The organism is Halomonas sp. IOP_14 (assembly GCF_021021315.1).
Taxonomy (GTDB): Bacteria; Pseudomonadota; Gammaproteobacteria; order Pseudomonadales; family Halomonadaceae; genus Vreelandella; species Vreelandella titanicae.
In genome coordinates this window covers 115,344-173,014 of sequence record NZ_JAINWD010000008.1, presented here as the reverse complement: position 1 = coordinate 173,014, position 57,671 = coordinate 115,344, and the positions used below count along the sequence as shown (strand labels likewise).

The 57,671-nt window shown below is 57.2% G+C and carries 49 protein-coding genes (2 of these 49 cut by a window edge); 23 read left to right on the top strand and 26 right to left on the bottom strand.

What is annotated here, in order from left to right; all coding sequences use genetic code 11:
- Nucleotides 1-2,075, top strand: the 3' portion of a protein-coding gene (locus K7H09_RS08940; RefSeq protein ID WP_230804453.1) for an indolepyruvate ferredoxin oxidoreductase family protein. The gene continues 1,456 nt to the left of window position 1, outside the view; the window shows 2,075 of its 3,531 coding nt (coding positions 1,457-3,531); the start codon falls outside the window, past its left edge; the stop codon is at nt 2,073-2,075.
- Between the two features lie 69 nt (nt 2,076-2,144).
- Here K7H09_RS08940 and K7H09_RS08935 read toward each other — a convergent pair whose 3' ends face one another.
- The 7 genes from K7H09_RS08935 to K7H09_RS08905 all read right to left on the bottom strand — a co-directional run bounded on the left by K7H09_RS08935 (nt 2,145) and on the right by K7H09_RS08905 (nt 9,506).
- Nucleotides 2,145-3,335 (bottom strand): multidrug effflux MFS transporter, encoded by a 1,191-nt coding sequence (locus K7H09_RS08935; RefSeq protein ID WP_022521428.1) that lies wholly within the window; start codon nt 3,333-3,335, stop codon nt 2,145-2,147.
- A 106-nt stretch (nt 3,336-3,441) separates the two neighbouring features.
- A complete protein-coding gene (gene maiA / locus K7H09_RS08930) occupies nt 3,442-4,086 on the bottom strand; it encodes a maleylacetoacetate isomerase (RefSeq protein ID WP_138800684.1) in 645 nt (214 codons plus the stop codon).
- Nucleotides 4,087-4,097: 11 nt separating this feature from the next.
- Complete coding sequence (locus K7H09_RS08925) at nt 4,098-5,117, bottom strand: fumarylacetoacetate hydrolase family protein (RefSeq protein WP_230804452.1); 1,020 nt, start codon at nt 5,115-5,117, stop codon at nt 4,098-4,100.
- A 36-nt stretch (nt 5,118-5,153) separates the two neighbouring features.
- Nucleotides 5,154-6,461 (bottom strand): homogentisate 1,2-dioxygenase, encoded by a 1,308-nt coding sequence (gene hmgA / locus K7H09_RS08920; RefSeq protein ID WP_230804451.1) that lies wholly within the window; start codon nt 6,459-6,461, stop codon nt 5,154-5,156.
- Nucleotides 6,462-6,544: 83 nt separating this feature from the next.
- Nucleotides 6,545-6,745, bottom strand: coding sequence for a DUF2783 domain-containing protein (locus K7H09_RS08915; protein WP_027958349.1), 201 nt, complete (start codon nt 6,743-6,745; stop codon nt 6,545-6,547).
- The gene (locus K7H09_RS08910; RefSeq protein WP_230804450.1) at nt 6,732-8,462 is read right to left on the bottom strand and encodes an FAD-dependent oxidoreductase; all 1,731 of its coding nucleotides are present in this window, start codon (nt 8,460-8,462) and stop codon (nt 6,732-6,734) included. Before K7H09_RS08910 ends, K7H09_RS08915 begins: the two co-directional genes overlap by 14 nt.
- A gap of 75 nt (nt 8,463-8,537) precedes the next feature.
- Complete coding sequence (locus K7H09_RS08905; RefSeq protein WP_022521434.1) at nt 8,538-9,506, bottom strand: MBL fold metallo-hydrolase; 969 nt, start codon at nt 9,504-9,506, stop codon at nt 8,538-8,540.
- A gap of 333 nt (nt 9,507-9,839) precedes the next feature.
- On the opposite strand from K7H09_RS08905, the gene K7H09_RS08900 reads away from it, so the two are divergent.
- The 4 genes from K7H09_RS08900 (at nt 9,840) to K7H09_RS08885 (ending at nt 13,666) form a co-directional block, all read left to right on the top strand.
- Entirely contained in the window at nt 9,840-10,328 is a 489-nt protein-coding gene (locus K7H09_RS08900; protein ID WP_022521435.1) for a MarR family winged helix-turn-helix transcriptional regulator, read from the top strand.
- Nucleotides 10,329-10,758: 430 nt separating this feature from the next.
- On the top strand, nt 10,759-11,808 hold the full coding sequence (locus tag K7H09_RS08895) for a TRAP transporter substrate-binding protein (RefSeq protein ID WP_190374399.1): 1,050 nt from the start codon (nt 10,759-10,761) through the stop codon (nt 11,806-11,808).
- Between the two features lie 27 nt (nt 11,809-11,835).
- Nucleotides 11,836-12,378 (top strand): TRAP transporter small permease, encoded by a 543-nt coding sequence (locus K7H09_RS08890; RefSeq protein WP_022521436.1) that lies wholly within the window; start codon nt 11,836-11,838, stop codon nt 12,376-12,378.
- Nucleotides 12,371-13,666 (top strand): TRAP transporter large permease, encoded by a 1,296-nt coding sequence (locus K7H09_RS08885; protein WP_190374400.1) that lies wholly within the window; start codon nt 12,371-12,373, stop codon nt 13,664-13,666. Before K7H09_RS08890 ends, K7H09_RS08885 begins: the two co-directional genes overlap by 8 nt.
- A gap of 117 nt (nt 13,667-13,783) precedes the next feature.
- Here the strand turns inward: K7H09_RS08885 and paaZ are convergent, their stop codons facing one another.
- The 10 genes from paaZ to paaG all read right to left on the bottom strand — a co-directional run bounded on the left by paaZ (nt 13,784) and on the right by paaG (nt 22,941).
- Nucleotides 13,784-15,826: a phenylacetic acid degradation bifunctional protein PaaZ gene (paaZ, locus tag K7H09_RS08880; RefSeq protein ID WP_230804449.1), complete on the bottom strand. Its 2,043-nt coding sequence runs from the start codon at nt 15,824-15,826 to the stop codon at nt 13,784-13,786.
- Between the two features lie 69 nt (nt 15,827-15,895).
- Complete coding sequence (paaE, locus tag K7H09_RS08875; protein ID WP_230804448.1) at nt 15,896-16,978, bottom strand: 1,2-phenylacetyl-CoA epoxidase subunit PaaE; 1,083 nt, start codon at nt 16,976-16,978, stop codon at nt 15,896-15,898.
- Nucleotides 16,979-16,997: 19 nt separating this feature from the next.
- Complete coding sequence (gene paaD, locus K7H09_RS08870; protein WP_230804447.1) at nt 16,998-17,582, bottom strand: 1,2-phenylacetyl-CoA epoxidase subunit PaaD; 585 nt, start codon at nt 17,580-17,582, stop codon at nt 16,998-17,000.
- Nucleotides 17,566-18,390, bottom strand: a complete 825-nt coding sequence (gene paaC / locus K7H09_RS08865; RefSeq protein WP_230804446.1) for a 1,2-phenylacetyl-CoA epoxidase subunit PaaC — start codon at nt 18,388-18,390, stop codon at nt 17,566-17,568. The genes paaD and paaC overlap by 17 nt, the downstream gene beginning before the upstream one ends.
- A gap of 11 nt (nt 18,391-18,401) precedes the next feature.
- Complete coding sequence (gene paaB / locus K7H09_RS08860; RefSeq protein ID WP_022521442.1) at nt 18,402-18,683, bottom strand: 1,2-phenylacetyl-CoA epoxidase subunit PaaB; 282 nt, start codon at nt 18,681-18,683, stop codon at nt 18,402-18,404.
- Between the two features lie 134 nt (nt 18,684-18,817).
- Complete coding sequence (paaA, locus tag K7H09_RS08855) at nt 18,818-19,804, bottom strand: 1,2-phenylacetyl-CoA epoxidase subunit PaaA (RefSeq protein WP_230804443.1); 987 nt, start codon at nt 19,802-19,804, stop codon at nt 18,818-18,820.
- Nucleotides 19,805-20,111: 307 nt separating this feature from the next.
- Nucleotides 20,112-21,425 (bottom strand): phenylacetate--CoA ligase PaaK, encoded by a 1,314-nt coding sequence (gene paaK / locus K7H09_RS08850; protein WP_230804433.1) that lies wholly within the window; start codon nt 21,423-21,425, stop codon nt 20,112-20,114.
- Between the two features lie 95 nt (nt 21,426-21,520).
- Complete coding sequence (gene paaI, locus K7H09_RS08845) at nt 21,521-21,988, bottom strand: hydroxyphenylacetyl-CoA thioesterase PaaI (RefSeq protein ID WP_230804432.1); 468 nt, start codon at nt 21,986-21,988, stop codon at nt 21,521-21,523.
- Nucleotides 21,981-22,148, bottom strand: coding sequence for a 3-hydroxyacyl-CoA dehydrogenase NAD-binding domain-containing protein (locus K7H09_RS08840; RefSeq protein WP_230804431.1), 168 nt, complete (start codon nt 22,146-22,148; stop codon nt 21,981-21,983). The genes paaI and K7H09_RS08840 overlap by 8 nt, the downstream gene beginning before the upstream one ends.
- A 1-nt stretch (nt 22,149) precedes the next feature.
- Nucleotides 22,150-22,941, bottom strand: coding sequence for a 2-(1,2-epoxy-1,2-dihydrophenyl)acetyl-CoA isomerase PaaG (gene paaG / locus K7H09_RS08835; protein WP_230804430.1), 792 nt, complete (start codon nt 22,939-22,941; stop codon nt 22,150-22,152).
- Nucleotides 22,942-23,527: 586 nt separating this feature from the next.
- On the opposite strand from paaG, the gene paaY reads away from it, so the two are divergent.
- The 7 genes from paaY (at nt 23,528) to K7H09_RS08800 (ending at nt 31,681) form a co-directional block, all read left to right on the top strand.
- Complete coding sequence (gene paaY, locus K7H09_RS08830; RefSeq protein WP_041159065.1) at nt 23,528-24,127, top strand: phenylacetic acid degradation protein PaaY; 600 nt, start codon at nt 23,528-23,530, stop codon at nt 24,125-24,127.
- Between the two features lie 599 nt (nt 24,128-24,726).
- Nucleotides 24,727-26,289, top strand: coding sequence for a quinohemoprotein amine dehydrogenase subunit alpha (gene peaA / locus K7H09_RS08825; protein WP_041159064.1), 1,563 nt, complete (start codon nt 24,727-24,729; stop codon nt 26,287-26,289).
- 9 nt (nt 26,290-26,298) lie between these two features.
- Nucleotides 26,299-27,726: a quinohemoprotein amine dehydrogenase maturation protein gene (peaB, locus tag K7H09_RS08820; protein WP_041159063.1), complete on the top strand. Its 1,428-nt coding sequence runs from the start codon at nt 26,299-26,301 to the stop codon at nt 27,724-27,726.
- Nucleotides 27,723-28,076, top strand: coding sequence for a quinohemoprotein amine dehydrogenase subunit gamma (gene qhpC, locus K7H09_RS08815; protein WP_052475698.1), 354 nt, complete (start codon nt 27,723-27,725; stop codon nt 28,074-28,076). The genes peaB and qhpC overlap by 4 nt, the downstream gene beginning before the upstream one ends.
- On the top strand, nt 28,076-29,191 hold the full coding sequence (gene peaD, locus K7H09_RS08810) for a quinohemoprotein amine dehydrogenase subunit beta (protein ID WP_041159062.1): 1,116 nt from the start codon (nt 28,076-28,078) through the stop codon (nt 29,189-29,191). Before qhpC ends, peaD begins: the two co-directional genes overlap by 1 nt.
- Nucleotides 29,192-29,288: 97 nt before the next feature.
- Nucleotides 29,289-30,989: an ATP-binding cassette domain-containing protein gene (locus tag K7H09_RS08805; RefSeq protein WP_052475697.1), complete on the top strand. Its 1,701-nt coding sequence runs from the start codon at nt 29,289-29,291 to the stop codon at nt 30,987-30,989.
- A complete protein-coding gene (locus tag K7H09_RS08800) occupies nt 30,980-31,681 on the top strand; it encodes a hypothetical protein (protein ID WP_141440480.1) in 702 nt (233 codons plus the stop codon). The genes K7H09_RS08805 and K7H09_RS08800 overlap by 10 nt, the downstream gene beginning before the upstream one ends.
- Here K7H09_RS08800 and qhpG read toward each other — a convergent pair.
- The 3 genes from qhpG to K7H09_RS08785 are packed head-to-tail and all read right to left on the bottom strand — an operon-like array spanning nt 31,594 to nt 35,821.
- The gene (gene qhpG, locus K7H09_RS08795; RefSeq protein ID WP_230804429.1) at nt 31,594-32,970 is read right to left on the bottom strand and encodes a flavin-dependent monooxygenase QhpG; all 1,377 of its coding nucleotides are present in this window, start codon (nt 32,968-32,970) and stop codon (nt 31,594-31,596) included. The two genes, K7H09_RS08800 and qhpG, sit on opposite strands and share 88 nt — an antisense overlap.
- Nucleotides 32,970-34,283, bottom strand: coding sequence for a hypothetical protein (locus K7H09_RS08790; protein WP_141440482.1), 1,314 nt, complete (start codon nt 34,281-34,283; stop codon nt 32,970-32,972). The genes qhpG and K7H09_RS08790 overlap by 1 nt, the downstream gene beginning before the upstream one ends.
- Nucleotides 34,284-34,336: 53 nt before the next feature.
- On the bottom strand, nt 34,337-35,821 hold the full coding sequence (locus tag K7H09_RS08785; RefSeq protein ID WP_141440483.1) for an aldehyde dehydrogenase family protein: 1,485 nt from the start codon (nt 35,819-35,821) through the stop codon (nt 34,337-34,339).
- Nucleotides 35,822-36,059: 238 nt separating this feature from the next.
- On the opposite strand from K7H09_RS08785, the gene K7H09_RS08780 reads away from it, so the two are divergent.
- On the top strand, nt 36,060-37,997 hold the full coding sequence (locus K7H09_RS08780; RefSeq protein WP_230804428.1) for a sigma-54-dependent Fis family transcriptional regulator: 1,938 nt from the start codon (nt 36,060-36,062) through the stop codon (nt 37,995-37,997).
- Nucleotides 37,998-38,045: 48 nt separating this feature from the next.
- Here K7H09_RS08780 and paaX read toward each other — a convergent pair whose 3' ends face one another.
- The 4 genes from paaX to K7H09_RS08760 form a co-directional block, all read right to left on the bottom strand.
- A complete protein-coding gene (gene paaX, locus K7H09_RS08775) occupies nt 38,046-38,972 on the bottom strand; it encodes a phenylacetic acid degradation operon negative regulatory protein PaaX (RefSeq protein ID WP_041159059.1) in 927 nt (308 codons plus the stop codon).
- 434 nt (nt 38,973-39,406) lie between these two features.
- Nucleotides 39,407-39,820: a nucleoside diphosphate kinase regulator gene (rnk, locus tag K7H09_RS08770; protein ID WP_022521456.1), complete on the bottom strand. Its 414-nt coding sequence runs from the start codon at nt 39,818-39,820 to the stop codon at nt 39,407-39,409.
- A gap of 112 nt (nt 39,821-39,932) precedes the next feature.
- Entirely contained in the window at nt 39,933-41,285 is a 1,353-nt protein-coding gene (gene gdhA / locus K7H09_RS08765) for an NADP-specific glutamate dehydrogenase (protein ID WP_022521457.1), read from the bottom strand.
- 334 nt (nt 41,286-41,619) lie between these two features.
- On the bottom strand, nt 41,620-42,096 hold the full coding sequence (locus K7H09_RS08760; RefSeq protein ID WP_022521458.1) for an NYN domain-containing protein: 477 nt from the start codon (nt 42,094-42,096) through the stop codon (nt 41,620-41,622).
- Nucleotides 42,097-42,386: 290 nt separating this feature from the next.
- Between K7H09_RS08760 and K7H09_RS08755 the strand changes: the two genes are divergently transcribed.
- Genes K7H09_RS08755 through K7H09_RS08745 form a run of 3 tightly spaced genes read left to right on the top strand, consistent with a single transcriptional unit; the run spans nt 42,387 to nt 45,921 of the window.
- On the top strand, nt 42,387-43,184 hold the full coding sequence (locus K7H09_RS08755; protein WP_230804427.1) for an IclR family transcriptional regulator: 798 nt from the start codon (nt 42,387-42,389) through the stop codon (nt 43,182-43,184).
- A gap of 6 nt (nt 43,185-43,190) precedes the next feature.
- Nucleotides 43,191-44,480: an NAD(P)/FAD-dependent oxidoreductase gene (locus K7H09_RS08750; RefSeq protein ID WP_141440486.1), complete on the top strand. Its 1,290-nt coding sequence runs from the start codon at nt 43,191-43,193 to the stop codon at nt 44,478-44,480.
- A 34-nt stretch (nt 44,481-44,514) separates the two neighbouring features.
- Complete coding sequence (locus K7H09_RS08745; RefSeq protein WP_141440487.1) at nt 44,515-45,921, top strand: Na+/H+ antiporter NhaC family protein; 1,407 nt, start codon at nt 44,515-44,517, stop codon at nt 45,919-45,921.
- 208 nt (nt 45,922-46,129) lie between these two features.
- On the opposite strand, the gene K7H09_RS08740 is transcribed toward K7H09_RS08745, so the two are convergent.
- The gene (locus tag K7H09_RS08740; RefSeq protein ID WP_141440488.1) at nt 46,130-46,693 is read right to left on the bottom strand and encodes a flavin reductase family protein; all 564 of its coding nucleotides are present in this window, start codon (nt 46,691-46,693) and stop codon (nt 46,130-46,132) included.
- 22 nt (nt 46,694-46,715) lie between these two features.
- Entirely contained in the window at nt 46,716-47,336 is a 621-nt protein-coding gene (locus K7H09_RS08735; RefSeq protein ID WP_041159053.1) for a LysE family translocator, read from the bottom strand.
- A 330-nt stretch (nt 47,337-47,666) separates the two neighbouring features.
- Between K7H09_RS08735 and K7H09_RS08730 the strand changes: the two genes are divergently transcribed.
- From K7H09_RS08730 to etfA, 7 genes are all read left to right on the top strand, one after another.
- The gene (locus K7H09_RS08730) at nt 47,667-48,950 is read left to right on the top strand and encodes an MFS transporter (protein ID WP_027958331.1); all 1,284 of its coding nucleotides are present in this window, start codon (nt 47,667-47,669) and stop codon (nt 48,948-48,950) included.
- Between the two features lie 296 nt (nt 48,951-49,246).
- Nucleotides 49,247-50,392 (top strand): GlxA family transcriptional regulator, encoded by a 1,146-nt coding sequence (locus K7H09_RS08725; RefSeq protein ID WP_027958330.1) that lies wholly within the window; start codon nt 49,247-49,249, stop codon nt 50,390-50,392.
- A gap of 234 nt (nt 50,393-50,626) precedes the next feature.
- Nucleotides 50,627-51,604, top strand: a complete 978-nt coding sequence (locus tag K7H09_RS08720) for a dipeptidase (protein WP_009286052.1) — start codon at nt 50,627-50,629, stop codon at nt 51,602-51,604.
- A 232-nt stretch (nt 51,605-51,836) separates the two neighbouring features.
- Nucleotides 51,837-52,382, top strand: coding sequence for a DUF5943 domain-containing protein (locus tag K7H09_RS08715; RefSeq protein ID WP_027958329.1), 546 nt, complete (start codon nt 51,837-51,839; stop codon nt 52,380-52,382).
- A 23-nt stretch (nt 52,383-52,405) separates the two neighbouring features.
- Entirely contained in the window at nt 52,406-54,478 is a 2,073-nt protein-coding gene (gene dgcA, locus K7H09_RS08710) for a dimethylglycine demethylation protein DgcA (RefSeq protein WP_027958328.1), read from the top strand.
- A gap of 83 nt (nt 54,479-54,561) precedes the next feature.
- Nucleotides 54,562-56,565 (top strand): (Fe-S)-binding protein, encoded by a 2,004-nt coding sequence (locus K7H09_RS08705; protein ID WP_035537895.1) that lies wholly within the window; start codon nt 54,562-54,564, stop codon nt 56,563-56,565.
- On the top strand, nt 56,562-57,671 hold the 5' portion of the coding sequence (etfA, locus tag K7H09_RS08700) for an electron transfer flavoprotein subunit alpha (protein WP_027958326.1). 198 nt of this gene lie beyond the right edge of the window; 1,110 of the gene's 1,308 nt are visible here — the first part of the coding sequence; it begins with the start codon at nt 56,562-56,564; its stop codon lies beyond the right edge, outside the window. Before K7H09_RS08705 ends, etfA begins: the two co-directional genes overlap by 4 nt.

The window sequence follows — 57,671 nt, the reverse complement described above, 5'->3', positions numbered from 1 at the left end:
AATCGTTAATTCAGATGGGTGGTGAAGGCGTTAACTGGGTGGGCAAGAGCCGCTTTACCGGCAATGGCCATATTTTCCAAAACTTAGGCGAAGGCACCTGGTTTCACTCGGGCTCAATGGCCGTGCGCCAGGCCGTGGCTGCTAACGTTAATATTACCTATAAAATTCTGTTCAACGACGCTGTTGCCATGACGGGCGGTCAACCCGTGGACGGGCAAATAAGCGTCCCGATGATTGCCCGGCAATCGCTGGATGAAGGTGTTCGCCGGGTCATGGTGGTCAGTGACGAACCGGAGAAGTACCGGGGACATGAAAAGGAATTCCCTAAGGGGGTTACCTTCCACGGCCGTGAAGAGATGGATACGCTGCAGCGTGAGCTGCGCGAAATTCCAGGCTGTACGGTGTTGATTTATGACCAGGCATGCGCGGCTGAAAAACGCCGTCGGCGCAAGCGCGGTCTGTTGGAAGACCCTGCCCGCCGGGTGTTTATCAACCACCATGTTTGCGAAGGCTGTGGGGATTGTTCCGTACAGTCCAACTGTTTATCGGTGGTGCCTCGCGAGACCGAGCTAGGTCGCAAGCGCAAAATCGACCAGTCCTCCTGTAACAAGGACATGTCCTGCGTCAGTGGTTTTTGTCCCAGCTTTGTCACTGTAGAAGGTGGTGGGCTGCGTAAAGGCCAGGGCGTTGCGGCAGATAACGCCTTTTGGCAACGTATAGCGCATTTGCCTAACCCCTCCATTGCCACTTTGACGGCCCCTTACGACTTGCTGGTGGGGGGCGTTGGTGGCACGGGGGTGGTGACCGTCGGGCAACTGATCACCATGGCGGCACACCTGGAAGGCAAGGGCTCCAGCGTGCTCGACTTTATGGGGTTTGCGCAAAAAGGTGGGGCAGTACTGAGCTATGTGCGCTTGGCATCTCAGCCCAGTGAGCTTAATCAGGTACGTATCGAAGCGGGGCAGGCCGATTCGATGATCGCTTGCGATATGGTGGTGGCGAGTTCTCAGAAAGCGCTGAATGTGCTGCAGCCGACCACGCGTATTGTGGCGAATCTGGCCGAGCTAGCCACAGCGGATTATGTGCTTTATCGCGATGCGGATATGCAGCCCAGCAAGCGTCTTAACATGTTGCGTGAAGCGGTAGGAGATGAACGCTTTGCTTCTCTAGATGCCAATCGCCTGGCTGAACAGCTGCTAGGGGATACCGTATTCTCCAATATGATGATGCTCGGGTTTGCCTGGCAGCAAGGGCTGGTGCCGCTTTCTGAGCCTGCGCTGCAGCGTGCTCTGGAACTCAATGGCGTCGCAGTGGAAAAGAACCGCCAGGCATTTGCCTGGGGGCGCTTGGCAGCGGTGGAACCCGATTACCTCCAGCAGCACCTGGATAAGATGCCACTGTCCGCGAATGCCACACTGGACGAAGTGGTAGCGCGTAATCGTCGCCACCTGGAGCGCTATCAGAACCGAGCCTGGGCTGAACGTTACGTGACCCAGGTGACTAAAGTGCGTGAAGCAGAAACAGCGCTAAAATGTGGCCAATCACTGAGTGAGGCCGTTGCTCATCAGCTCTATCGTTTGATGGCGTATAAAGATGAGTATGAAGTGGCGCGACTTTACACCCAGAGCGATTTTCTGGATGAGATCAAAGCAACGTTTTCTGGTGATTACCAGTTAACCTTCCACTTGGCGCCGCCGCTTATAGGTGGTCGTAAGGATGCTCAGGGGCGTCCAGTGAAGCGCCGCTTCGGCCCCTGGATGCTGAAGGCAATGGGCGCGTTGGCAAAGATGCGCGGTTTGCGCAACACGGCTCTCGATCCTTTCCGCTTCAGCGCCGACCGCAAGCTCGACCGCGCCTTATTGGCTGATTACGAGCAGTTGATTGATGAGTTAGTGGCACGTCTTGATGGCACGAATCACGCCACGGCATTAGCGCTTGCTAAGCTGCCGGAAGAGATTCGTGGTTTCGGACCCGTTCGCGAAACTGCCGCTGAGAAAGCTAACGAGCGTCGTGAGACGTTGCTGAAGGAGCTACGTGAAGGTCGCTCGAAGACCATCGCTGTCGAAGCTGCTTGAGGCGATCCATATAGGTATGAAAGGCCACGCAATGCGTGGCCTTTTGCTATGCATCTATACAACGACCCACTAAGCCTCTTTTCGGCGGCATACCAGCAGCCAGTGGCTTAGCAAGGCGAGTAGCCCCATCAGCCCGATCGTCAAGGCCATGGTGCGCGAGCTGCCGTCGTGGAATTGCCCGACTAATCCACCTACCACAGCGGCAATTGTCATTTGCAGAAAACCAAACAAGGAAGATGCCGCGCCTGCACATTGAGGGTTGGGCGCCAGTGCACCGGCCATTGTTTGTGGCATCAAAATGCCCACCCCCAGCATAAACACTATATGGGGGCCCACCACCGCCCAGGGGTGATGGACGCCAACGGCAGCCAAGCCCGCCATGACGAGGCCCCCAGTTGCGCAGATTACGGTGCCCAGGGTAATGAGGCGATCACGACCCAAGCGGTGGCTATATCGGCCGCTGACCAGCGTCCCGACGAAGAAGCCCGCGACAATCAGCGTGAACAGCACGCCATAAAGGGTAGGGGCGACGCCCATGTACTCGATGAGCACAAAAGATGAGCCAGAAAGGTACGCGAATAACCCGGAGAACGCGGCAGCATTCACCAAGGTGTAGCCAATAAAGGCACGCTGAGTCAGTAGTAAGCGAAAGTTAGCCAGTACGGATTTCGGGTGGATCGATTGCCGCCGCTCCTTCGCCAACGGCTCGGGCAGCATAAGTATCAGCACCGCCAGCATCACTGCCGCGTAGAGCGCCAGCACCACGAACACCGATTCCCAGCCAAAAAACAGCAGTAACCCCGCGCCTACCACAGGGGCCAGAGCAGGGGCGAGCGCCATGGTACTTGCCATATAGGCGAGGATACGTCCGGCCTCGATGGGGCCATGAATATCACGTACCGCTGCCCGTGCTAATACCGGTCCAGCAGCACCGCCGAAGGCCTGCAAAAAGCGGCCTGCCAGTAACCACTCGACGCTAGGCGCCCAGGCACACAGTAGGCTCGCAGCTAGAAACAGCGATAACCCTGCGATCATCACCGGGCGGCGGCCAAAGCGATCAGAGATTGGCCCGCACAATAGTTGGGCCAGAGCGAATCCAGCCATATAGAGGCTAAGGGTCAGCTGTATTCGGTCTGGGCCAGTATTCAGCGCTTCTGCCATGGCGGGCATGGCTGGCAAGTACATATCCGTCGCCAGCGGGCCGAGCGCAGTCACTGCAGCCAGGGCCACGACGGTGGCGGTAGAGGGCAGCTTTAGCACCCCTTAACTCCTTATGGTTGGACGTGATGCCCCTTCGGACACGAGGCGGGCGCCTTCCCGAATGGAAAGACGCCCGCTTATGTTAGCCTGCTTAGTATAGCTTGACTTAGCTGGCGTCAGGCTGCACCTCTGGTGCTGCCTTTTCGAAGGCTGGCAGTGAACGACAATTGGCAGCGATACGCTGAATCGTCGGATAGGCTGACAAATCACACTCGAAACGTTCCGCGTTGTACACCTGGGGAATCAGGCATATATCCGCAAGCGTAGGGGTGTCGCCATGGCAAAAATCTCCACTGCTGGGGGCATTGGAGAGCGTTGCTTCCAGAGCGGTGAAACCCTCGGCAATCCAGTGGTGGTACCAGGCTAGCTTAGCCGCTTCATCCGCTCCCATTTCTCTCACTAAATACTTGAGTACCCTCAGGTTGTTGAGTGGGTGAATCTCGCAGGCCACCGACTGAGCGAGCGCACGAACCCGCGCCCGTTCTAACGCGTTAATCGGCAGCAGGGCAGGCTCGGGATGTACTTCATCGAGATACTCGCAGATCGCCAGTGACTGGTTAATCACCGAGCTATCGTCCAACACCAGGCTAGGCACCAGCCCCTGAGGGTTGCGCATCAGGTGGTCGTCACCCCGTTGCTCACCTTTCACCAGGTTGACCGGGATCTGGTCATAATCCAGTCCCTTAAGGTTTAAGGCAATACGCACCCGGTAAGCAGCCGACGAGCGGAAATAGCCGTAAAGCGTCGTCATGTTGCCTTCCTTTATTTGGGCTGGTACTGCACTACTTGCTGATCGATCGTACCAAATATGTTGTTGCCATCGCGGTCGAACATCTCGATACGAACCCGGTCGCCAAAACGCATAAAAGGGGTTTTTACTTGGCCGTACAGTATCTGCTCCACCATGCGCACTTCGGCTAGACAGCTATAGCCAACGCCACCGTCAGCCACCGGCTTTCCAGGGCCGCCGTCGGGGTCTGGGTTGGAAACGGTGCCTGAACCAATGACAGCGCCGGCACCGAGATAGCGGGTCTTAGCCGCATGGGCCACCAGCTGTGGAAAGTTAAAAATCATATCTGGCCCGGCTTCTGGCTCGCCAAACTTCTCGCCATTCAAGTGCACGGTCAGTGGCAGGTTCACTTTACCATCCTGCCAGGCATCGCCCAGTTCATCTGGGGTCGCCGCAATGGGCGAGAACGAAGAGGCGGGCTTTGCTTGGAAAAAACCGAACCCCTTTGCGAGTTCACCTGGAATCAGACCACGCAGACTCACGTCGTTGACCAGCATCACTAGCTTAATGTGCTTGGCGGCTTCCACGGGGGATACTGCCATCGGTACGTCACCCGTAATGACCGCGATCTCGCCTTCAAAGTCGATGCCATGCTCTTCACTAACCGCCTCAATATCGTCGGTGGGTGCCAAGAAGCAGTCGCTACCGCCCTGATACATGAGCGGGTCTGTCCAGAAGGTGTCAGGCATCTCGGCATTACGCGCCTGGCGTACCAGCTGGACATGGTTCAGATAGGCGGAGCCGTCAGCCCACTGATAGGCACGCGGTAACGGGGAGTGCAACGCACTTTGATCAAGCTTAAAAGCGCTTTCAGTACCACCACTGTTAAGCTGAGCATAGCGCTCTTCAAGCTGAGAGCTAACCGCTTCCCAGTTCTCAAGGGCAGCCTGAAGTGTGGGAGCAATATCAACGGCGCTCACAGCGCGGGAGAGGTCACGCGAGACGATGATGAGTTCTCCGTCGCGGCCCTGCTTAAGTGTTGCCAGTTTCATAGTGATTCAATCCTTGTCGTCAGGGTGGTATAGGGTTCAGGGCTGGCTTGGGTTGAAGTGGGAGCGCAGCGTCGACCAAACATCCACATAATCACGTTGACGGAAGTCAGCATTCAGTGCCGCAGGGGTCGGGTGAAAGAAGTAGCGGCTTTCAAACATGAAGGCCAGTGTATCGCCTATGAAGTGGGGCTTAAGCTCAGCGTTGGAGGCCTTTTCAAAGGTCTCAGCATCGGGGCCGTGGGGCGACATTGAGTTATGTAGACTGGCGCCGCCAGGGGTGAAGCCTTCAGCTTTTGCATCGTACTCGCCATGAATAAGCCCCATAAACTCGCTCATTAGATTGCGATGGAACCAGGGCGGTCTAAAGGTGTTCTCGGCAACCATCCAGCGTGGCGGAAAAATCACAAAATCAATATTAGCCATTCCCGGTGTATCGGAGGGTGACGTCAATACGGTGAAGATTGACGGGTCCGGATGATCGAAGCTAACCGTATTGATGGTGTTAAAGTTGGCAAGATTATATTTATAAGGCGCGCAGTTGCCGTGCCACGCCACCACATCTAACGGCGAGTGGTTTAGTTTTGTCTCCCAGAAACGACCAGAGAACTTAGCCACTAAGCGGTAGTCGCCTTCGAGGTCTTCGTAGGCTGCCACAGGGCTTTGGAAGTCACGCGGGTTTGCTAGGCCGTTAGCCCCGATAGGGCCGAGGCCGGGCAGCTCTAAAGGACTACCGTAGTTCTCGCAAATATACCCCCGTGCAGCCTCAACACCCTGAGCTTTACGCACTTGGAATTTCACACCGCGAGGAATGACGGCAATTTCACCGTTATCGATCTCAATGTCACCAAATTCGGTACGTAGAAGAATGGCCCCCATTTGCGGAACGAAAAGCAGTTCTCCATCGGCGTTGTAAAAAAACCGCTCGGTCATGTCCTTATTAAAGGTGTAGACATGCACGCCCACGCCCGCTTGAGTACCCGCATCGCCGTTCACCGCAATGGTAAACAAGCCATCGATAAAATCAGTCGGTTCATTAGGTAATGAAACGGGATCCCAGCGCATCTGGTTAGGATCCGCCGCTGGCTTGTTTAACGGGGCCGTGTGTACGTTGTTATTTTCTAGTGGCTGGTAAGCGCTCTGAACGACAGAAGGGCGAATGCGGTAAAGCCAACTGCGAAAGTTTTGATGACGTGGCGCTGTGAATGCGGAACCGGTTAGTTGTTCAGCGTACAAGCCATAAGCACAGCGTTGAGGTGAGTTTTGCCCAATCGGCAGTGCACCCGGCAGCGCTTCGGTTGAAAAGTGATTATGAAATCCATTTTGATATTTCAATTGTTCATTCATTGTTAAGACCTGCTTTATTGGAACGTTATTTTGATAAAGCTATATTTTTATAAAACTGTATGTTGATAAACCAAGGGGCGCGGCTATTGATCGCCATCACCAACCGCATGGGAAATCGCTTCTTCAAGCACGGTTTGATCGCCGATGTGATTAGCAAGTAAGAGAATCAGGCGTGCATTGATGCGCTCGCTCTCTGTTTCGCTGCGGTCGCGATGTAGCGCCGTGAGCGCAGCGTAAAAGGCGTCTGGATCAGTGAAGTTCGAATTCAGCTCAAGCCTTGGCATGGCAGCTTTCCTGGAAGGTAGTGTCAGCGGCACCCGCAAGATAAACGCCCAGCGCGCGGTCTAATGCGTCTTCAACCCTGCGGGCCATGATGGCGTGCCAGCGGGCAGCAACGTGTTGATCAGGGCGAATAAGGTACCCGCCACCTGCTTTCAGGCCATATCGTTGTGTCACTAGCCCCTCGGAATCGTCTACGATGGTTGTGCGCGGTAGAGCGCTAAGCTCATCCGTTGCTGGGCCAACGACCACCAGGCTTAAATCAGTGCGACGGCCTAACAGCTCTTTCAACGGCGCGGCAAGCGTGTCGGTGTGTCCATCCTCAAAGCGGCCGTCGAGTAACAACACAAAGCCATCGCCAAATTGATTGAGTAGCCAGGCGTTCTCTTCTCTCAATCGAATGGGAGCGTCCTTGGCCGGGCTGCCGGGGCGCAGTTCTCTCGGGCCACCATTAACATCGGGTGTATTGAGCGGTGAGGTGTCATAGCGGCAGGGCATGGAAAGGCGACCGCTGTTGACCAGGCTACGTGCGAAGGCATGTTTCTCAGCCAGCTCCAGCGTCACATCTCGGAACACTTGGCTGATATGGCTCTTCGGGGTAATAAAATCAGTGGCGCGGGTCGAGTTAAGGATGTTCTCTGCCGCGCCATGCTGGCGCTCAGTGTTGTAGGTGGACAAAAGCGTTTTTGGCGCCTGCTGTTTGAGAACGCGGGCTAGTTTCCACACTAAATTATCCACACCCTGTAGGGCACCATTGGCGCCCCTGGCGCCAAAGGGGGATACCTGATGAGCCGCGTCACCTATGAATATCACGCTATGGTGAATGAAATTATCCATCTTACGGCAGCGGAAGGTGTAGACACTGGCCCACTCAAGCTCGAACTCCACGTCTTGGCCAAGCATTGCCTGAACTCGTGGGCGAATGTTCTCTTCTTTCTTTTCTTCTTCCGGGTCAGCATCACATCCTAATTGAAAGTCGATACGCCACACATTGTCCGGTTCTTTGTGCAGCAGGACTGACTGATTGGGATGAAAGGGCGGGTCAAACCAAAACCAGCGTTCTGTAGGGAAGTCGGCCTTCATCACCACATCAGCAATCAGGAATCTGTCCTGAAATACTTGGCCTTTGCACTCAAGGCCCAGTATGTCTCGGATTCGGCTGTTAGCTCCATCCGAGACGAGGAGGTAGTCACAAGTCAGCTGGTAATCACCGTCTTGGGTAGAGACCTTGATGGCGGAGCACTCAGGCTGAGCATCGACATCAATGACCTTATGTTTCCAACGAAGGTCAATTTGCTCTGGAAAGTCGTGAGTGCGGTTGACCAGAAACTCTTCAAAGTAATACTGCTGCAAGTTAATAAAGGCGGGCATACGGTGGCCGTCTTCTGGCAGCAGGTTGAAGCCGTAGACCTCGCGATCCTGGAAGAAGACGCGACCGTGCTGCCAGGTGACGCCTTTTGCAAGCATCGGCTCGACGCAACCCAGGCGGTCTACAATTTCCAGCGAACGTTTAGCAAAACACAGGGCCCGCGACCCCACGCTAACGGTGTTGTTATCGTCCAGAAGAATCGAATTAACGCCTTGCTGAGCCAAGTCGATGGCGGCGGCGAGGCCGCTAGGTCCCGCTCCGACAATCACTACCGGATAGTGGCGAACTTCTTGAATATCGAGTTCAGGCGGGCGCCGATAAGGATAGACAGGATTTTTATAGGTTGTTGGCATCTATTTGCTCCCGTTCAGCGTCGGGTGCGTGACACCCGACTGCTGGGCATGATCAGTGGGTGTCACTGGTGGCACTTACTGATTTTCGACGGCGTCCTGTAGCGAGTGCCACATAGCGGTATCGCGTTCTGCCGTCCAGATGCGGGGATCCGGGTACTCGCCGCCTGCTTCGTCATAGCAGCGAGTGATATCGAAAGGCACACAGTGATCGAAGATGACCCAGTGACCATACTTCAGCTTAAGTACCGCGTAGGTCTCGGCGTAACACTCGGAGAGAGACTTGCCCGCCGCCTTGCCCGCTTTAACACTTCCATACATATCATTTAGGAAGTCGCGAGTGCCCTGAATGGCTTCCTGGCACTGTTCGGCAGTTTGCAGTGCATCACCGCGGCCAGGCACTAGCTTTTGGGGCTGCATGGATTGCAGGCGATCAAGCGTGGCAGGCCAGTCCTCGTGGTAAGCGTCACCGGTGTAAGGGGTGGCGCCATACTCAACGAGGTCACCGGAAAACATTACTTTTTCCTTCGGCAGCCAGACGACGGTATCGCCCTTGGTATGTCCGCGGCCAAGGTGGATGATCTGTACCTCACGCTCACCCATGTAAACCGTCAGCTTCTCTTGAAAAACTATGTTTGGCCAGGTTAAGCCAGGCACAGAGTCCACACCCTTGAACAGGCGAGGGAAACGACCGACTTCTGACTCATAGTCTTGCTGACCACGTTCGTTGATCAGGTCATAAGTGTTCTGGCTAGCGTAGATATTCTCTGCATCGTACGCGGAAGCGCCGAGAACACGCACGGCATGGTAATGGGTCATTACCACATGCTTAATCGGTAGGTCAGTCACTTCGCGGATACGGCGGATGACATCCTGAGCCATGACGGGCGTTGCCTGGGTGTCGATAACCATCACGCTGTCATCGCCAATCACGATGCCCGTATTGGGGTCACCTTCAGCAGTGTAAGCATAGAGCCCTTCTGCCAGCTTGGTGAAGCTGATCTTCTTCTCTTCGGTATCGGCATGGGACGCGAATTTCTTGCTCATGATATCTCCGGTGCTATCAGGGTGATTCAGGTATTCATTGAATTGTTGTGTGCTTGAAGGATAGTTTCTAATGAAACTAAATGTCCAATGTTTCATGGACGAATCACTCTGTCTTTTGCATCGTATTGACGATAATTCTTAATAAATCAGGTGATTATTGCAAATTAATACTTAAGTATAATAAATAAAATCGTGAAATTGGTTGCAAGGGAGAGTATCTGTCGGCACTGTTCCACCTTATGATAGGTGCATTGCTGGAGCCTACATTCCCAGCTATCGTGCGGATTTTGGTCATCACCACTTCTGATAAACGGTGGCTTTAGGAGAAACAAAATGACGATGGATAAAGCAGACGGCGATGTGTCACTGGAATCTTCAGCCAGGGTAGAGCTGGATCTCAACCAATTTTTACCCTATCAGCTTAACCGTTTAGCTGACCGAATCAGCCAGGCGTTAGAGAAGCTTTATGCCGAGTCTTATGAACTCAATATTGCCCAGTGGCGTGTGCTTGCCTGGCTTAGCCACTGTGATGATTTAACCGCTAAGAAGGTCTGCGCTTACACCAATATGGATAAGGCTCGCGTGTCTCGCGCTATTCAGTCACTGGAAGACCGTGGACTGATAAGCCGCACGCCCTCACAGCAGGATCAGCGACTACATGACTTGCAACTGACGGACGCCGGACAAGCGCTACTCAATAAGTTAGTGCCCGAAGCCCAGGCGTGGGAGGCCGGCCTGGTGTCGACCCTGAGCGTTGGTGAATATCGTGATCTGCTTAATACAATGCGCAAGCTTGAACGGCAACTGGAGAGAATTGGCTAGAGGCTTGATGCTGGGAAGTCGAGCCCAGGTGACAGATCGCATTTTTGCCGGTGGTGTGTCGTTAGTGTATCGATAGATAAGATTTGTGTAACAAAAGAATGGGCGAAAAATAACCCCATATAGCCATTGATAGTCACACGAAGAAACAATGTTTTTGGTGTAAGTGTTTGTAGTTTAAGTTAATAATGTAAGTTAATACTTAAGTATTAGAATCTATTAGTTGATGGATCGTTGCATGATCCACGTATCTAAAGGCATTGTGATGAATAACATGATTCGTATAATTTATATATTTCAATAATAAAGTATCACGTTAGGCGCAATGAGTGATTAACTAGCAATCTCACTCACCGCACGCATGGCTTATCAACATCATTCAACAAAAACGATGAGCGCTTTACCCAGTTCGTGACGACCAGAGGAAAGAGAAGTGAATAAAACAACAAACCTGATGATCGGCGCTATTGCCGCCGCAACGCTGAGCACCTCCGCCTTTGCACAAACGACAATCACCGTGAGTACCTGGGCTGGTCCCAATCACGGCATCAACACCATGGTATGGCCAACATGGAAAGCATGGATTGAAGAAGCCACTGACGGGCGCGTGACCGTTGACGTTGTACACGATCTTGGGCCTCCCGCCTCCCAGATGGAGATGGTCGCCGATGGCATTGCTGATGCCACTTGGGTGTTCCATGGCTATAACGCAGGGCGTTTTCTGGCCACTCAGTTACCCGAATTTCCTACCTTTGAAGACTTCTCCTCGGAGAACGCCTCTGCTGCTTATTGGTATACGCATCAGGAGCATTTAGCCCAAGCTGATGAGCATCGCGGCGTTGATGTGCTGGCTGCGGGGGTACATGGCCCGGGTTGGATCTTTAGTCGTGAGCAGTACCAAACTCTTGCTGATTTAGAGAACGAGCGCATTCGCGTCGGCGGCGGGGTCATGGGAGATCTCTCTAATGCCCTTAATCTGACCGGCGTGGCTTTGCCGCCAACCGGGGTCTATGAAGCTGGCTCTCAGGGCGTTATTGATGGCGCTATGCTGGTGCCGGAAGGCCTTAGAAGCTTTCGGGTAGCCGAGGTATTTCCCTATACCCTGACGGTGGATGGGGGCTTTTATCGAGGCAGCTTCACCATTGTAGTGAATCCGAGTATCTGGGATGAGATGTCTGCAGAAGATCGTGCCGCTGTGGAAGACGTCTCGGGTGAGCGGTTATCGCGACTGTTTGGCTACATGATGGATGTATCCGATGAGCGGGGCGTCGAGTTCGCCGAAGAGCAGGGTCATACCTTTACAGCCCTTGGCGACGAAGATCTTGAGACGCTGCGCGGTATCAGTAATGACCTGGTTGACACCTGGTCCGAGAACGTAAGTGAACGGGGTGTCGATGCTCAGGCTGCGCTTGATTACTTCCACCAACAGCTTGAAGAAGCTGCTACACAAGAGAGCGTGGCATCCTTAGTGCCACAATCATAATTACCCTTCGCCAAGTGGAGGGCGACTATGCAGATCCTGACGTCTCGCTGGTCAAATGTCGGTAGGGTCATGCAGCTGGCGCTGGAGGGGGTGGCGGGTGCCACCCTCTTTGCCTTGATGCTGCTGACGACTGCTGATGTAGTAGGCCGTTATTTCTTTAATTTACCTATCCTTGGAACCGTCGAGTTGACCCAGCAGATGCTGGCCGCTGTGGTGTTCTTGTCACTGCCAGTAGCATGCTGGCGTGAAGAGCACGTTAGCGTGGATCTCTTGGATGCCATATTCCCTGTGCGCTGGATATGGCTGCGCCAGATGATCGTCAACTTAATTATCGCCGTGGCTTTATGGGTGATCGCTACACGGGTTTGGGCACTTGGCGTGCGTGCTTTCGAGTGGGGCGATGTCACTGAGTTTCTACGCATTCCCGATGGTTACCTTATTTACCTGATTGCCATCATGCTGTTTCTTTCCGCTCTACTCACCCTCGGTCGAGCGGTGAGTTACCTCCTAGAAGGCGTGGGTGTGATTAAGTGCGGTGGCCCAGTCAGCCAGGGAGATAAGCATGATTGAAGCACTTTATGGGTTTGCAGCGCTGTTGATATTGGTATTCCTGCGCATGCCTCTGGCTTTTGCCATGGGGATCGTGGGTTTTGTGGGTTTCTACTACCTGACCGGTAACTGGAACGCGGCTGAAGCCATGGCGTCGCGCCGGGTAGTCGACACCGCTAGGGACTACGGTCTATCGGTGATACCACTGTTTATCTTGATGGGTAACTTGGTGTCCCATGCTGGGCTCTCTGATGCGCTATTCCGGGCCTCCAATGGTTTTCTTGGACACCGTAAGGGCGGTCAGGCGATGGCCACCATCGTGGCTTGTGGTGGTTTTAGTGCTATTTGTGGGTCGAGTCTTGCGACCTGCGCCACTATGGGGCGTGTTGCCATGCCCCAGATGCGCAAGTACGGCTACAAGGACTCGCTGGCGGCAGCCTCCATTGCAGCGGGCGGAACCCTTGGGATACTGATTCCTCCCAGCGTGATGCTGGTGATCTACGGCATCATTACTGAGACCAGTATCCGTGAACTGTTTGCAGCGGGCTTTATTCCCGGCATATTGGGCATTGTGATGTATCTCGGCGCGGTTAAGTGGGTTCTGTGGCGTGATCCCAGCGCTGGGCCAGCGGCCGAAAAAGTACCCTGGAACGAGCGCCTTTCGGCCCTAAAAAATGTGGGGAGCACCCTGGCGCTGTTCGTATTGGTTATCGGCGGCATCTATTTGGGTATATTCACCCCAACCGAAGCGGCGGGTATTGGCGCAATGGGTGCCTTTGTGATTGCGCTGCTCAAGCGTGCTTTGACGCCGACGATACTCATGAATGTCCTGATGGACACTGTGCGAACAACAGCGATGCTGTTTGCGGTGGTGTTGACGGCGCTAATCTTTGCTAATTTCATTAACCGCGCGGGGCTTCCCAATGACCTCCTGGCGTTGGTCACCGGGCTGAACGTGGCCCCCTTCGTGGTAATTCTCGTTATCTTGGCCATTTACGTACTGTTAGGCTGTGTATTCGAAAGCATGTCGATGATGCTGCTGACCGTGCCGGTCTTCTTCCCGGTCGTGGCGGGGCTTGGCTATGATTTGGTGTGGTTTGGCATACTGGTGGTTATCGTCATTGAGATTAGTTTGATAACGCCCCCTGTCGGTATGAATGTGTTCGTATTGCGGGCTGTATTACCGGACGTATCAACAGGCACTATCTTCCGCGGCGTTACGCCTTTCTGGGTCGCCGGTACCATACGCGCACTGCTCGTACTTATATTCCCAGCGATCGTGCTTTTTCTGCCGCAGTTACTGTATTAAAGCTACGCTATTAATACGGTGCTATTAACGTCCTTGCTAAACAAACGGCTGACAGGGTAAGCGCCCTGTCAGCCGTTTTTTGTATTACTTTTTTGTCTGGCTGTATCGGCTGAGGCGTTACTGCCGCTTGGCCACCAGCGTTAGAATGTCGTAGCTGGCGACCAGTTCATCGTTTTGATTGGTCACCGCTACGTCCCACATCACCACGCCTTGTGGGTGCCCATCGGGAGAAGTTCGGCCCTGATCAATCTTGCGCTTGCAGGTTAGGCGGGCGCGGATAGTGTCGCCGACCAACACAGGTGTAATAAAGCGCAGTGTATCCAGGCCGTAGTTAGCCAGTACGGGGCCTTCGCCTGGGTAAACGAATAGACCCGCAGCGGCAGACAGCACAAAGTAGCCGTGGGCAATGCGCTGGCCGAACTGGGTCTCTTTGGCGGCAATGTCGTCGAAGTGCATATAGAAGTGGTCGCCGGAAAGGCAGCCAAAATTGACGATGTCGGCTTCAGTGACGGTGCGGCGGTGGGTTAACAGTGACTCCCCAACCTGCAGGTCGTCGAAATGGCGGCGGAACGGGTGGACGTCAGTCTCGATCACCTTGGCGCCACGCACATATTCCTTTGTGACTGCCGCGAGCATGCTCGGAGAGCCCTGGATGGCGGTGCGCTGTAGATAGTGGTGAACCGCACGAATGCCGCCGAGTTCCTCGCCACCGCCTGCGCGGCCGGGCCCGCCATGCTTGAGCATCGGTAGCGGAGAGCCGTGGCCAGTGGATTCCTTTGACGCCTGAGCATCCAGAATCTGCAGGCGGCCGTGCTGGGCGGCCAGAATGGGGATCATTTCAGCCGCAATGGCAGGGTCTTTCGTGGTCAGCGTGGTCACTAAGCTGCCCTTGCCCTTGGCGGCGATGGTCAGGGCTTCGTCGATGCTGCTGTAGGGCATTAGCGTCGCGACGGGGCCAAAGGCTTCAATGTCGTGAGCGCCGCCGTCGTTCAACGGGTTACGATTGATCAGCAAGTGGGGAGTAATGAAGGCGCCGTTTTCAACACCCTGGCCGACAGGCTTGAAGCTGCCGTCTCTGCCGAAGACGCACTCACTAGTCTCTAGCAGTTGTTCAATTGCGTGGTTAACGTCTCTCAATTGGTCACGGGAAGAGAGCGCGCCCATACGTACGCCTTCTTCATGAGGATCACCGACCACAATGTTGGCAAGCCGCGACTTAAGTGTGTTCGCCAATGCATCCAGATGCTCGGTAGGCACTAAAATTCGGCGGATCGCGGTACATTTCTGACCTGCCTTGGCGGTCATCTCCTTGACCACTTCTTTGGCAAAGATTTCGAACTCTTCGTCTTCCGGGCTAACATCCGGGGTCATGATGGCGCTGTTGAGCGAGTCCGCCTCGGCGTTGAACGGGATGCTCTTCGCCATGATGTTAGGGTGGCTTTTCAGCTTCAGGGCGGTGCTTGCCGAGCCGGTGAAGGTGACAAAGTCCTGCTCTTCCAGATGATCCAGTAAGTCACCGGCTCCGCCGATAACCAGTTGCAGCGCTCCTTCCGGCAGCAGGCCTGAGTCGTTGATGACGCGCACGGCTGCTTCGGTCAAGTAGCTAGTGGCGGTTGCCGGTTTGAAGATACACGGCATGCCTGCCAAAAAGGCGGGTGCGAACTTCTCCAGCATGCCCCATATGGGAAAGTTAAACGCATTGATGTGTACAGAGACGCCGCGGCGGGGCACCAGTATATGGGTGCCATTGAAGTGGTTCTCTTTTCCTAGCTGAGTCACCGGGCCTTCATGGGCCACATTGCCGGAGGGCAGTTCCTTGCGGCCAGTGGAGGCGTAGGTAAACAGGGTGCCAAAACCACCGTCGATGTCGATCCAGGAATCGGCCTTGGTGCAGCCAGTGTGGTGAGAGATGGCATAGAGCTCACGCTTACGCTCTTGGATATAGGCGGCCAGCGCTTTAAGGATGGCGGCCCGTTGCTGGAAATCCAGTGCAAGCATATTTTTCACACCGGTGTTGCGGGCATACGCCACCGCTTCACGGAAGTTGATCTCTTCTTGGTGGGTATGCGCAACGGTTGTGCCGTTAATGGCGCTAATAAGCGCTTTGGATTCGGCCTTTCCGAACCACTGGCCTGCGATGTAACTCTGTAAAACTGACATTGCGTACTCTCCCGCAAAACATAGACGAAGCCGACGCGTTCGCTGGCTTGGAAGTGGGTGGGTTAGGGTTTATACCTCGTCATAGTCAAGCACCACCCTGTCGCTGATCGGATAGCACTGGCAGGACAGCACGTAGCCGGCATCGATTTCGTAATCTTCCAGGGCGTAATTGGCGTCCATTTCCACCTCGCCTTCGATGACTTTGGACTTGCAGGTGGAGCACACGCCAGCCTTGCATGAGAAAGGTATATCGGCCCCGTGCTCGTTACCCGCGTCCAGGATGCTCTGGGTATTGCGGGGCAGGTCGTATTCAATGGTGCGGCCGTCGATGATCACTTTAATGTGCGAGGTTTCTGCTTTCACCTGGGCCGCTTTCGTCGCCTGGCGGCGCTTGGCGCCTGCTGTCGGTAGCCCGGTAGTAAACAGCTCGAAGTGCACTTTTTCCTTCGGCATTCCATGTTGGGTCAGAACACCACGCACGATCTCGGTCATTTCTTGCGGGCCACAGATAAACGCGGCGTCGAGCTTGGATACGTCTACCCAGCGGTCAAACAGGGCGTTGCATTTGTCGGCGTCGATCCGGCCGTTGTAAAGATCGATTTCCTGTTGTTCGCGGCTGAACACATAAATGATGTTGAGGCGTTCCAGGTAGCGATCCTTGAGATCCTGAAGGCGTTCGCGAAACAGCGTCCCCGTGGTAGAACGGTTGCCATAGATTACGGTAAAGCGGCTCTTTGGCTCGCTTTCCAGGGTGGTGGAAACAATCGACATGATCGGTGTGACGCCACTGCCAGCGGTCACCGCCAAATAGTGTCCTTCACGGCTGGGGTCGAGAGGCACGAAGAACTTGCCCTGGGGCGGCATCACTTCCAGGCTGTCGCCGGGCTGCAAGTGCTGGTTGGCAAAGGTGGAGAAACTGCCGCTCGGCACCAGCTTGACGGCGACTCTCAGCTCATGTTCGTGGACACCGGTGCAAATCGAGTAGGAACGACGGACATCCTCACCTTCGATGTCGCGACGTAGAGTCAGGTACTGCCCTTGGGTAAAGCGAAAGGCGTCCAGCAGGTCATCGGGAACGTCGAAAGCAATGGAAACGGCATCATGGGTTTCCTTGCGAACATCCTTGACGGTCAGGGCGTGAAATCGGCTCATGGGAAATGGTCTCGTCGTTTTACAGACACTTGAAATAATCGAAAGGCTCCAGGCAATCGCGACAGCGGTAGAGCGCCTTGCAAGCCGTAGAGCCGAATTCGCTGACGCGTTCGGTCGCGTTGCTGCCACATAAAGGGCAGGGCACTACCGGGTCAGACTGGCCGGTCAGGCTACGTTTGCTAGCACTTCCTACCGGTGGTGCGATGCCGTAGGCGCGCAATTTTTCGCGCCCGGCTTCGGTTAACCAATCGGTGGTCCAGGCGGGGGACAGGCGGCGCTGAATTAGCGGGTCTGAGTAGCCAGCGGCCACCAGCGCTTCATGGATATGCTGTTCGATGACTTCCGTAGCCGGGCAGCCGGAGTAAGTTGGCGTTACGTTGACCGCCAACCGACCGTCCACCCAATCGATATCCCGCACAATTCCCAGCTCAACCACGCTGACCACCGGTACTTCCGGGTCAGGCACTTCCTGCAAAATGGCCAGCACGGCTTCAACATCGCCTTCGTCACCGGCTGGCGGCAGGCCGCTGCGGTCGCTACCGATTAAGTCACTGGAGGGCCAGTCATCGGTAAGCGTCGGTGGGTGGTTACCAGACGGTCGCATCGGGATAGGCCCTCGGCAGGTATTGCATTTCCGCTAATAGAAAGCCCAGATGCTCGGTGTGATGCCCGACTTTACCGCCGGTATACATCCAAGCTTCGTAGGAAGGGCGCTCCAGCGTGGCTTCTTCAAACACCTCTTCCACGGTGGCTTTCCAGCGGGTGGCCAGCGTCTCTGGGGCTGGCGCAATACCGGCTTCCAGCATGGCCTGATCAACCTCGTCGCCCTGCAGTAGCTCACCGGTGAACTGCCAGAGGTTGTCGAGCGCTCGCTGCATGCGGGTGTGGCTCTCTTCCGTGCCATCGCCCAGGCGAATCACCCATTCAGAGGAGCGGCGTAGGTGGTACGTTGCTTCCTTAAGCGACTTGGCCGCCACTTCAGCAATGCGTGGGTCGCTGGAGTGAGACAGCCCGTCAAGCAGGTGGACGTGCCATGCATCGAACAGGAACTGGCGCCCCATGATGTCGGCGAAGTCACCGTTGGGCTGTTCAACGAGCAACAGGTTGCGAAAATCCTGGGCATCGCGGCGAAAGGCTAAATAGTCGGCATCATGGCCCTGGACTTCCATTTCAGCAGCCATCAGTTCAGCAGCATAGCCCAGCCAGTTGCGGGCCTGGCCGAAGAGGTCGAGGCCCACGTTCATTAAGGCCAGTTCCTCTTCCAGCGCTGGTGCCTTGCCGCACAGTTGTGCGTGGCGCTGGCCGAGTACTAAGGCGTTGTCGCCAAGGCGCAGTAGGTAATCAATCAACGGGGTTTGTGTTTTTTGAGCTGTGTTTTTCTGAGCCGAGCTTCGATGAGATATGTTTTGCATCGCTACCTCCCTTACATGTGGCCGACTTCTTTCGGCAGTTTGTAGAAGGATGCGTGGCGATAGACCTTATCGTTAGACGGGTCGAACAGCGGCTCTTTCTCATCGGGAGACGAGGCGGTGATTTCGCTGGCCGGAACCACCCAAATGCTCACCCCTTCATTGCGACGGGTGTACAGCTCACGGGCGTTTTCGATTGCCATGCGGCGGTCGGCTGCATGCACACTGCCGACGTGCTTGTGGTTAAGACCGTGCTTGCTGCGTATAAAAACTTCAAAGAGGGGCCAGTCAGCCATGAGAAAAGCCTCAGTGGTCAGAGGAGTCTCGTCTCGCAAGACTCCATGTTGTTTTAAAAGATAGCGTTTTAAAAATAGGGTTCTAAAAAATTGAGTTATTGCTTTTCATGGGTGCCCAAGCAGGCGTGGCCAGTTCAGGCTGCTCGGTGCTGACGCTTGGCGGCGTGGGCCACGGCGGCTTCACGCACCCAGGCACCGTTATCAATGGCGTTACGGCGTGCCTCGACACGCTCGCGGTTGCAGGGGCCGTTGCCCTTGACCACGTCGAAGAACTCTTGCCAATCGATTTCACCGAACTCGTAGTGGCCGGCCTCTTGGTTATATTTGAGATCCGGGTCAGGAGCGGTGCAGCCCAGCAGCTCTAGCTGCGGTACGGTTTGGTCGAGGAAGCGCTGGCGCAGCTCATCGTTGCTGTGGCGCTTGATCTTCCAGGCCATCGACTGAGCGCTGTTGGGAGAATTTTCGTCGGATGGCCCGAACATCATTAGCGAGGGCCACCAGAAGCGGTTAATGGAGTCCTGCACCATGGCTTTCTGGTCGTCGGTGCCCTCTTGCATCATGGTCAGCAGAATCTGATACCCCTGGCGCTGGTGGAAGCTCTCTTCCTTACACACACGGATCATGGCGCGGGCATAGGGGCCGTAAGAGGTGCGCTGTAGCGGTACCTGATTGACAATGGCAGCGCCATCAACCAGCCAGCCGATGGTGCCCATATCAGCCCAATTGAGTGTTGGGTAGTTGAAGATGCTGGAGTACTTGGCGCGGCCGTCGTGAAGCTTGTCGATCTCTTCGTCGCGGTCGGCACCCAGGGTTTCCATAGCGCTATAGAGGTACAGGCCGTGACCTGCCTCATCCTGAATTTTGGCCATTAGCTGCAGCTTGCGCTTGAGGGTTGGTGCCCGTGTCAGCCAGTTGCCTTCCGGCAGCATGCCGACGATTTCTGAGTGGGCGTGTTGCGAGATCTGGCGGATCAAGGTCTTGCGGTAGGCGTCCGGCATCCAGTTCTTGGGTTCTATTTTAATTTCATCATTGATGCGCTCCTGGAACTGGCGTTCCTCAGGGCTCATTTCATCAAGCGTTTTGAGTTTGTTAGAACCGGTTTCAACGAGCTGCGCGTACATAGAGACCTCCGCGGCGTCGATATATCAGGGGGTGTGGCTTATCTTTCCTAAAGTATAGTGATACGAAATATTTTATCAATAAGTATTTTTGTGTGTCACTTTAAGACTTTATGATAACGTATAAATCCAAGGCTATTGGTTTATAAAGGAAAAATCGCTAATTATAAATGATTCTTGATGTGCCGATTTTTCTAGCTAAAATTGACTGTTTAGGCGCATAAAAGCCCCTTAAAGGAGTTTTTTAAAGGGCTTTGCCTGACAAGAGGGGGGTGGCGCTAAACGGCGGCTAGGCGCTAGAGAGGCTGAATCAGCGAAGATCTTTTACCCGCCTAGCCTTACCCATCGAACGCATAACACTCTCTACCGGGCACACCTCGACCTGGGTGCTGATACCAATGTGCGTCTTGATGGCATGCTGGAGCTGTTTCGCGGCTTCTTCACAAGCCACGGGGTCGCGGGCGATGTCATGATGATTCGCCTCTACACGAACAAGCACCATGTCCATATTGCCTTGGCGGCTGACTTCGATCTCGTAGTGGGGAGAAAGCGACGCGATCTTGAGCAGTTGCTCTTCGATCTGGGTGGGGAACACATTCACCCCGCGAATGATCAGCATGTCGTCGCTGCGGCCAGTGATCTTGTCGATGCGTCGCATGGGGCGCGCGGTGCCCGGCAGCAAACGGGTCAGGTCACGGGTGCGGTAGCGAATCACCGGTAGGCCTTCTTTGGTCAAGGTGGTGAACACCAGCTCGCCGTATTCGCCGTCTGGCAGGACGTCACCACTGACCGGGTCGATGATCTCGGGGTAGAAATGATCTTCCCAGATGGTCGGGCCATCTTTGGTTTCCAGGCACTCCATGCCTACGCCCGGGCCCATTACCTCAGAGAGACCGTAAATATCGAGGGCGTCGATGCCCAGGCGCTGCTCTAAGGCTGTGCGCATGCTGTCGGTCCAAGGTTCGGCGCCGAAGATGCCAGTACGCAAGGGCAGCGTATGCGGGTCGATGCCTTGGCGCTCCATTTCGTCCGCGATGTTGAGCATATACGAGGGGGTGACCATGATGATGTCCGGCTCGAAATCACGGATCAACTGAACCTGTTTCTCGGTCTGGCCGCCCGACATGGGAATCACCGCGCAACCCAGGCGTTCGGCACCATAATGCGCGCCCAGCCCACCGGTGAACAGACCATAGCCATACGCCACATGCACCTTGTCGTTGCGGCTGCCGCCGGCGGCGCGGATCGAGCGCGCCATCACATCAGACCACACATCAATATCGTTCTGGGTGTAGCCGACTACCGTCGGTTGCCCGGTGGTGCCGCTGGAGGCATGGATGCGAACGATCTCGCTCATCGGCGTGGCCAACATGCCGAACGGGTAGTTGTCGCGCAAATCGGCCTTGGTGGTAAAAGGTAGTTTGGCGAGATCCGCCAGCGTCTGGATATCGTCGGGATGCGCCCCAGCCTTGTCGAAGGAGTGGCGGTAGAAGGGCACATTGTCGTAGGCGTACTTCAGGCTCCACTTCAGGCGCTTGACCTGAGTGGCGCGCAGCTCGTCGACGCTGGCGGTTTCCAGGGGATCGAGCGTTGCAGTATCGATACGCGTTGCGGGCTGATTCATCAGGGGGCTCCGATCAAGCTAGTTGTTATTGGACTAGTTTCTAAATGCGTCATGGTCTATGGAGTGGCTTTAGTAATGCTTATAAGCGCTCAATGTCATTGGCTATCTCCAGCAGCGGTGTCTTCCAGGCGGCGTACGCTGCCGCGAATTTTGTAGGAACGCCCGCGGAACAAGGCAACGGTATCGCCGTGCTGATTGCGCAACGTAATGTCGTAAATGCCGGTACGCCCGCGGCGGCTGCGCTCTTCGGCGGTGGCGGTGATCTCGTCGCCCAGCTGGCCGGGGCCGAGGTAGTCGATACTGCAGCCAGCGGCCACGGTGGCTTCATCGTAGCTGTTGCAGGCAAACGCAAAGGCGGAATCGGCGAGGGCAAACAGAAACCCGCCATGGCAGTTGCCGTGCCCCTGCACCATGTCCTGACGCACGGTCATGGTCAGTTCGGCGAAGCCGGGGGCTACGCGAGTAATACGCATGCCCAGCCCTTGGCTGGCGTGGTCACGGGAAAACATTGCCTCGGCGCAGGCTTCCGCCAGTTGCTGCGGGTTCAGCTGGGAATCACGCATGAAAGCTTTCCTCGTATAGGGCTTCGAGCCGAGCAAACACCTGACGCTTGGCCTCAAGGTTCTCGACGATAGCCTCGATAACCAAACGGCTATCGGTCAAGGCATTAATGGCGCCTGTGCTGATGATGCTAATAGTGGCGGTAGAGAGAAGGGTTGGCATATCACTCTCCCTTGAAGGTGGGGCGACGTTTTTCCATAAAAGCACTGACGCCTTCGCGGTAATCTTCGCTGCGCCCAGCAAGGCGCTGAAGGTCGCGTTCCAGGTCGAGCTGTTCGTTGAATCTGTTATCGCTGCTGGCATGCAGGGCGCGCTTAATCAGCGCTAGGCCATGGGTTGGTTGAGTGGCCAGGTGGCGAGCCATGCTCATGGCTTCTTCTTGAAGCGCCTCATCGTCGACGCAGCGCCAGATCATGCCCCACTGTTCGGCGGTCTCGGCGGGCAGCTTGTCGCCCAGCATCGCCAGGCCCTTGGCGCGGGCCATGCCCACTAAGTTAGGCAATGTCCAGGTGCCGCCGGAGTCTGGAATCAAGCCGATCTTACAGAAGGCCTGAATAAAGCTTGCCGAGCGCGCGGCCAATACGATGTCGCAGGCCAGGGCGATGTTGGCACCGGCACCTGCGGCCACGCCGTTCACCGCACAAATGGTCGGGAACGGCATGTCTTTAAGGGCGCGCAGCATGGGGTTGTAACGTTTCTCAAGCGACTCGCCGAGGTCGGGGGCTTCTGCGCCGGGCGCGACGCTACGGTCGGAAAGATCCTGGCCGGCGCAGAAGCCTCGACCGCTGCCGGTCAGCAGCAAAGCGCGAACGCTTGAATCCTGGCGCACGGCTTTTAGCACCTTGCGCATCTCGGCATGCATTTCGGTATTGAAGCTGTTCAAGCTTTCGGGGCGGTTCAGCGTGATGCAGGCGACGCCGTCTTCCACGCTGTAAAGCAGGGGCGCTTGGCTCATGGGTAATGTCCTTGTGTCAGTGCCCTTGAAAAGTGGCAGGTCGTTTTTATTGGAAGGCGCATGCCCTTTTCGCGGTCGGCGGTGCCCGCCAGTGACCGTTCGGCCTGTGGTGTACAGGATGAATCTCTGCCGAGTATAGATTTATTTTGATACACATCAATATTATATGGGTGATTATAATGTGTCGCTTGTTGGTGTTGTTGGTAGTTTGTTATTTATTAACAATAACTTGTGTGACTTTTTTGCGAATATAAGATAATTGTTAGACGATGGTATAAAAAAACCAAGGTCGTCTAAAAAACTGACTTACAGCAGGGTGCGTCGAGTTTTTAGATAGCGGTGTGCCCATTCTTCAGTAGACGGCGACAGGTAAAGTGTTTGATGTTTTGTTACGTAAAATATAATCTTAGTTGATATTGCGTATCAAGATAGATTGAGCGCAGGAGCGCCCCATGACGCAATCAGCGCAGCAAAGGCGCGATAACCCTAGGTGGCTACACAACTGATGGGGCAGGGGCCGAACAGTTCGAAGAGCGGGCGATGGGGGCAGCACCCCACACGGCCAATCAAGCTAACGGAGAGTGTTATGCCTTACTATCGACTTGAAGGGGTGACGCCGGTGGTACACCCGACCGCCTATGTCCATCCTACTGCGGTGTTAATTGGCGACGTAATCGTGGGCCCCAACTGTTATGTAGGCCCCGGCGCGGTGATGCGTGGTGATTTCGGGCGGCTGGTGCTGGAAGAGGGATCTAACCTTCAGGATACCTGTGTGATGCACGGCTTCCCAGGCTGCGTCACCAAGGTTGAGAAGGATGGCCATATCGGCCATGGCGCGGTACTGCATGGCTGCGTGATTGGGCGTGATGCCATGGTCGGCATGAATGCCGTGGTGATGGACGGCGCCAACATTGCCGAACGATCTATCGTTGCGGCGGCAGCGTTCGTTAAGGCGGGCTTCGAGTGTGAGCCCCAGTCACTTGTGATGGGGGCACCCGCAAAGGTTAAGCGCGCGCTGAGTGATGAAGAGTTCGACTGGAAACAGCAGGGTACCCAGGAGTATCAGCGCTTAGTGGGCCGTTGTCGGGATAGCCTGGAGCCCTGTGAACCGCTGGCAGAACTCGATGCTGACCGTCCAACCTTGCTGGCTGGTGATACTCAGCCCAAGCAGCAGACCTTAGCATAGCGTGGCAAGGCGATGCTGTTGGTATGGCTCGCTACCACAACCACATCACTCCCCCCTGGCGGGCCATCCCCCAACCCCAGCCATGGGTCGATGGCCCCAGGAGGCCTTTGTGATCGCCCCTGAAGGTGAAGAGATTCATTGCCACGAACACGGCCGGATCAACGTCTAGTTCCTCTGGGGCCGCTACGCTGCACTAGACGACACCGCTAGCTGCTGTGCGCGCGTCCTGGGCGGCAGCCCCAGGTTCAGGCAGAGGCACCGCAGCCCCATAACCCCCCTTGAGAGCCAAGTCTCAGACCTGAGTCGGTCGGAAAATTCGGGTGCCGCCACGGTCAATGATGACCAAATTCGCAGAGGCAAAGTGTTTCAAGACCATACGCGACTGTCGCAACTTGGGGCACCGATTGTCGCTTGCTGGCCAAGCATCTAAAAAACTCGGGCAAGAAAATCACTCCAACCACATGAATAAAAAGAAGTTGTTGATAGTCGGCGCGGTCAATGCAGGTTGAATGGTACTGGCACATACCTTCGATGTTCGCCTGCGCAGACCACCGCAGACGAACATCACGACAATAATAATGCGTGGAGAACTCTCCGTGATGAGACATGCACTTCCCATAGGGCTCTGTAGCCTAGCCCTGCTGCTGCCTACGGGCATCGTCTTGGCCTCTGCTGGCAGCGAGGCCATCGACAGGTACTGTTCAGGCTGCCACCAGACCCAAAGTGGCCCCCAGAGCTGGAGCCGCATTAGTGCACAGCGCAAGACCCCGGAAGGTTGGGACATGACGATCGCGCGCATGCAGACCATGCACGGCCTGGAGCTGCCCCTGGAGGCGCGCCGGGATATCGTCAAGTTCCTCGCCGATACCCGCGGCCTGGCCCCTGAGGAGAGCGCGCCCCAACGTGAGCTGATCGAGCGACGCCTCAACCGTATTGAGTCTTTCGATCATCCCAGCTACCAGGAGATGTGTGCCCGCTGTCATACTGGCGGCCGCGCCCAACTGCAGCGCCGTCCCCAGGAAGAGTGGGAGAGACTGGTGCACTTCCATGTGGGCCAGTTCCAGACCATTGAGTACCAGGCCATGGCACGGGATCGTGACTGGTTCGATCTCGCCCTGAACGAGATCGCTCCCTGGCTGGCCGAGACTCAAAGTCTCGAAAATGAAGCCTGGGAGTCATGGCAGCAGGCCGAACAGACCTCTCCTGAGGGCGACTGGCAGCTCTGGGGGCACTGGCCCGGAGAAGGCGACTTTTATGCCGACGTGACTATTAACGCCGCTGAAGGCGAGGATGCCTACTCCCTTAGCCTGGACGGCGCTTTCACCAGTGGTCGCCCGCTCAGTGGCGAAGGCCAGGCCATCGTTTATACCGGCTACGAGTGGCGCGCCAACCTGAACCTCAACGGCCGTGATTTCAAGCAGGTGCTGGATCTCTCCGGCGTGCATCCCAGCGGGCGCATCTTCGATGATCATGACGATGCTTTTGGCATGATGGTGGAAATGGTGCCTCACGAAGCGGCCGAGTCTGCTGTGTTGGCCAGCCTGCCCGCCTCGCTCAAGGCCGGCGAGCGCAGCCGGCTGGTGCTGCTGGGCTACGGCCTTGGGGAGGGAGAGATCAATCTGGGGGAGGGCGTCACCGTGCGTAACGTGGTCGAACGTAGCGACATGCGCCTGGTGCTGGACGTTGAGGCCAGCACCGATCTTACGCCCGGCTGGTTGACTATGCAGATTGGCGAGATCAGCGCTGAGAGACTGCTCGCTGGCTACCGCACGGTGGATCGCCTGGAGGTAAGTCCAACGCTGGGAGTTGCTCGCATCGGCAACGATAAGACTCCGCCAGTGAGCGGCGTCTTCACCGCCGCCGGCTATCTGGATGGCGCTGATGAGACCATCCCGCTGGGGCAGGTACCGGTACGTTGGAGCGTGTCCCCCTGGGACGAGATCGCCGAGCGCGACGAGGATGTCAGGTTTGCGGGCATACTGGACGCCGCCACAGGGATCTTCTCGCCGGCCGGGGCCGGGCCCAACCCGCTGCGCCAGTACAACGCCAACAGCGTGGGCAACCTGCGGGTGACCGCCAGTGTGGTGGGACAGGAGGCGATACAGGACGAAGCCCAACTGATCGTTACCGTGCAACGCTGGAACAACCCACCGCTTCGCTAGGAGGTCACCATGGGAATCTTACAAGCCATACCCGAGAACCTGCATCGGATGGAAGTGGAAGGCCAGCCGCTGTGGTTCCATATCCCCACCACCAGCCTGTTTGCCCCGGATGCCCTCAGCGAGGAGCTGCTGGCTCTGGCCGGGCGAAAGGAGGGGCTCGACAGCGGGGCGCTGCCGGGACATCTGACACATCAGGTCAGCGGCGACGATATTCAGGAGCGGCTGCTACAGCTCAAAGCGCTGAAGCTGATCACCGATGGAGTCGTCCAGGCCTATAATCCCAGCGTAAAGGTGGAGCAGTTCCCGCTCTCTACCGTGGTGCTCAACGTCAATACCGGCTGCAACCTGAGCTGCAGCTACTGCTATAAGGAAGACCTGGATACCCCCCGGGACGGCAAAAAGATGGATCTGGCCACCGCCCAGGCCTCCATCGAGATGATGCTGCGCGAGGCCCCCCAGCGGGATCGCTACAACATCGTCTTCTTCGGCGGCGAGCCGCTCAGCAACATGCCGTTGATCCGCCAAGTGGTTGACTGGGCCGAGGCGCGCATCTACGGGCTCGGCAAGGCAGTGGATTTCACGCTGACCACCAACGCCACCCTGCTGAATGAGGAGAAAATCGCCTTCTTCGACGCCCATCGTTTTGGACTCACGGTGAGCATGGACGGCCCCAAGGCGATCCACGACAAGAACCGCATTGCGGTCAACGGCCAGGGCACCTACGATCTGGTGGCCAAGCGCATTAAACCTCTGCTGGCCAGCTATCGCTCACGGCCGGTGGGGGCCAGGGTGACCCTGACTCGTGGCATCACCGACGTCATCGGTATCCACGCCCACCTGGTCAATGAGCTGGGTTTCGCCGAAGCGGGCTTCGCTCCCGTCACCTCTGGTGATATGGCGGCCTACAATCTTACCGGCGACGAGCTCAAGCAGGTCTTCGACGGTATGGTCGAGCTCGGTGAGCGGGCCGTGGCAGCCGCCATTCAGGGGCGCGATATCGGCTTCGGCAACTTCAACCAACTGCTCACCGATCTTTGGGAAGGGCGCAGCAAGGCGGTGCCCTGCGGCGCAGGCCTAGGGTTGGTCTCGGTGGATCATGCGGGCGATGTACACCTCTGTCACCGTTTTACTGGCTCCGAGATGCCTACCTTCGGCAGCGTCCAGGAGGGGCTTGATCACGCTGGTCTCAAGCAGTTTATCGAAGCCAGGAGCGATCGCTCCGAGCGTGGCTGCAGCAACTGTCGGATCCGCAACCTCTGCTCCGGTGGCTGCTACCACGAGAGCTACGCTCGCTATGGCGACCCCATGACCCCCACCTATCACTACTGCGACCTGATGCGCGACTGGGTCGATTTCGGCATTCAGGCCTATGCCCGCATCCTGCGCCATAACCCCGATTTTCTCGACGGCCCCCTGGCCGGGAGGCAAACAGCATGACGAATAACAAGAAGAACTTGACCGCACTGGGGTTGGCCCCCCTCAACCGCAAGGCCCGCGAAATGGAGCGGGCCGCCAGCCCAGAGGCCCTGGAAGAAGTGCAGGCCATGCAGACTATCGCCGGGTGCACTTCCAGCTTCGACCCGGGCTGGGAAGTGGATCCCTTCGGCGGCGTGGCCTCGCTGTGCCAACCGATGGAGGCAGATCTCTATGGCTGCGCTGACCCCTGCTGGTGGCCTGCTCAGGTACCGGACACCATGAACACCTACCCCCAATGGGGGGATGGGGCCGATCGCGCTGAGGATGATTGGCGCAAGTTCGATAGCGTCTATCCGGGAGACGAGAAGTGATGAATACCTCAGAAATGAAGCGGCTCACCCTGCCCCTAATAGGGCTGTTGGCCTTCGCTGCCCAGCCCCTGGTGGTTAATGCTGCTGTCGCCGGTGAAGCCAGCGCTGACGAAGTACGCGAGTATCTGGTAACCATGGCCCGTCCCAACCAGCTCTACGTGATCGACCCGGAGGCCCAGGAAGTGGTGCGCACCTGTGACGTAGAAGGCGACTTCGGCTCCGGCACTCTGCAGCTATCACCGGATGACCGGATCGCCTATGTGCTGCACAACCGCTGGGAAGACGTGGTGGGCATCGACCTCACCAGTTGTGAGGAAGTCTTCCGTGCCAGCGGCTCAGGCAACTCAATACGCGCTAAATCCATCGCCTCCCTGGCCGTGAGCCCGGACGGTAGCCGACTCTATAGCATCTGGGATCGGGTGCGGCTAGGTATCGACCATTACGAAGTGTTGGAGCCACAGCTGGCGGTCTATGACACGACAGCGGGTCTCGCTGCCGAGCCCCTGACCACCTTCCCGGCACCGCGCCAGGTGACGACCATGGGAGCCGCCGAGGACGGTTATCTCTATCTCGCTGGCGCTGATATATATCGGCTCGACCCGGAAAGCGGCGAGACTGAGATCGCCATCGCCAACCGGAATTGGGATCGCCCCAGTTTTAGCTCGCCAGATTCCTTAGCCGTGTGGTCTATGGGCGAGGTAACCAACGAGTTCCTGCGCCCCTACACGGTGGCGGAGCATCCCGGCGAGGAGAACGAGGCCTGGCACTGGGGCGTCAGCCGAGTCGACCTAGCCACCGGCGAGACTGAGAACAAGGAGATTGTCCCTTTCGAGTTCATCATCTTCTCCATGGTTTCTGATCCCCGGGAGAGGGACGTCTTTTACGGCGTCTACACCCAACTCAGCAAGCTGGATGCCCGCACCCAAGAGATCGTGGATGTGATCGATCTTGATCATACTTACTACAGCATCAACACTTCCTATGACGGTTCGCGGATTTACCTGGGCGGCGCCTCCAGCGATATCGCCATCTATGATGATGACTTCAATGATCTGGGGCGCATCCGCTTGCCCGGTGATATGAGCACAGCAACGCTGAAGGTGGCACGCTTCTAGGTTGCCGTTACATGATCCTTCTGGCCGGCGCTTGCTAAAGCGACCGGCCCTTTTTGCTGGGGGCAGCCCCTATGAATGATGAATGAAGAGAGCGTCGATGCGTGAGCCTGACTTCACTCGCGACACAGGGGCGCTGCCCTGGGGCTGGCTCTACCGCCCCCTCAAGGCGCGGCGCCTGGCGCTGGCCCGGCTGCTGACGCTGAGCCTGGTGGCGACCCTGCTGGCGCTGTTGCCGCCGCTGCTCACCCAGCGGCTGATCGATCACGGCCTGATGCAGGGGGACTTCAACACCGTTTCTACCTACGTTGCCGCCCTGGTGGTGGTAGGACTCGCCGCTCTGGCCCTACAGGGACTAACCCGGCTGCAGCATGTGGCGCTCTCCGCCCGGCTATTGCTGTCGCTGCGCCGCTCCTTGCTGCGCCATCTGCTGCGCCTGGCTCCGGCCCGCTGGCAGGCCCGAGGGCGAGGCGACCTGATGAGCCGTCTCGATGGCGACCTGTCTATCCTCCAGGGGTTCGCCCTGGACGGTCTGCTCAGCGGACTCTCCAACCTGTTAGGGCTGGTGGGAGCGCTGGCCATGATTGGCCTGTTCAGCCCCATGCTGATGGCCCTGGTTGCCGTGCTGGTACCCATCCAGTGGCTGTGGCTGCGCGCCTGGCGCCCGGCCCTGACTCGTCGTCAGCAGGCGCTCCGTGAGCAGAGCGGTGAACTCTCCGGCTTCTGGCAGGATACCCTGGCCCATGGCCCCTGGTTTCAAGGTCAGGCGCTGGAGCCGTCGCGCCTCAATCGCCTCCAGGGGCTTGGCCACGAACAGCTGCGGCGCCTGTTGGCGGTGCGTCAGGTGGGCTTTCTCAGCGACGTGGGGCCCCAACTGATCCTCTCCCTGGCCCGGGCCGGGGTGCTGCTGTTGGGCGGCTATCTGGTGATTCAGGGGCAGTTGCAACTCGGTGAGCTGATGGCCCTGTTGGCGTATCTCGGTATGGTGATGGCCCCCATCGGCGGCCTGCTGGGACTCTATGGAGGTTGGCAGCGGGCCCGGGTCAGCGCTTGCCGCCTGGCCGAGCTCTTCAGTGAGCCCGCCATGCGTGATCCCTACCGCGGCAGCCGTCCTGCCGGGCCTGGTGAGCTTTGCTTGGAGGGTGTGCGTTTCCGCCACCCCGGCCAAGCCGATTGGCTTCTGGATGACATCGATCTCGCGCTTCCGCCGGGCAGCAAGGTGCTGATCGCCGGTCCCTCCGGAGCTGGCAAGAGCAGCCTAATCCGCCTGCTGCTGGGGCTGGAGTCGCCCGAGTCGGGTGAGATTCGTGTCGATGGCGTGCCGCTCGGCGAGCTCTCCCGCCATCACTGGCTCAAGCAGGTTGCCTGGGTGGAGCAACACCCCAGCCTGCTACGCGGTAGCCTGGCCGAGACCCTGCGCGCCCTGGCCCCCGAGGCAAGTGACACCGAACTGCTCGATGCGCTTTCCCGCGTTGGACTCGCCGACTGGCTGGATGCCCTGCCAGAAGGGTTAGAGAGCGAGTTGGGCGATTTGGGTGGCAAGGTCTCAGGCGGCCAGCGCTCGCGCTTGGCCCTGGCTCGGGCACTGCTAAAAAAGCCTCGCTTGGTGCTGCTGGACGAGCCCACCGCGGCGCTGGATTCGGCAGCTGCCCGAACCTTCGATGCCCTGCTTGACGAGGTACTGGGGGATACCACCCGACTGATCATCAGCCACCAGAGCGACCACTTTGGCAATCTGGATGCCTGCTATCGACTCCAGCAAGGGCAGCTGATCGCGGGGGAGGCAGCATCATGTCTCTAATATCGGCCCTCAGTCCGACCCTGGGCGTGATCGATAGCGGGGTACCTCCTGGTACGGCCCTGGCGCGTTTCCACTCACCCAGTGGTGCCGACCCCGGGGATCGCCTTGGCCATGGCCGGGCGATCCTCGCCACCCTGGGTCATTATTTGCCGCTGACGCGGCTGGAGATCGCCCTCTACAAGTTATTCGAAGAGCGTCTCACCGCTAACGCCGATGCCCTGGCAGCGGCCTTCGAGTGGCAAGCTGAGGTGCCACCGGCCTGGGTGCTCTGTAGTCTGGGGTTGCCCCGGGCCGATGCGCGGCTGCAGACGGCGGTGGAGAGGCTTCAGGCTGCGGGCACCCGCATCGTCGCTGCCAGCCCGCGTTTTGGGGCGCCGGTCTACCCTGCAGCCTGGCCCGGGGTGATAGCGGTGAGCGGCGCCGCGGGGCTGATGCCGGGCCCTCCCCAACGTGACCAGGATGGCCGCTGGTACGCCTGCGTCTGGGCGGGCCGAGGGCTCTCCGAGGAAGGCCAGGTCTGGCAGCCCTGGCAGGTGGGGCCACCACCGGCAGGAACGCCACCATCGCTGGGTGGGTCAAGTTTCGCCGTCGCTCATGCCCTGGGCTATTGGCTGGCGGAATCGACCGGTGAAGGGGTGGTGATGCCGGAAGAGTGGAGTGCGGGCTCGGGTAGCGTCGGCCAGTCGGGGTGATCGGCCCACCAGCGGGCCACCGCCATGGCAGCGGGGCCAGCGGCCACCAATAGCGCCCGGGCCGCGTCGTGGTCGCCCTCCTGCATGGCCTTGACCAGGGGCGCCAGGGGGATTCCCGCCACTGCCTGGATCCCCAATGGCTGATCCGGGGTAAAAACCAGCTCCCGCTCAGCCAATCGTGTACCGATGATGGCCAGGCCGCGGCCCACTTGTACCCGGGCCCAGGGCTCCGGTAGATGCAGCGGTTGATGATCGGGCCAGTGACAGCGTGCCGTCCAGTAAGGCGCCGGGTCGGTGTCTATCGACTCTTGGTAGGCGGCCTGACGATAGAAGTCGCGGCCAGCCCGGGCGAAGCGCCAGTACTGGGCATCCTGGCGGCGTTGATGGAAGCGCTCCAGGGGAGCAATGCGGGTTTCTTCGAACAGGCTATTGAGAACCGGTGCCAAGCCGTGGGCCGAGGAGAGCGCATTGAAAATGCCCTGTCCAGAGAGGGGGTCGATAGCCATGGCGGCATCCCCCAGGCGCCAGAGGCGCCCCTCTCTCACCCGGGTGCGCCCTAGCAGGCTGGGGCGCTGGTAGTGGTGGCGAATCTTAGCTTGGCCCCAGAGCTGGGTCAGGTCGGGCTGGGCGGCGAGCCAGGCGTCGGGGTCGCAGCGCGCCTGGCATAGCGACGCTTCCGTCAGGGCCAACTGCAGATACTGCTGGCCCTTGAGCCGCGACCACCAGGCCCAACCGCCGCCGGGCAACGACAGGGCGGCACTGGCGGGGGCGGAGTCGGCGGCCTCGCCGCGTAGGATCCAGGCCGGGGTTGACCAGGGGGCGGCGTCGCGGAACTGGCGCCGCGCCGCCGCCCGACCCCGGGCCTCCACGCCCCAGGAAGCGGTCAGTATGCGACCATCTGCCAAACCAAGGCGAACGTCACTTTTCAGGCTCTCCAGGAACGTGATCCGCGCCTTGATCACCGGGATGCCGGCCTCGTGAAGATCTTCCAGCAGGGCGGCATCGAAGGCCGGGCGCGGCAGCAGCCACTCGGCGTTGGGCGCCCGAATCTCACCACCCCAGATAACCCGCCGCGGCAGGGGCCCCACCGCGCAGGCGGCGGCCCGGTGCAGCCCCAGGCTGTGTAGGGCCTGGAGGCTGCGCCGGGCAATGCCCTCGATGGCCCGGTAGTAGCGGACACGCCCCACCAGGGTGACTCGCCGACCGGCGCGATGCAGCAGCATGGCCAGAGCTGCCCCGGCGGGGCCGCCTCCGGCGATCACTATCTCGCTATCCACGTCTTGGCGCATCAGAAGAAGAATCCCACTAGTAGTTGGGCATAGAAAGCGGTGTCGTCGTCGCCAAGCTGAATACCGCCCTGGGCCGCACTCTTGTTCGGACTGTACCAGCCGAGCAGTGGTGAGACATAGAGCCAATCGATGGGCAGCCACTCGGCATAGAGATTGAACTCACGCCCGCCCATGTCGGGCTGGTTAGTGGTGTCACGGCTGGAGAAGTCGTAAGCCAGAAGTCCCAGGTGCAGGCTCTCATTCAACGAGCCCTCCAGACCCAGCCGCCACACCTCGGTATTGCTATTGAAGGGGCCGGCATAGTTTCCTGCTACCTCGCCCTGGAACCAAGTTCCGTAGCCCCGGGTGAAACCGTAGAAGAGCGGATCCCACTCTTCGGAAAAGCGGCTGTAGCGCAGCGACAGGGTAGGTTGACCGGGTAGCTCGCTGAAAGTCCAGGCCGGCTCTAGTGCCCAGGCGTTCTCACGGGTGTTCTTGCGCTGATGGGCGAGCTCACCGCGCAGGGTCAAGGCCTCGTCCAGGATGCGCTGTTCGAAGCGCAGTCCATAGACATCCATACCATCGCGCTGGGCCAGGAAGTCGTCAGCTTGGGCCTTGTCAACTCCCAGACCGCGCAAATAGGTCGCCTCCACTAATCCACTACCGTGATCGTGGGCCAGGGTGAGAGCGGCCATCTCGGTGCTGGCTTGAGCCGGATTGTCCGATTCGAACCAGGCCACTTGGCTTTGCCAGCCTTCGTGACCCAGGGCTACCATTGCGGTGCGGTCAAAGGCTTGGCGCCCGGCTAGGTAGTAGGCGCCGCCGCGATCCAACTCATCGCCCAGGGAGTCTCCCAGGCTGACCGCATCGCCAGCCACCAGGAAGCCGTCGCCGAGGGTAATCGGCTGGCGTCCAGCGGAAACATCCACGCGCCAGGGCGAACTGGAGTCGCCCTGCGACTCGCTACGGTAGCCGAGAAAGGCGTCCTCCAAATCGAGCTCACGCTCGCTGCCAGAGGTAAAGCCAGCGGCGTCGCCGTCGCCCCAGGTGGCGGTGCCTACGGTGCTAACTCGACCATAGAGGCCATCCGCCTTGGGGGCGAGTTCGGCGCCCAGGGTCAGCACTCCTTCCTGCCAGCGGTGACGCTTCGCCTCGGCGGCCCCGGTGGCATACCCCCGGTCGCTGTGGAAAGTACCGAGCAACGCCTGAATATCGATATTCACGGTGGAGTGGCCGATATCGGCCATCTCGTAGGCCTGAGCGGGGAGTGTGGCGGCCAGCAGCAGTCCGCCTATCGAGCCGGAGAAACGCGAGTTAAAGTTGTTCTTATGCATTGGATATTCCCTTGAAGGTGGAAGGCCAGTCACGATGCCAGGACAGGGCTACATCAAACGATCATCACAACCGATTTCTGCTCTGTGTAATGTTCGATCAGTGAATCGCCGAGCTCGCGGCCAATGCCCGACTGTTTGAAGCCACCGAAGGGCATGCAGGCATCCAGCAGGTTGTGGCCATTGATCCAGACGCTGCCGGACTCAATCTCTGGCACCAGACGATTAACCGCGGCAAGATCGTTGGACCAGATGCTCGCGGCCAGCCCATAGGGAGAGTCGTTGGCCAGTAACACCAGTTCTTCCAGCTCGCGGAAGGTCTGTACCACCACTACTGGGCCGAAGATTTCTTCCTGCACGCAGCGGCTCTCCTGGGCCAAGCCGGTGATCACCGTGGGCTCTACGAAGTAGCCCGTTTCGCTGCCCTTACCGCCGCCGGTAACGATGGTGCCGCCGTCGCTGCGCGCCTGCTCGATATACGCCAGTACTCGGTGCTGCTGCTTGGCAGAGACCAGCGGGCCAAGGGTACAAGTGGGTTCCCAACCCGGCGCTAGCGTCAGGCCCTGGGCCTGTTCGGCTAGCTTGGTGACGAAGGCGTCGTGGATCGACTCATGCACATAGATCCGCGATCCGGCGGTACAGACCTGCCCCTGGTTGAAGAAGATTGCCTGAGCCGCGCCGGCAGCGGCTGCCTCAATATCGGCATCGGCCAGCACCATCACCGGTGATTTGCCGCCCAGTTCCAGGGTGGTACGGGTCAGGTTCTCCATGGCGGAATGCCCGATCTGCTTGCCTACAGGGGTCGACCCGGTGAAGGCCACCTTGTTGATACCTGGGTGGCCAGCCAGCGCTGCTCCAGCGGTATGACCCAGACCAGTGACCACGTTGAGAGTGCCGGCCGGGAAGCCCACTTGCTCGGCCAGTTCCGCCAGCAACAGGGCGGTGAGCGGGGTGTCCTCGGCGGGCTTGAGCACGATGCTGCAACCGGCGGCTAGGGCTGGGGCCACCTTCCAGGCTGCCATCAACAGCGGGAAATTCCAGGGGATGATGGCGCCCACGACGCCTATGGGCTCGCGGCGGGTATAAGCGACGATCTGCTTGTCTTCGGGCAGGAAGGGCATGGAGGGGGTCATGCTGCGGCCTTCGATCTTGGTGGCCCAACCCGCGGTATAACGGATGAAGTCGATGGCCAGGGCCACGTCCATATGCCGTGAAAAGGTCACCGGCTTGCCGTTGTCCAGGGTCTCGAGCAGGGCGAAGTCATCGGCGCGGGCCTCCAGAGCGTCGGCGAGATCCAGCAACAGCTTCTCCCGTTGGGAGGGGCGCGACTTGCGCCAGCCACGGAAGGCCTCCCGGGCGGCACTGACCGCGGCGTCGATATCGTTGGCATCGCCCGCCGGAACCCGGCTGATCACCTCGGCGGTGGCGGGATTATAGACATCTAGGGTCTGGCCGCTGGTGGCGGGACGCCACTGGCCGCCGATAAAGAGGGTGTGGCTCTTGTCAAGCCAAGCTTGAATGGCGGTGGAGTGCTGCGTCATGGTTGTGCTCCTGTTAGGCTGATTTATGATTGTTTTGAGAGCGTGCCAGTCATTGCACGCCTCCAATACTCCCTAGCAAGCCCCGTGCCAGCTCAGGGGTACAATATAATCAAAACAAAATCAGCGAGTTGCAGGTCGGTTTTGAAGATGCTCTGTCGTTGTTCCTGCGTCGTTTTGTCGTCGGACACGACAGCTGTCGCATCCTGGGACAGGTCGCCAACTTCGCGGGGAGAGAACCATGATCTCCAGAGCAGCCCTGAGAACCTCTGATGTGATTCGCCAGGCCCGTGAGCATCTGCTCCGCGGCCAGCAGCTACCGTTAGGCATGCTCGATGCCTGTATCGACCGCTCGTGGCAGCGATGTATGGAGCACGGGCTGCAGCCTGGTACCCGGCCTGAGCTGCCGCGGCTCGATAGTGGCGAACTGCGCACTCAGCGTGAGACGCATCGTCGTCTGATCGAACTGGCTGATCCCCTGATCAGGCGAGTGGCCGAGGATCTGCGTGGCTGCCAGTTGCTGCTGGCCACCCCAGATGCCACCGTACTCAAGAGCTATGGTCAGCGCTTCGTGCTTAATGATCGCTTTCACATCGGGGCCGGCATCAACCTGGACGAACGCTGGTTCGGTACCAATGCACCGGCCCTGGCGCTCATCGAGCGGGCGCCGGTATTGGTCAAATCCTGCGAGCACTTGCTATTCCCCGACAACCCGGTCTCCTGTGTAGCTGCCCCGCTGTTAGATCTCAACGGTGACTGTCTAGGCTTGATCGATCTTACTTTTGAGGCCGACCACCCCCGCCCCGAAATTTTTCTACGCCGAGTACAGCAGCTCACCGGGGCCCTGGAGCAACGGCTTTTTTTCCGCCACTACCAGCAGCACTGGGTGCTCCAGGTGCACGCATCGCTGGCCGAGCTGGACAGCGTGAGCTGCGGTTTGGTGGCACTGAATGAGACCGGTCTGATCCTGGCGGTTGATTCCCAGGCCGCCCAATGGCTTGGCAAGGCCTCCGCCGCATTAATCGGCCGTCATATTGAAGAGTTATTAGGCAATTCCTGGAAAGAGATCTGTCGCCAATGCGAAAGTTGTTCGGCCTTGCTGGGGCTGCCGCTCACCGGTGGCCAACTGGTGGGGCGACTCAATCCCCCTGACCAGTGGCAGCCGGCGGCTCTGAGCAACGAAGCCTCTGTGGTGCCGGTTTCGCCCGAACCATCCCTCTGCCGTGATCTTGAGGCGTTAGTTGAGGAGTGGCCCATGGCTCTGGCCCGGGAGGCACGCCGGGCTAGTCGGGCGCTGGAAGTAGGCCTGCCAGTACTGCTGCAGGGCAAAACTGGTACCGGAAAAGAGCAATTGGCCCGAGCGCTGCATACCAGACTTGGTGAGCAGCGGCCCTTCGTGGCACTCAACTGCGCAGCCCTGCCCGAAAGCCTTATCGAGGCAGAGCTGTTTGGCTATGGGGAAGGTGCCTTCACCGGCGCCCGTAAGGGGGGCTACAGCGGGCGGCTGGTGCAGGCTAATGGCGGCACTTTGATGCTCGACGAGATCGGTGACATGCCGCTGGCGCTGCAGGCCCGTCTACTGCGGGTGCTTCAGGAGAGAGTGGTGACGCCGCTGGGCGATCACCGCGAGGTACCTATCGACTGCCGAGTAATAGCCGCTAGCCATCGCGATCTAGAGATCCTGGTGACGGCCGGCGACTTCCGCGAGGATCTCTATTACCGCCTAGCTGGAGTAGTAGTAGAGCTTCCCACGCTGAATGAGCAGGGCGATCTAGCCGGACAGATTCACGAACGTTGGGCATCGCTATGCCGCCGTCATGGCCGCCATTTGGTTTTGGATGAGACCTTGGTAGAGCGTTTGACCGCCTACCTTTGGCCTGGCAACTGGCGGGAACTGGAACACTGCCTGGAAGCGGCTCTGGTGGGAGCCGAACCAGAGTGCCAACGGCTGACCATGGAAGGGCTTTCGCCACGCTGGCAGCGCAAGCTGACTCAGCCCATGGAGAGTGGCGTCGACAGTACGGCCACATCGGAGGGTGTGTGCAACGGCTCCCAGGAGCTGCGCGAAATGGAGCGGGCCCATATGGTGCGCACGCTCGAAGCCCACGACGGCAACATGACTGCCGCCGCCCGGGCGCTAGGCATCAGTCGCTCGACGCTCTATCGACGGTTGGGATGAGCCCCACTGGATGGATGTGACGACTGATTCATCGGGCTCGTTAGGCGTTCAATCCAGCCCGCCGAAGCGCTGGTAGAAGCTGGGGCCAGGGGCGGGTAGTGGGCCCTCGGCGGTTTCCAGATGTTGATCCAACCAGCGTTCTGCACGTTCGTAGAGCAAACGATAAAGGTTGCGGCAGAGCTGATGGGCGTAGCGTCCTTCCCACGCCGTGGGGAGTAGTTCCTCAGGCAGGAGGGGGTCGCGTAATTGAACCTTGCGATACTCGTGAATAAGCAAAGTGCGGGCAATGAAGCACTCTTCCTGCCCCAAATGGTTCTCTGCGTTGAGCGCGTTCCAGAGTGGGCGAAACTTAACGAGAAAGCGTTGGTAGAGCTCGGCTAATTCGTCGAGGTTCCAGCTCTCTCTGACCTGGAGACGCAGCGGCTTACTGGTCATGGGCTCCATTGCCTGCGTTTGCATTACAATCGTATCGTCTGCTGCATCTAGTTCTTGCAAGGCCGCCATGGTCTCTGCACATGACAGCGTTGGATGCGCCAGCACGCCCTGAGCAAAACTACCAAAGCCTAGCCATTCAAGCTCATCACGAATCTGCTGGCGCCGGTCTGGGGGAAGCTGTGTCAGCAATACCAATGTCCACTGTCCCGACCAAGCTGGCTGGGTGCCGTGATAGACACGCTTGAAGGCTTGTTCGAAACGACGCCGACCAGGGCCACTCAACCGATAGTAGCTGCGACGACCAATCTTCTCTCCCCGTAGCCAGGTTTCATTGGTCAGCCGGTAAACCGATGTACGCACCAGCCGCTCATTGATACCGATGGGCTCCACCAGTTTCGATAGACTGCCTAACCACACAGTGCCGCCCCGCGGAACGATAGAGTCGCCATAGACGGTAATAATCAATGAACCGGCGCGAATTGGCCGACGCTTCTGGAAGTCATCAATAAGCGTAGCGACGCAGTCTTTAGCTGACGACATGGTGAAAGTTGGTTCCCTTTGCGGTGAGGTTGTCGCTAAAAGCGACAGAAAATATGATGAATGTAGAAGATTATCGTATCACGTTTTCTTGTGATTTGGCCTGAGTCGGCACTCTCTTGATAGGAAGTCGCTGCGTCCACTTCCTGGCGTAATGGCGTCTATGAGCGCTGTAATGCTCTGCTAAGTCAGGTTTGAAGGTAATCGTCCAATGTGTACATTATCACTGGCAGAATTGTGAAAAGTACCATGGCTATGACTAATAGCAGGGACGGTGTGTTTAATACGATAAAGAGCCGCTTAGTTATAGTCTTCCGAAGGGGGTATGTGAAAGCTGAGGGCGCCCTGAATAGACCCTCTTTATGTGGATTAAGTGGGCGAAGAAAATAGCTGACTTAATCATGAGCTAGCGGAGCCAGCTCACTCTTTATCGCGTCTTATCGGTGGAATTGCTTTTCGCGTTCGGGCTGCCAATAAATAGCATCGATGCGGAGTCGTGCCTCGGTATTATTGGGTAACGGCCATTCGATGATGTCGCCCACTTTGAGGCCGATCAATGCAGCACCAATAGGTGCCATGACCGAAATGCCGTCCGCTACGCTTTCCAGGGAGTGCGGATAGACGAGGGTACGAATCATCTTAAGCCCGCGGGTGAGGTCGGTGAAGCGAACCTGGCTATTCATGCTGACCACGTCATCTGGAATATCCTCCGGATCGCAGACTTCACCTCGTGCTAGCTCTTCCTCGAGTAGCTGAGCCACGGCCATGTCTTTCTCGGATGCATTGTCGATCAAGCGCTGGAGGCGTTCGGCATCAAGACGGTTAATAATAATAGCAGGACGTTGTCCCATGATTACTCTCCTTAGAAAGCAATAAGTTTAAACCAATAAAAAACAGCCCTTCCCCAATAAAGGAAGGACTGCGTGCTTTTTATAGTATAAGCGATTTATAAAATAAAGACGATCAGGTGACCCCTTGTTCAATCATAGCATCAGCCACCTTTCTGAAACCTGCAATATTGGCGCCTAGTACCAAATTGGTTTTATCACCAAACTCTTCGGCTGTATCGGCGCACTGGCGGTGAATATTGGCCATAATCTGTTTTAATTTTTGGTCGACTTTCTCCAGTGGCCACTGCTCCATGCTGCTATTTTGTGCCATTTCTAACTGACTGGTAGCAACGCCACCTGCATTGGCCGCCTTGCCGGGCCCATAGGCAATTTTAGCGTCTAGAAAAAGGTCGACGGCCTCTTTGGTAGAAGGCATGTTGGCCCCTTCACTGATACACGTTATGCCATTAGCGAGCAGAATCTCCGCATCGCTTTCGGTCAGCTCATTCTGCGTCGCGCAGGGGAACGCAACATCGGCTTGAATACGCCATACGGCATTCCCGCCCTGAGGGTAGTCACGGGCAGAAATGTAGTGCGCGTCAGGGTGCTCATGTAAGTAGGCTTCTAAAGAGGTGCGCTGCACTTCTTTGAGCTGTTTGAGTAAGCCTAAATCAATACCGTTTTCATCGTGAATGGTGCCACGTGAATCGCTGCAGGTGACTGGTTTAGCACCCAGTTCGTATAGCTTCTCAATGGTATAGATGGCTACATTGCCAGCGCCGGAAACGAGGCAGGTCTTGTCGCGCAGCTCTTCTCCCCGGGCAGCCAGCATGTTTTGTGCAAAGTACACTGCACCGTAGCCGGTAGCCTCTTTACGGCCTAGCGAGCCTCCCCAATTAAGCCCCTTACCTGTTAGCACGCCCTCATAGTGGCCAGTGAGTCGTTTGTACTGGCCAAAGAGATAGCCAATTTCACGCGTACCGACGCCGATATCGCCTGCAGGTACATCGCAGTGAGGACCAATATGGCGGTAGAGCTCGCTCATAAACGCCTGACAAAAGCGCATGATCTCGTTATCTGATTTTCCTTTGGGGTCAAAATCGGCGCCGCCTTTACCGCCGCCGATTGGCAAACCGGTTAACGCATTTTTGAAAATTTGCTCAAAGCCGAGAAATTTGATGGTGCCCGAGGTAACGCTGGGATGGAATCGTAAGCCACCCTTGTAAGGGCCAAGGGCAGAGTTGAACTGAACGCGATAGCCTTTGTTGACCCGCACTTTCCCAGCATCATCTACCCAGCTTATCCGGAACATGATTTGTCGTTCGGGCTCGACTATTCGCTCAATAATGCTGTGGTGATGATAGTAATCACTTTGCTCAAGTAGCGGGCGCAGGCATTCGAGCACTTCTTCAGTGGCTTGATAAAATTCTGACTGTGCAGGGCTGCTTTTATTAAGGCGTGTCAGCGTATCGTGAACGTAGGGCATCGGAACATATCATCATAGTTATTCAACAGAGTATTGGCTGGCCAGAGCGTTAGAATATTTAACTGGCAGCATGCTTCTGTGCATAGCCTATGCCGGTTCGGTATGGGTAAATATGATGGGGGGTTTAGACTAAAGTATGCGTTTGAAAGGTTCGCCTCGCTTATTTTCCACAATCTAATAAACGATGGATAAACGTTTTGAATTGGTTGATATTTTTGTATAGCGTCTAGATAGATGTGCTACCGGCCGGAAACCTGGTCAATCCCCATTTCTTCGCGGCAGCCTTCTATCGAAATAGCTATCAACAGCAGCGTAGACTCTTTTCGAACTATAATTAATTTAATAGAAGCGCTTTATCTATCGCGATAAACTCACTGGCCGCATTTATTAGCGATGCTGCCGTCAGTTGGGGAACGCCATAAACTTCGACTTTTTTGCCATGCTTAGCACGGATTTTTTGGACTAGTAGATCAAAATCACCATCGCCGGATACCAGCACGATCACATCTGCCTGTTCTGCGTACTCCATGGCGTCAAGCGCGATGCCTACATCCCAATCGCCTTTTGCGGAACCGTCTGACCGCTGAATAAAAGGCTTTAATTTCACCTCAAAACCAATCGCTCTGAGTATGTTTTGAAACTCTCGCTGCTTTTGGTCACCTCGATCGATGGCATAGCAAACAGCTTTAATAACCTCTCTGTTAGCGGTTACTCGTGCCCAGAATTTGTTGTAATCAAAGTTTTTGCCATATGCTTCGCGCACGGTGTAATAGACGTTTTGAATATCAACAAATACGGCAACGGTGGTCATCAATTCGCCTTTTCAGGAACATATTAGAAGAAGCCGGGTTAGCTAACACCAGTCTAACACTCAGCCGGTTGTCGCCCTTCATCCATTGGGCGCAAGGCTATAGAAGATCATTTTTGTACAATTATCGGTAGCTTTTGTATGAGTTTTTTGATTTTGAATGTCGTCATATGTTGACCTATGCCAACCTCTACCTCGTATGCGCTAAAGCGGCTTTGTCTCATTTAGTGAGATGAACTCGTGAATTTGTCTTGTTATGTTTTAGCTCACATAGACAAATAACGATAAACATAATGCCGGTAAATGAAAGCATCACCTCATCAGGCCCTACCACTCTCGTTCATGCCATGCAGATATTGCAGGTTACTGCACGTGGCGGCCACCGGGGTGCAAGTGTAGACGATTATCTGAATGAATTGAGTTTCAGCCGTCCTACTCTCTATCGGTTGTTAAAAGGTCTCAAGCAGCAGGGATTTTTACGATCTTCTCCCATTCGTGGGCGTTACCTGCTGGGTTATGAGCTGCTGGTGCTTGGCGCCCAAGCGGGAAATGGTGCCGGGTTGCGTGATTTGGCCCGACCAAGGTTGCTGACACTCGCGCAGCGCTGGGGCGACAGCTTCTACCTGTTCGCTCGCGATGGCGTTAATGCCGTTTGCCTGGAAGTGCAGAACGGCGCTTATCCCGTGGGCAGCTTTGTTAGAGCGACGGGTGGACGTTTGCCGCTAGGCGTTGGTCAAGCCTCAATTGCCTTACTTGCCTACCTGGGGGCTGATGAGCGAAGCGAAATACTCAACCATAACGCTGAACAGCTGATGGACGAATACGCGATTGCCATCGCCGACATCGAAGCCGAAATTTCCCACCAACTGAAACATGGTTACGCCCGTGGCGTAGAAGGCTCTTTGCTTCCGGAATACAGCGGCCTGGCCATTCCTATCCTCGATCATAGCGGCCACCCCCTGGGTGCCATGAGTTGTTCGATGCTCAAATCGCGTATGACGAAGAGCCATAAGCTGGAAGTACTCCAAGGCATGCAGGAAGAAGTGGCTGCCATGGTCAATCAGGCCCATGGCCTGCTGTATCTGGATTAACTCTCTATGCCACACACTACGCACCCAAGCCATCAACGCCCTTGCGGCTGGAACGCTTGGCTAACCGAGCGCCAGCCGCGCCCCGCCTTAAGTGGTCAATCTGAGGCAGATGTCGTCATCATCGGGGCTGGTTATACCGGTTTTGCGGCAGCCTCGGCCTGGCAGCAGGCGCGCCCTGAAGACCGCATCAAAATCCTCGAAGCTGACCAGGTAGGTGAAGGGAGTCCAGGGCGTAACTCCGGCTTTATGCTGGAAATTGCTCTAGCCAACGATGCTCGCCCCGAAGAGCTTGAGCGCATGGAGAAGCTGAACGCGTTAAGCCGACAAACCATGGCGTTACTGCGCGAGCGTGTCGAACGCCTAGGCATTGACTGCCAACTCGAGCGTAGCGGCACCTATCGCGCTGCCCGTAGCACGATAGGCCAACGTGCCTTGAGCCAGTATGAGGAGTTTCTGAAAGCTGCCGGTCTGTCTTACCAGACCTTGAACGGCAGCCAACTCGCTGAGCGAATCGGTACGCGCTACTACACACAGGGTATTTATTCACCGGACTGCTATCTCGTCCAGCCTGCAGCATTGATTGTTGGTTTGGCAGATTCATTGGAAGCCGGCATCGAGCTGCATGAGCACTCGCCCGCGACTCAAATAGTGCCTGATGGCAAGAAGTGGCGTGTGACTACACCCGAAGGCGAAGTAACGGCTGAACAGGTGATTCTGGCCAATAACGCTTTTTCTAGGGCTTTGGGTGCAGACCCTTCGCGGCTAACCGCTATTTATACCTATGCCGCTATTACCGAGCCTTTACCGCAGCCCGAGCGCCAACGCATCGCCGAGACGACCTGGGGACTGCTACCCGCACACCGCTTAGGCTGTACGTTGCGCACCACCGCTGACGGACGTTTGATGATCCGCTCGCGTTACAGCTATGAGCGCGAAGCCGATAACGCCCGTATCGAGGCCGAACTGAAAGTGAGCCTTGAGGCCCGCTACCCCGAACTTACCCCAGTGCGCTTCGACAAGGTTTGGGGAGGTACCACCGGGCTGACTCATAACGGTGCTCCGCTCTGGGGCGAGATCCAGCCCGGGTTATATGTATCAGCGGGGTGCAATGGCGGCGGTATCGTCAAGGGTACCTTCCTGGGGGATGCTTTAGCTCGCTACGCGCTCGGCCAACCGGTTGAGGATATTGCATCTTTATTCGGCAAAGCGAGCTGGATGCCGCCCGATCCCGTACGTCGGTTGGGTTTTTACCTGACCAGTGAAATGGAGCGCCGTAAGGCAAAAAACGAAACCTGACTCCACCCACCACTATAAAAAAAGAGAGATGACAATGGATCCTCAAGATCATATAGGGCTGCTGTCCGTCATGCCGGCGGCATTGGCCATCGTGCTGGCATTTGTCACCCGTAATACGGTTTTCTCGCTGGCTGTTGCTTGTTTCGTTGGGGTGATTACCCTGGGCAATGGATTGATGGGGTTTCCGACGCTGCTCAAGGAAACCCTGGGCACCACCAGCTTCTCCTGGATACTGCTGTTGGAGCTATTCATTGGCACGGTGATCGCGTTTTTTCAACGCACTGGGGCGATTCAGAACTTTACCGCCTGGGTGGAACGCCGTGCCTTATCGCGGGTGCGGGTTCAACTGGTTGCCTGGGTGATGGGCATGTTCGTTTTTTTCAGCGACTACTTCAGCCCTCTGTTTGTCGGCAGTACTATGCGTGGACTGACGGATCGTTACCGGGTCTCGCGGGAAAAGCTGGCGTATATCGCTGACTCCACCTCGGCCCCGGTGAGTGTAATGGTGCCTATCACTGGCTGGGCAGTGTTTATCTCCGGTTTGTTGATCGGCATGGGCCCCATCGAAAATGCTGCCCAGGCGATGGGGGTATTCCTGCATGCCATACCTTTCAATCTCTATGCATGGCTATCGGTGTTGGTGGTCGGGCTGGTGATCGTGGGCGTCATTCCGCTCTTCGGGCCGATGCGTGAAGCTGAGCGTCGGGCTCAGGAAGAGGGCAAAGTGCTACGCGACGGGGCAGAACCGCTGGTGGGTGAGGAACTGACGGAAATTCCGCCTTATGAAGGAGCACGTACCAGCCTGTTTTGGAATTTTTTCGCCCCGGTACTGGTAGTGATCGGCGTTGCGGTGGGCACCTTTATCGTGATGGACTCGGCCAAGACCATGGAGGCATTTCTGGCGGCTTCCGTGTTTCTCGGTATCGTTATGCGCCTTCAGGGCATTCCCTTCAACGACATTATGAAAACCTCGATGGCGGGGATGAAGGGAGTAATGCCAGCCATTATCATTCTGGCGTTAGCCTACTCGTTGAATCAACTTTCCAAAGACATGGGCACGGCCAACTATATCGTCGAAGCCACCGCTGGCTGGCTAACACCTGCTTTGCTCCCGGCCATGACGTTCCTTATTGCCGCCGTTATCGCTTTTTCCACCGGCACTTCATGGGGCACTTTCGCTATCATGATGCCACTCGCCGTGCCGCTCGCCTTTAACTTCAGCGGCGATATGATTACACCGCTGGTGTATGCCACAGTGGCCGCCGTGGCGGGAGGCGGTGTCTTTGGGGATCACTGTTCACCCTTATCGGATACCTCTGTGCTCGCCTCGACCGGGGCCGCCTCTGATCATATCGACCATATCAAAACGCAAATTCCCTTTGCGCTAGCCGTCGCCTTGCTTTCCCTGGCCATGTATCTGTTGCTCGGCCTTACCCTGTAACCCTCTCCGCCCTGCGATAACAGAGAGGGCGTTGTCGTAGGGCTAACATCAATTTGATACTACTCTGTCGGGCGGCGCATCACGATCATCAATATCCTTGGTCTGTCTACTGGTACGCAGCTGGATGCTATGGCAGCAAGTTAGTAAGTCGACCTAGCTGGCTAAATTAATAGAAAGGGAGTGGCGAAAGCCTCAATGGCAGTTCTATTTAAATAAGCATTGATGGCTTAAACAGTTCCGTACGGTCGATGGATTGACCCGACAGCATGAACTCTCCCATACCCCGGTAGTGCAGCGATTCTTCCTCATCTGCCGAAGGCGCTGCGTGGGCTTTAACGACCTCAAAAACAAACAGGTTGTAGCGTTCAATCATGGCGTCATCATGCAAGCGGCACTCGAAAGACGCATAGCATTCCTCTATCCGTGGCGCCCCGACCTTTTCTGACTTGCCTGGGGTTAGCTCAAACGCTTTGAACTTGTCGATCTCGCTTCCTGAACAGTTACCGATACCCACGACCTTATCGACAAGTGATGCCGAAGGAATATTGATTACGCATTCGCCGCTGTTGCACACCAGCGCATGGGAGTGATTCCCGGCATCAATAACGCAGCCTAAGAGTGAGGGGGAGAACGCCATGACCATGTGCCACCCCATGGTCATGATGTTGGTTTGTTGTTGCCATTGTGATGACACCAGCACAATCGGGCCAGGTTCAAGAAAGTGCCTGGCGTTGGAGACAGGAAAATCCTTCTTCGCTATCGGGTGTGGCATAAATAACCTCCGATTAGATTAGTTAGGCAGTCGGGCGGCGCATTAAGGTCATCAGCACACCAGCGCCAATCAAACTACCGGCGCCGCAGCGGTGTAAGAGGCGGCGAAACTTGGCGGTCATCAGCTGTCTGCTAGTGGTCGACAGCAGTGTGTAGCCGAGATCTGAGATGACACCGATCACAAGAAACGTAGCAAACAGAATCGCCAACTGGGGCGCCAGAGGTTGGGTTTGGTTAATAAACTGCGGCATGAATGCCATGAAGAATAGAATGCTTTTGGGGTTTAGCAGCGTCACCCAGAATGCTTTTGCGGTGCTTTGCTGAACGTTCACCCCAGAGGCTTCCAGGTCATTCAATTGGCCGGATTCACGCCACATCTTGATGCCTAGATAAAGCAGATAGAGAACCCCTAGCCATTTAACCATGGCGAATAGCTCCGCCGATGCCATCAGCAACGCGCCTACGCCGGCAAACGAAAGTGACATCGCCACCAGGTCACCCAAGAAAAAGCCAGGCAACATCGCCAGAGCAGCTTTGCGACCTTGATTGATGCCGGTCACTACCAGTAGAGCAACGGCGGGGCCGGGGGACGCGATAACCAAAAACGAAGCCAACACAAACGATAGCCAAAGCTCAATCGACATAGCGTTAATCTTCCTGTTGTTGAATTATTAATTTTATCTCGCCGTATAGTTGTAAGCCCTGGAATGCCGCGTGGCAATTATGTTCAGTGGTCATTCTCTCACCTATGTGAGTGAGGGAAGATATGGCTGGTAGTCCTTGGTGGAGGCTTCCGTAAGCCTGAAAGCGGACATTCAACAAAGGCTGCCTGCTTAACTCCACTTATCGTTCTGATGATCACTGGAGATTACCCGCTACCTGTTCAAAATCTGCATTGCTCATCGCGGAAGTTGCGAAGACAATGCTCATAGCGACCTTGTATACATGCAGCCAATGGCAGTGGAGGACTCCGCATGAAAGCGTTGTCGAACATGGGGTTTGCCCTATTTGGAGCCGCGCTGGTGGCGATCAGTTACGGGCTTGCACGTTTTGCCTTTGGTCTGTTTGTACCTTCTATCAGTGCCGAGCTTTCGCTGACGTCTTACTTGGTCGGCATTATCGGGGCGCTGCCGTTTATTAGCTTTGTGCTTTCCACACTGGTCGCGCCGCTTGCCGCTGATCGGCTCGGTGCGCGCAACTTAGCCATTCTCTCAGGGTCTTTCGGTGTTGGCGGTTTAGCATTGATCAGCCAGTCGTCAGACGCGCTATCGCTTGGTATTGGTGTGTTTATCTGCGGGATCTGCACTGGTTTAATGATGCCCGCGCTGACCGCTGCGATGCAGGCGCTGGTGAGCCGTGCAATGCATGGGCGCGTCAGCTCGATTATGAATGCCGGTACTAGCATCGGTATTATCGTGGCGGTACCGACCGTTGTGTTCTTGTCGGATGCATGGCGACTGACCTACACGATATTTGCTGCGCTTACCGCTATGGGGGGCGTGGCGGCATGGTACTTCATCCCTTCAGTGTCACGGGTCATTCCAGCTAATGCTGCACCACCACCGCCCATCACTAGGTCGCAATGGTCGCGCCTCATTCGGCTTACGATTTTTGCCTTCGCAATGGGCTTTGTATCTGCGCCGTACTGGCTTTTTGCTCCCGATCTGGCGGTTACCCTTGGCGCGCTCTCTCCAGGGCACACCGGTTGGCTATGGTTCGCGGTAGGTATCGCCGGGCTCGGCGGTGCCGTGATAAGTGATTTGGCCGACCGTAATAATCCACCCATCACCCAGGCGTTGATGTTGATGATGCTGTCTTCAAGCTTGGCGTTGCTGGCCGCTAGCCCTGGTCAATTAGCGCTGGCGATATTTTCCGCGATGGTTTTCGGTCTCGCTTACATGAGCTTAACGGGGCTGTACCTGATGACCGGCATCCGACTGCTGCCTGGGCGGTTATCGATGGGGCCGGTATTACCCTTTATGGCCTGCGCGCTTGGGCAGGCGGTGGGCTCGCCGGTGATTGGTGTGCTGGTCGACAGGCTTGGGTATGCGGATGCGTTTTCGATCTTTTCGGTGGTCGGCATCCTGGTCGCGGTGCTATCACCGCTTTATCCGGGCCATATCGACTATTTGACAGAAGAAGAGCCGCAACCGACAGAGGTTGAAGATACTGGCCTTCAGGCCGCTTACGATCATCAACTGCTGGATGAAAACGGTGACCCCATCAAACCTGTTGCTGAAGATGCCGAGGCCCCTTAGCTGAGTAAGCTACTAGCCAGCTTAGGCGCTTGGCGAGAGGCTGCATTGCATTATCCTCCGTGACCTTACAAAGGTTTCGGAAACGACCTCCAGTGTTGCATTTGCGACGGAGAGCCAAGTTCGCGCAATCGTTTTGTCGCTATCCGCCCTATTCGTGCCAATATACGACCAAAGAGCAATGCCACCCCTGAACTAGTGAGTATTCACGCTAGTAAAGGGAAACTAAAAGACGCCAGCGACGCCTACATACTAATAAGAAAAAAAAAGATGATTAAAAGGTGACGGAGGGTAAAACCATGACATCAAATCTAGCAAAAGACCCGGCAGCAAATACCAATCGTGCGGGCGAACCGCAAACCCTTGGTTTTCTACTATTAGATAATTTCACACTGATTTCCCTGGCGTCGGCGATAGAACCTTTACGGATGGCCAATCAACTGGCCGGTCGTGAGTTGTATCGCTGGTTTACCCTGACCCAAGACGGTCTGCCCGTACGCGCCAGCGATGGGCTGCAGGTGACTCCTGATGCCTCTATGCAGACCCCGCTCTCGCTTGAGTGGGTGGTCGTTTGTGGCGGGGTAGGTCCGCAGCACAGCGTTACCCGTGACCACATACGCTGGCTTCAGTCGCAGTCACGCCAGTTAAAACGATTAGGCTCGGTATGTACGGGCAGTTGGGCGCTAGGGCAGGCCGGATTGCTGGATCACTATGAAACCAGTGTGCACTGGGAGTGTCTGGCCTCCATGCAGGAAGCGTTCCCCAACGTTATTCTGACCCCGCACCTTTTCTCTATTGATCGTGATCGATTCACCGCTTCAGGCGGCACAGCGCCGCTCGATATGATGCTCAACCTGATTGCTCACGACCATGGGCGCGAGCTTTCGGCAGGCATTTCCGAGATGTTTATCTATGAACGCGTGCGTAACGAGCAGGATCAGCAGCGGGTACCTCTTAAGCACGTGCTGGGCACCACTCAGCCTAAGTTGTTAGAAATTGTGGCGTTGATGGAATCCAACCTTGAAGAGCCCATCGAGCTCGATGAACTGGCAAGCTATGTGAATGTTTCACGGCGCCAGTTGGAGCGGTTGTTCCAGCGCTATTTGCTTTGTTCACCGTCTCGCTATTACCTCAAGCTGCGTTTAGTGCGCGCTCGGCAATTGCTCAAGCAAACGCCTCTGTCGATTATCGAGATTGCTTCTGTTTGCGGTTTTGTGTCCACGCCCCATTTTTCCAAGTGTTATCGTGAATATTTTGGTGTGCCGCCGAGAAATGAGCGCTTGGGTGTGCACGACCGCCAAGGAAATAACCAAACTAAGTCGACATCGTTAATTCAGCGATGGGGGGGCGAGCCTTATAAAAGCGAACCTCTTTCGAGTGCCCAGCAGGCGCTTGCCCATGCCCAGGGTGAGCCTACCTTTGCCAGCGTGCCGCTACTGAGCTGATAGGTACTTCGTCACCACTATTCCAAACCTGCTGCTTACCTCCGGGCAGCAGGTTTTTTAGTAGCCGCTATCATTAAAGTACTCCCCCTTCTTTGCAAAGGTCAGCGGATACACGGGTAGTTGTCGTGTTCACGACACGATGACGCTTTTGGAATTTCCGCCGTCGTTTCCAAGAGCAGCTAAACCCAACGTCAGCGCTATGCTCGCTACATTAACCAATGTTGGAGCTTAGCTATGACCCCCTCTGAACTGCACAATGACGCCATCGTCATTGATGGTCTGATCATCGCCAAATGGAATCGTGAGCTGCTTGAGGACATGCGTCGCGGCGGTCTTACCGCTGCCAACTGCACAGTCTCCGTGTGGGAAGGTTTTCAGGCCACGGTCGATAATATCGTCAAGTCTAACCAGTTGATGGCGGAGTGTAGTGACCTGGTGCGCCCTGTTCGCACCACCGCTGACATCACTCGCGCGAAAGAAGAGGGCAAGACCGGCATCATCTTCGGCTTCCAGAATGCCCATGCCTTTGAAGACCAAATTGGCTACGTTGAGATCTTCAAGCAGCTGGGCGTGGGTATCGTACAGATGTGCTACAACACCCAGAATCTGGTGGGGACCGGCTGCTACGAGCGTGACGGCGGCCTGTCTGGCTTTGGCCGCGAAATCGTTGCCGAGATGAACCGGGTTGGCATCATGTGCGACCTCTCTCACGTCGGTGCCAAGACCTCCGAAGAGGTCATTCTTGAGTCCAAAAAGCCAGTCTGCTACTCACACTGCCTGCCCTCCGGCCTCAAAGAGCATCCGCGCAACAAATCTGATCAAGAGTTGAAATTCATTGCCGACCACGGCGGTTTTGTGGGTGTCACCATGTTTGCGCCGTTCCTCAAAAAGGGCATCGACTCAACCATCGAAGACTACTGCGAGGCGATCGAGTACGTCATGAATATCGTCGGTGAGGACGCTATCGGCATCGGTACCGATTTCACCCAAGGGCATGGTCAAGAGTTTTTCGAGTGGTTGACCCATGACAAGGGCTACGCCCGTCGCCTCACTGACTTTGGCAAGATCATCAATCCCAAAGGAATTCGCACCATTGGGGAGTTCCCCAATCTCACCGAGGCACTCCTCAAGCGCGGCTTAAGTGAGACCCAGGTGCGCAAGATCATGGGCGAGAACTGGGTGCGTGTGCTTAAGGATGTGTGGGGCGCCTGAGGATACCGCCATAGCAAGGGACGGGCGCCAGAGGTAAAGCCGCAGTAGTGCCCTGACACGCGGCTTTACCGGCGATAGGCCTACGAGGGGGCGCTGTGAATCCCTCCCTGGACGCTACTTTTGCCATCCATGGCAAAAGACCCCCTCTACGGCCTATCCCCGGCGCCGCTTCCCTTGCAGAACGGCTGCTTAGCTACTTCATAACAATCAGCAAGATTTGAGGAATACAACCGTGACCAAACTGGCCCCCGCACTGCCCATCGAAGTGGATAGCGAAACAGGCGTCTGGACGACCGATGCGCTGCCTATGCTCTATGTACCACGGCACTTTTTTATCAACAACCATGTGGCCGTCGAAGAGGCGCTGGGTGCCGAGAAGTATGCCGAGATTCTCTATCACGCCGGCTACAAGAGTGCTTGGCACTGGTGTGAAAAAGAGGCCGAATGTCACGGCATCGAAGGTGTGGCCGTCTTCGAGCACTACATGAATCGTCTCTCCCAGCGCGGCTGGGGGCTTTTCCTTACTGAGCAGATCGATCTCGACTCGGGCACTGCCCAAGTACGACTTGAGCACAGCGCTTTTGTTTACCAGCTTGGCAAAACCGGGAACAAGGAAGAGTACATGTTCACCGGTTGGTTCGCCGGGGCCATGGATCAAATCCTCGCTGCCTGCGGAAGTTCACTGCGTACCGTTGCCGAGCAGACGCAGAGTGCAGCCGAGCCTGGCTGTGATGTAGGCATCTTCGCCGTCCAGCCGCTGACCGACGCTGCCCGCTAACTGGGGTACGAGGAGAGACAAACATGGCATTCGACGCAATTTTCGAGCCGATCGAGATCGGTAAGCTGACCATCCGCAACCGTGTGGTCAGTACCGCTCACGCTGAGGTGCATGCCACCGACGGCGGCATGACCACTGAGCGCTACGTGAGGTACTACGAGGAGAAGGCCAAAGGTGGTTGTGGTCTATGTATTTGCGGTGGCTCATCGGTGGTGTCCATCGATAGCCCTCAGGGCTGGTGGAGCTCGGTAAACCTTTCCACCGATCGCATTATTCCGCACTTCCAGAATTTGGCCGATGCCGTGCATAAGCACGGCGGCAAGATCATGATCCAGATTACTCATATGGGACGCCGCTCCCGCTGGGACGGTTTCGACTGGTCGACCCTGGTATCCCCCTCCGGTATCCGCGAGCCGGTGCACCGCTCGACCTGTAAGACCATTGAGGAAGAAGAGATCTGGCGTATTGTCGGCGACTTTGCCCAGGCCGCGCGCCGGGCAAAGGAAGGGGGCCTCGACGGTGTTGAGCTCTCTGCCGTGCACCAGCATTTGATCGATCAGTTCTGGAGCCCACGGGTCAACAAGCGTGAGGACGAGTGGGGCGGTAGCTTCGAGAACCGTATGCGCTTCGGTATGGAAGTGCTTAAAGCCGTACGTGCTGAAGTGGGCGACGACTTCTGCGTTGGCATGCGTATCTGTGGCGACGAGTTCCACCCGGATGGTCTTTCTCACGACGATATGAAGCAGATCGCCGCCTACTACGATGCCACCGGTATGGTGGATTTCTTCGGCGTTATCGGTTCTGGCTGCGACACTCACAACACCCTGGCCAACGTTATCCCCAATATGTCCTACCCGCCGGAGCCTTTCCTACACCTGGCGGCGGGGATCAAGGAAGTGGTGAACGTGCCGGTGATCCACGCCCAGAACATTAAGGATCCCAATCAGGCCCAACGTATCCTTGAAGGGGGCTATGTAGACCTGGTGGGCATGACCCGGGCACATATTGCCGACCCTCACCTGATCGCCAAGATCAAGATGGGCCAGATTGATCAGATCAAACAGTGCGTGGGCGCTAACTACTGCATCGACCGCCAGTACCAGGGCCTCGACGTGCTGTGCATTCAAAACGCCGCGACATCCCGGGAGTACATGGGACTGCCGCATATCATCGAGAAAACCGAGGGCGCCAAACGCAAAGTCGTCGTGGTGGGCGGTGGCCCCGGCGGTATGGAGGCAGCGCGGGTAGCCGCTGAGCGCGGTCACGATGTCACACTGTTTGAGGCCGCTGACGCCTTGGGTGGGCAGATTACGATTGCCGCCCAGGCGCCCCAGCGTGACCAGATCGCCGGTATCACCCGCTGGTTCCAGCTGGAGCTGGCGCGGCTAAAAGTCGACCTGCGTCTGGGCACCCGCGCCGATGAGGAAACGCTGCTCGATCTGCGCCCGGATATCGTGGTGCTTGCCACTGGTGGCCAGCCCTTCCTTAGCCAGCACCCCGAGTGGGGTTACTCGGAGAATGCTGAGGAGAGCCTGGTAGTCAGCACCTGGGATATTCTCTCTGGCAAAGTGGCACCAGGTAAAAACGTGTTGATTTATGACGCCATCTGCGAGTTCTCCGGCGTCTCGGCGGCGGATTTTATCGCCGATAAGGGCGCCAAGGTGGAGATCGTCACCGACGATATCAAGCCCGGCGCGGCGGTGGGCGGTACCACCTTCCCCACCTACTACCGCAGCCTCTACGAGAAGGAGGTGATCATGTCCTCCGACCTGATGCTGCATAAGGTTTACCGCGAGGGCGATGGCTTGGTGGCGGTGCTCGAAAACGAGTACACCGGGGCTCTGGAAGAGCGCGTGGTGGATCAGGTGGTCGTTGAGAACGGTGTACGCCCTGATGAGGCGCTTTATTACGCGCTTAAAGAGCAGTCCCGCAACAGAGGGCAGGTGGATCTGGAAGCACTCTATGCAATCCAGCCGCAGCCTTGTCTGAGCGAGTCAGGAGATGGTTTCCTGCTGTTCCGGCTAGGCGACTGCACGGCACCGCGTAACACCCATGCGGCCATTTACGACGCCCTGCGAATCTGCAAGGACTTTTGACTTAGGCGAAAGCCAACAATAATGCGGGGCGCCAGAGCAGCCCCGCCGCCGAAGCCAATGGCACCAAAGATGAGGTGAGCACCATGCTCGAAACGCTCTTGCCGATACTGATTTTTACTGCCCTGGCCCTGGCAGTAATCGGCGCTGTACGCCGTATACGCCTGTGGCGTCAGGGGCGCCCCTCGCGGGTGAGCCTGTTCAAGGGGTTGGTGGCCCTGCCGCGCCGCTATTTGATGGATCTGCACCATGTAGTGGGGCGTGACAAAATGATCTCCAACACCCACGTGGCCACCGCCGGTGGCTTCGTGGCCGCCGCCGTGCTGATGATCCTGGTGCACGGTCTGGGGATCGCCAACCCATTGCTAGGCGGATTACTGCTACTGGCTAGCACCTCCATGTTTGTCGGTAGCCTCTTCGTGGCGCGGCGGCGGCTTAACCCTCCAGCTCGGCTCTCCAAGGGCCCCTGGATGCGCTTGCCCAAGAGTCTGATGGCGTTCTCGATAGGCGTCTTCCTGATTACGCTGCCCACGGTAGGTCTGCTGCCCGAAGGTCTGCTTGAAGGGGGCAGTAGCTGGTTGCTGGCGCTGGTATTAGCGGGCGTCGTGGCCTGGGGCCTGGGGGAAATGTTTTTCGGCATGACCTGGGGCGGGCCCATGAAGCATGCTTTCGCCGGCGCCCTGCACTTGGCCTTCCACCGTCGCGCCGAGCGCTTCTCCACGAAAAAAGGGGGCGTCGGCCGGTCAACGGGTCTCAAGGCGCTAAACCTTGAGGATGAAGCAGCGCCTCTGGGCGTGGAAAAGCCTGCCGACTTTGCCTGGAACCAGCTGCTGGGCTTCGATGCCTGCGTGCAGTGCGGTCGCTGCGAGGCGGTTTGCCCGGCATTTGCCGCCGGTCAGCCGCTCAACCCCAAGAAGCTGATTCAGGACATGGTGGTGGGTATGGCCGGGGGTAGCGATGCCGCCTATGCCGGCTCCCCCTACCCCGGTAAGCCGGTAGGTGAGCACGCAGGCTCTCCCCACGGGCCCATTGTGGCACTGCAGGGGAAGGCTCTGGTCGACGCCGATACTCTCTGGTCCTGCACGACTTGCCGTGCCTGTGTCGAAGAGTGCCCGATGATGATCGAGCACGTGGATGCGATTGTCGATATGCGCCGCCACCTGACGCTTGAGCGCGGTAAAACGCCCAACAAAGGCGCCGAAGTGCTCGATAATTTGATCGCCACCGACAATCCCGGTGGTTTCGACCCTGGTTCGCGGCTCAACTGGGCGGCGGATCTTAACCTACCGCTCATGGCCGACATCAAGCAGGTCGACGTGCTGTTGTGGCTGGGGGATGGAGCCTTTGATATGCGTAACCAGCGCACTCTGCGGGCACTGGTTAAAGTGTTGCGGGCCGCCGAGGTAGATTTCGCGGTATTGGGCACTGAAGAGCGCGATAGCGGCGATGTGGCCCGGCGCCTGGGCGATGAAGCGACGTTCCAGTCCCTGGCGAAGCGCAATATTGCCACCCTGTCCCAGTATCGCTTCCTGCAGATTGTTACCTGCGATCCCCACAGCTTTCATGTGCTGGGCAATGAGTACGGCGAGCTGGGCGGACATTATGAGGTGCGTCACCACAGCACCTTTATCGCCGAACTGTATGATGCCGGTCGGTTGACCTTTGCCCCCTGGAAAGGCGGCAGCGTCACCTATCACGACCCGTGTTACCTGGGGCGCTATAACGGTGAATACGAGGCACCGCGCAACGTACTTAAAGCGCTGGGCATCGAGGTCAAAGAGATGGAACGCTCCGGTTACCGCTCGCGCTGCTGCGGCGGCGGTGGCGGGGCACCGATTACCGATATTCCCGGCAAGCAGCGGATTCCCGACATGCGCATGAATGACGTCAAAGAGAGCGGCGCTGAGCTGGTCGCGGTGGGCTGCCCGCAGTGCACCGCCATGTTGGAAGGGGTGGTGGATGCCAGCGCCGAGGTGCGCGACATTGCCGAACTGGTGGCCGATGCCCTGGTAGAGCGTCCCGCGGGTGATGCGTCTGGCGGATCCCGATGGCCTGCTGCAACGACGACTGCTGAGGAGGTGATCGTATGAGTGAGATTATTCGCCGCGATCCGCGTCGTGAGTGGATCGCCCGGAACCGTCTGCATCCCGAGTACGCCAGCGTGCTTGCCGCTCTTGGTGTAAACAGGGATGGCAGCGGAGCGGTCAGCGAGTGGCTGGGCCCCAACGGCGTGGTGCGCAAGAACCCTCGTGCCATCGGTTTTATCGGCCCCAATGGTGTCAAACGGATTGACCGTAGTGGCCTCCAGCAAGGGGGGCAGGCCACCGCGACCACCACTGCGGCCCGCGATAGCCGCCGCACGGTGACCATTGATCAGCCCGCCTTCCTGGTGGCCGTGGTGCCCGACCTGACCGGCGGGCGTCTCTCCGGACATGACAAGGATCTGCTGGGCCTGGCCCGGCGTGTGGCGGATGCCGACGCCGAACAGCCCGGCGCTGTGGTGGCGATCCTATTTGGTGAGTATAAGGGCGAGGGTGGCGGCGAGCTTAAGGAGCAGACGCTGGGCGAAGCCGGGATCGATCGCGTCGTGCATCTTGATGATGAGTTTTACGCGGGGTTTGCGCCTGAAGCGCGTCTGGCGGCTTTAAGCGCCGTCGAGCGGGAGATGACGCCGCGCTTCTGGCTATTGCCAGACTCACCCCTGGGCGGAGCCGATCTGGGGCGGCGGCTTGCCTTGCGCCTGGGTGAACGCGCTGCCACCGGGGTGTGGCAGGTGGAAGCTGATAATGAGGCCACTTTGGGTTGGCGCTGCACGGCCCGTGGTGCCGCTGGGAGCCTGGATATCCAGCGCCCTCTGCCGCGGGTTGCGCTGGCGCTGGCCGAGTGCGCCGAGCCGGTGGACGAGACGCGTCACGCGGCCGAGCACCTGAGTCTGGCGGCAACAATCCCCACCACCCTATCGCGTATAGAAGACCTGGGGCAGGTGGCCGTGGATCCCGCTGGCGTGGCGCTGGCCGAGGCTGAGTTCATCCTCTCCGGTGGCAACGGCGTCAAGCAGTGGGACGCCTTCCACCATGCCGCGAAAGTCCTCGGCGCTACCGAAGGGGCCTCGCGTGTCGCGGTGGACGACGGGTTTATGGCCCGCGATCGTCAGGTGGGCGCGACGGGCACCTGGGTGACCGCCCGAGTGTATATG

What these genes read in the sequence shown, in the direction of transcription:
- maiA (WP_138800684.1), bottom strand. Translation starts at nt 4,086, where the DNA reads ATGACGACGCTTTACGGCTATTTCCGCTCGTCGGCTGCTTACCGGGTG.
- K7H09_RS08925 (WP_230804452.1), bottom strand. Translation starts at nt 5,117, where the DNA reads ATGAAACTGGCAACACTTAAGCAGGGCCGCGACGGAGAACTCATCATC.
- hmgA (WP_230804451.1), bottom strand. Translation starts at nt 6,461, where the DNA reads ATGAATGAACAATTGAAATATCAAAATGGATTTCATAATCACTTTTCA.
- K7H09_RS08915 (WP_027958349.1), bottom strand. Translation starts at nt 6,745, where the DNA reads ATGCCAAGGCTTGAGCTGAATTCGAACTTCACTGATCCAGACGCCTTT.
- K7H09_RS08910 (WP_230804450.1), bottom strand. Translation starts at nt 8,462, where the DNA reads ATGCCAACAACCTATAAAAATCCTGTCTATCCTTATCGGCGCCCGCCT.
- K7H09_RS08905 (WP_022521434.1), bottom strand. Translation starts at nt 9,506, where the DNA reads ATGAGCAAGAAATTCGCGTCCCATGCCGATACCGAAGAGAAGAAGATC.
- K7H09_RS08900 (WP_022521435.1), top strand. Translation starts at nt 9,840, where the DNA reads ATGACGATGGATAAAGCAGACGGCGATGTGTCACTGGAATCTTCAGCC.
- K7H09_RS08890 (WP_022521436.1), top strand. Translation starts at nt 11,836, where the DNA reads ATGCAGATCCTGACGTCTCGCTGGTCAAATGTCGGTAGGGTCATGCAG.
- K7H09_RS08885 (WP_190374400.1), top strand. Translation starts at nt 12,371, where the DNA reads ATGATTGAAGCACTTTATGGGTTTGCAGCGCTGTTGATATTGGTATTC.
- paaZ (WP_230804449.1), bottom strand. Translation starts at nt 15,826, where the DNA reads ATGTCAGTTTTACAGAGTTACATCGCAGGCCAGTGGTTCGGAAAGGCC.
- paaE (WP_230804448.1), bottom strand. Translation starts at nt 16,978, where the DNA reads ATGAGCCGATTTCACGCCCTGACCGTCAAGGATGTTCGCAAGGAAACC.
- paaD (WP_230804447.1), bottom strand. Translation starts at nt 17,582, where the DNA reads ATGCGACCGTCTGGTAACCACCCACCGACGCTTACCGATGACTGGCCC.
- paaC (WP_230804446.1), bottom strand. Translation starts at nt 18,390, where the DNA reads ATGCAAAACATATCTCATCGAAGCTCGGCTCAGAAAAACACAGCTCAA.
- paaB (WP_022521442.1), bottom strand. Translation starts at nt 18,683, where the DNA reads ATGGCTGACTGGCCCCTCTTTGAAGTTTTTATACGCAGCAAGCACGGT.
- paaA (WP_230804443.1), bottom strand. Translation starts at nt 19,804, where the DNA reads ATGTACGCGCAGCTCGTTGAAACCGGTTCTAACAAACTCAAAACGCTT.
- paaK (WP_230804433.1), bottom strand. Translation starts at nt 21,425, where the DNA reads ATGAATCAGCCCGCAACGCGTATCGATACTGCAACGCTCGATCCCCTG.
- paaI (WP_230804432.1), bottom strand. Translation starts at nt 21,988, where the DNA reads ATGCGTGATTCCCAGCTGAACCCGCAGCAACTGGCGGAAGCCTGCGCC.
- K7H09_RS08840 (WP_230804431.1), bottom strand. Translation starts at nt 22,148, where the DNA reads ATGCCAACCCTTCTCTCTACCGCCACTATTAGCATCATCAGCACAGGC.
- paaG (WP_230804430.1), bottom strand. Translation starts at nt 22,941, where the DNA reads ATGAGCCAAGCGCCCCTGCTTTACAGCGTGGAAGACGGCGTCGCCTGC.
- paaY (WP_041159065.1), top strand. Translation starts at nt 23,528, where the DNA reads ATGCCTTACTATCGACTTGAAGGGGTGACGCCGGTGGTACACCCGACC.
- peaA (WP_041159064.1), top strand. Translation starts at nt 24,727, where the DNA reads ATGAGACATGCACTTCCCATAGGGCTCTGTAGCCTAGCCCTGCTGCTG.
- peaB (WP_041159063.1), top strand. Translation starts at nt 26,299, where the DNA reads ATGGGAATCTTACAAGCCATACCCGAGAACCTGCATCGGATGGAAGTG.
- qhpC (WP_052475698.1), top strand. Translation starts at nt 27,723, where the DNA reads ATGACGAATAACAAGAAGAACTTGACCGCACTGGGGTTGGCCCCCCTC.
- peaD (WP_041159062.1), top strand. Translation starts at nt 28,076, where the DNA reads ATGAATACCTCAGAAATGAAGCGGCTCACCCTGCCCCTAATAGGGCTG.
- K7H09_RS08805 (WP_052475697.1), top strand. Translation starts at nt 29,289, where the DNA reads ATGCGTGAGCCTGACTTCACTCGCGACACAGGGGCGCTGCCCTGGGGC.
- K7H09_RS08800 (WP_141440480.1), top strand. Translation starts at nt 30,980, where the DNA reads ATGTCTCTAATATCGGCCCTCAGTCCGACCCTGGGCGTGATCGATAGC.
- qhpG (WP_230804429.1), bottom strand. Translation starts at nt 32,970, where the DNA reads ATGCGCCAAGACGTGGATAGCGAGATAGTGATCGCCGGAGGCGGCCCC.
- K7H09_RS08790 (WP_141440482.1), bottom strand. Translation starts at nt 34,283, where the DNA reads ATGCATAAGAACAACTTTAACTCGCGTTTCTCCGGCTCGATAGGCGGA.
- K7H09_RS08785 (WP_141440483.1), bottom strand. Translation starts at nt 35,821, where the DNA reads ATGACGCAGCACTCCACCGCCATTCAAGCTTGGCTTGACAAGAGCCAC.
- K7H09_RS08780 (WP_230804428.1), top strand. Translation starts at nt 36,060, where the DNA reads ATGATCTCCAGAGCAGCCCTGAGAACCTCTGATGTGATTCGCCAGGCC.
- paaX (WP_041159059.1), bottom strand. Translation starts at nt 38,972, where the DNA reads ATGTCGTCAGCTAAAGACTGCGTCGCTACGCTTATTGATGACTTCCAG.
- rnk (WP_022521456.1), bottom strand. Translation starts at nt 39,820, where the DNA reads ATGGGACAACGTCCTGCTATTATTATTAACCGTCTTGATGCCGAACGC.
- gdhA (WP_022521457.1), bottom strand. Translation starts at nt 41,285, where the DNA reads ATGCCCTACGTTCACGATACGCTGACACGCCTTAATAAAAGCAGCCCT.
- K7H09_RS08760 (WP_022521458.1), bottom strand. Translation starts at nt 42,096, where the DNA reads ATGACCACCGTTGCCGTATTTGTTGATATTCAAAACGTCTATTACACC.
- K7H09_RS08755 (WP_230804427.1), top strand. Translation starts at nt 42,387, where the DNA reads ATGCCGGTAAATGAAAGCATCACCTCATCAGGCCCTACCACTCTCGTT.
- K7H09_RS08750 (WP_141440486.1), top strand. Translation starts at nt 43,191, where the DNA reads ATGCCACACACTACGCACCCAAGCCATCAACGCCCTTGCGGCTGGAAC.
- K7H09_RS08745 (WP_141440487.1), top strand. Translation starts at nt 44,515, where the DNA reads ATGGATCCTCAAGATCATATAGGGCTGCTGTCCGTCATGCCGGCGGCA.
- K7H09_RS08740 (WP_141440488.1), bottom strand. Translation starts at nt 46,693, where the DNA reads ATGCCACACCCGATAGCGAAGAAGGATTTTCCTGTCTCCAACGCCAGG.
- K7H09_RS08735 (WP_041159053.1), bottom strand. Translation starts at nt 47,336, where the DNA reads ATGTCGATTGAGCTTTGGCTATCGTTTGTGTTGGCTTCGTTTTTGGTT.
- K7H09_RS08730 (WP_027958331.1), top strand. Translation starts at nt 47,667, where the DNA reads ATGAAAGCGTTGTCGAACATGGGGTTTGCCCTATTTGGAGCCGCGCTG.
- K7H09_RS08725 (WP_027958330.1), top strand. Translation starts at nt 49,247, where the DNA reads ATGACATCAAATCTAGCAAAAGACCCGGCAGCAAATACCAATCGTGCG.
- K7H09_RS08720 (WP_009286052.1), top strand. Translation starts at nt 50,627, where the DNA reads ATGACCCCCTCTGAACTGCACAATGACGCCATCGTCATTGATGGTCTG.
- dgcA (WP_027958328.1), top strand. Translation starts at nt 52,406, where the DNA reads ATGGCATTCGACGCAATTTTCGAGCCGATCGAGATCGGTAAGCTGACC.
- K7H09_RS08705 (WP_035537895.1), top strand. Translation starts at nt 54,562, where the DNA reads ATGCTCGAAACGCTCTTGCCGATACTGATTTTTACTGCCCTGGCCCTG.